This window comes from Mycobacterium celatum (assembly GCF_002101595.1).
In the GTDB taxonomy this organism is placed as follows: domain Bacteria; phylum Actinomycetota; class Actinomycetes; order Mycobacteriales; family Mycobacteriaceae; genus Mycobacterium; species Mycobacterium celatum.
In genome coordinates this window covers 1-45,038 of sequence record NZ_LQOM01000029.1, presented here as the reverse complement: position 1 = coordinate 45,038, position 45,038 = coordinate 1, and the positions used below count along the sequence as shown (strand labels likewise).

The window sequence follows — 45,038 nt, the reverse complement described above, 5'->3', positions numbered from 1 at the left end:
TTGCTGGCCGGCATCTACGCCCAAGTCCTGGGCCTCGAACAAGTCGGCGTCGACGACTCCTTCTTCGAACTCGGCGGGGATTCGTTGTCGGCGATGCGCCTTGTCGCGGCGATCAACACCGGCCTGGATGCCGGGCTTGCGGTGCGGGCAGTGTTCGAGGCGCCGGCGGTGGCCCAGTTGGCGCCGCGCATCGGCGGCGCCGCGGGCCGGCTCGAGCCGTTGGTCGCGGTGCAGCGGCCGGCGGTGATCCCACTGTCGTTCGCTCAGCAGCGGTTGTGGTTTATCGACCAGCTGCAGGGGCCCTCACCGATGTACAACATGGCGACCGCGTTGCGGCTGCGCGGGCGCCTTGACGTCGAGGCATTGGGCCAAGCGCTGGGCGACGTGGTGGGCCGTCACGAGAGCCTGCGCACGCTGTTCGTCGCGCCCGACGGTATCCCCCAACAGGTGGTGGTACCGCCCGAGCGGGCCGATTTCGGGTGGGACGTTGTTGACGCCACCGGGTGGTCGGCGGCTCGGCTGGACGAGGCCGTCAACGCAGCAGCGCACTACACGTTTGACCTTGCGGCCGAGATTGCTTTGCGGGCAAGGCTTTTCCGCGTCCACGACGACGCGCACGTACTGGTGGTCGTGGTGCACCACATCGCCGCCGATGGCTGGTCGATCACCCCGCTGGCGGGTGATCTGGGTGCGGCATATGCCAGCCGGTGCGCCGGCCACGCCCCAGAATGGGCCGAATTGCCGTTGCAATATGCCGATTACGCGCTATGGCAGCGCGCCCAGTTGGGCGATCTCGACGACAGCAATAGCCCGATCGCCGCGCAGGTGGCGTTCTGGGAGGATGCCCTGGCCGAGTTGCCTGAGCGGCTGCAATTGCCCACCGATCGGCCGTATCCGCCGGTTGCCGATCACCGCGGCGCCCGAGTAACCATCGACTGGCCGGCCGAGTTGCACCAACGGGTGGCCCGGGTGGCCCGTGAGCACAGCGCCACCAGTTTCATGGTGATGCAGGCTGCGCTGGCGGTGCTGCTGGGAAAGCTCGCCGCGAGTTCTGATGTGGCGGTAGGCTTCCCGGTCGCCGGGCGCCGTGATCCCGCCCTCGATGAGCTGGTCGGGTTTTTCGTCAACACCTTGGTGCTGCGGGTTGACCTGACCGGCGATCCCGCGGTCGCCGACCTGCTCGCCCAGGTGCGCGCGCGCAGCCTGGCCGCCTACGAGCACCAAGATGTGCCTTTCGAGGTGCTGGTCGAGCGGCTCAACCCGACCCGGAGCCTGACCCATTCCCCGCTCGTGCAGGTGGCGTTGGCCTGGCAGGACAGGGATCCCGCTACCGGGCTGGCGCTGAGGGATCTGCAGGTCACGCCGATCCCGATCGATACGCGCACCGCCCGAATGGATTTGGTGTTTTCACTGGGGGAGCGCTGGAGCGAGGCCGGTGCCCCCGCCGGGATCCGTGGCGACGTGGAGTTCCGCACCGACGTGTTCGACGCCGCCAGCATCGAGGCGCTGATCGAGCGGCTGCGGCGGGTATTGCTGGCGCTCACGGCTGATCCCACGCGCGCGCTGTCGTCGATGGATCTGCTCGGTGAAGACGAGCGCGCTCGGTTGGAGATCTGGGGTAACCGGGCGGTGTTGACCGCGTCGATGACCGCGGTGTCGGTTCCGGTGTTGTTCGCCGAGCAGGTGGCCCGCGCGCCCGAAGCGGTGGCGATCAGCTGCCAGGGCCGCACGATGACATACCGCGAGCTCGATGAGGCGTCGAACCGGTTGGCGCACCTGTTGATTGCGCAAGGTGCAGGTCCGGGACAGTGTGTGGCGCTGCTGTTTTCGCGGTCGGTCGAAGCCATCGTGGCGATCGTGGCAGTACTCAAGACCGGCGCGGCGTACCTGCCGGTCGACTCGGGGCTGCCGGCGGCCCGCATCGGGTTCATGCTGGCCGATGCCGCACCGATGGCCGCGATCACCACCGCTGCCTTGGCTGACCGGCTCGACGGCCAGGAGGTAGCGGTCATCGATATCGATGACCCCCGCATCAACGCTTATCCCGCAACGGGTTTGGCGGCGCCGGCGGTCGACGACGTCGCCTACCTGATCTACACCTCGGGCACCACCGGGGCGCCCAAGGGCGTGGCTATCACCCACCGCAACGTCACTGCGCTGTTGGAGACCCTGGACGCCGGGCTGCCCGCCGCCGGAGTGTGGTCGCATAGCCACTCGCTGGCCTTCGACGTCTCGGTGTGGGAGATCTTCGGGGCGCTGCTGCGAGGTGGCCGGGTGGTGGTGGTGCCCGAATCGGTGGCCGGCTCGTCGGAGGGCTTGCACGCGGCGTTGGTCGACGAACGGGTCAGTGTGCTGACCCAGACCCCGTCGGCGGTGCAGGTGCTCTCCCCGGAGGGGTTGGAGTCCGCGGCGCTGGTGATGGTCGGTGAGGCGTGTCCGGCCGAGGTAGTGGATCGCTGGGCGCCGGGGCGGGTGATGGTCAACGCCTACGGCCCCACCGAGACCACGATGTGCGTGGCGATCAGTGCGCCGCTGACACCGGGGTCGGGGGTGCCGATCGGCTCGCCGGTGTCGGGCGCGGCGTTGTTCGTGCTCGACGGCTGGTTGCGGCAGGTGCCGGCGGGGGTCGTGGGTGAGCTCTATGTGGCCGGCGCCGGGGTGGCGCTCGGCTATGTGGGCCGGGCCGGGTTGACGGCATCCCGGTTTGTGGCCTGCCCATTCGGTGGGCCCGGGTCGCGGATGTATCGCACCGGGGACTTGGTGCGCTGGCGCGCCGACGGGCAGTTGGATTATCTGGGCCGCGCCGATGAGCAGGTCAAGATCCGCGGATATCGCATCGAACTCGGCGAGGTTCAGGCGGCTCTGGCCGGGTGTGCCGGGGTGCAGCAGGCGGTGGTGATCGCCCGTGAGGACCAGCCCGGTAACAAGCGCCTTGTCGGTTACGTCACCGGCACCGCTGACCCTGCCCAGATACGCGGCGCGCTCGCTGAGCGACTCCCGGCCTATATGGTCCCAGCGGCCGTAATGGCGCTTGACACATGGCCGTTGACACCTAACGGCAAACTCGACACCCGGGCTCTGCCGGCGCCGGAGTACGACGATGCCGGTTACCGCGCCCCGACCACCCCCACCGAGGAGATCCTGGCGGGCATCTACGCCCAGGTTCTCGGACTCGAGCGTGTCGGCGTCGATGACTCCTTCTTCGACCTGGGCGGCGACAGTATTTCCGCGATGCGGCTGGTTGCGGCGATCAACACCAGCCTGGATACCGGTCTTTCGGTGCGCGCGGTGTTCGAGGCGCCCACGGTGGCCCAGTTGGCGCCCCGAACCGGGAGAGCCGCACGTCGGTTGCAGCCGTTGACGCCGCGACAACGGCCCGCGGTTATGCCGTTGTCATTTGCCCAAAACCGGTTGTGGTTCATCGACCAGTTGCACGGCGCCTCAGCGGTTTACAACATCGCGACCGCGCTGCGGCTGGGCGGGCCGCTAGATGCCGACGCGTTACGACAGGCGCTGATCGATGTGGTCGGCCGCCACGAAAGCCTGCGCACCCTCTTCCCGGCGACGGAGACAACACCACAGCAGATCGTTACCCCGATTGAGCGGGCCGACTTCGGGTGGGATCTCGTCGACGCGACCGGATGGTCGACAGCCCGGCTGGATGAGGCCATCGGCTCCGTGGCGCGCTACACGTTCGACCTCGCTGCTGAAATCCCCTTGCAGACAAGGCTTTTCCGCGTAGCCGAAGACGAACACGTGCTGGTGATCGTCGTGCATCATATCGCCGCCGACGGCTGGTCCATCACCCCGCTGGCGCGTGACCTGGCGGCCGCTTACGCCAGCCGGTGCGCCGGGCAGGCCCCGGCGTGGAGCGAGTTGCCGGTGCAGTACGCCGACTACACGCTATGGCAGCGCGAGCAATTCGGCGACGTCGACGACAGCGACAGCCTGATCGCCACGCAACTGGCCTTCTGGGAGCAGGCCCTGGCCGGGATGCCCGAGCGCCTGCAATTGCCCACCGATCGGCCTTATCCGCCGGTTGCCGATCAGCGCGGCACCACCGTGGCGGTGGAATGGCCGGCCGAGCTGCAGCAGCGTGTCGCCCGGAAGGCCCGGGAACACAACGCGACCAGCTTCATGGTGGTCCAGGCCGCGCTCGCCGTGCTGTTGTCCAAGCTCAGCGCGAGTTCCGATGTGGCGCTGGGGTTCCCGATCGCCGGGCGCCCGGACCCGTTGCTGGACGACCTGGTTGGGTTCTTCGTCAACACCTTGGTGCTGCGGGTTGATCTGGCCGGTGACCCCACGGTCGAAGAACTGCTGGCCCAGGTGCGGCAACGGGGTGTGGCCGCTTATGAGCACCAGGACGTGCCGTTCGAGGTGTTGGTGGAACGGCTCAACCCGGTCCGAAGCCTGACCCATCACCCGCTGGTTCAGGTGCTGCTGGCCTGGCAGAACTTCACCGGGCAAAGCGATCCGACTGCCGGGGTGGGATTGGGTGATCTGCAGGTCACGCCGCTGCCGTTGGACACCCGCACCGCCCGGATGGATCTGACATTCTCCTTGGCCGAACGATGGAGCGATGCCGGCGAACCCGCCGGCATCGGCGGGACGGTGGAGTTCCGTACCGATGTGTTCGACGAGGCCTCCATCGAAACACTGATCGAGCGGTTGGGGCGGGTGTTGGTGGCGATGACCGCCGAGCCCACCCGGTCGTTGTCGTCGATCGATCTGTTGGACGCTGACGAACATGCCCGGCTGGACGAGATCGGCAACCGTGCGACATTGACCCGGCCCGCACCGTCGTCGGCCTCGGTCCCGGTGTTGTTCGCGGCACAAGTGGATCGCACCCCCGACGAGGTGGCGGTGACCTTCGACGGCGTGTCGATGACGTATCGGGAACTCGACGAGGCCTCCAACCGCTTGGCGCGGCTGCTGGCCGGCCGTGGTGTGGGCGCGGGACAGCGTGTGGCACTGCTGTTTTCACGTTCGGCCGAGGCGATCGTGGCGATTATGGCGGTGCTGAAGACCGGCGCTGCCTATCTGCCGATCGACCCGGTTATGCCCGGGACGCGGATGCAGTTCATGCTCGCCGACGCGGCGCCGATCGCCGCGATCACTACCGCGGACCTGCGTTCGCGGCTCGAGGGATACGACCTGCCGGTCGTGGATATCAACGATCCGGCGGTGGATGCCCAACCCGGCACCGCGTTGCCGGCGCCGTCCCCCGATGACATCGCCTACCTCATCTACACCTCCGGGACCACCGGGCTGCCCAAGGGGGTGGCGGTCGCGCACCGCAACGTGACCCAACTGCTGGACGCGCTGGACACCGAGCTGGAGCTGTCGCCGGGACAGGCTTGGTCGCAGTGTCATTCGTTGGCGTTCGACTTTTCGGTGTGGGAAATCTTCGGTGCGCTGCTGCATGGCGGGCGGGTAGTGGTGGTGCCCGATGCGGTGGTCCGCTCGCCGGAAGACCTGCACGCCTTGCTGGTTGCCGAACAAGTGAACATCTTGAGCCAGACCCCGTCGGCGTTTTACGCCTTGCAAACCGCCGATGAGCTAGCACCGGAGCTGGGACGACAACTCAAGCTCGAGGCTGTGGTGTTTGGCGGGGAAGCCCTTGAGCCGCAACGTCTTCGGACATGGCTGGATAACCACCCGGGTTTGCCGCGGATGATCAACATGTATGGCATCACCGAGACGACGGTGCATGCCTCGTTCCGGCAGATCGGCGACGCCGACGTCGTCAGCAATGCCAGCCCCATCGGCGTGCCGTTGGCACATCTGGGCTTCTTCGTGCTCGACGGGTGGATGCGGCCGGTGCCGGTTGGTGTCGTCGGGGAGCTGTATGTGGCCGGCGGCGGGGTGGCGTGTGGGTATGTGGGTCGTGCAGCTTTGACCGCGACGCGGTTTGCCGCCTGTCCCTTCGGAGCGCCGGGAACACGGATGTATCGCACCGGAGATCTGGTGAGTTGGGGCGCCGATGGGCAACTGCGGTATGTGGGGCGTGCCGACGAGCAGGTCAAGATCCGCGGGTATCGCATAGAACTCGGCGACGTGCAGGCGGCCCTGGCCGGCTGCGAGGGGGTGCAGCAGGCGGCGGTGATCGCCCGCGAGGACCACCCCGGGGACAAGCGCCTGGTGGGTTATGTGACCGGGACCGTCGACGCAGTCGCGGTGCGTAGCGCGGTGGCCGAGCGGTTGCCGGCATACATGGTGCCGGCCGCGGTGGTGGTGATGGAGGCGCTGCCGCTGACGCCCAATGGCAAACTCGACACCCGCGCCCTGCCGGCACCCGAATACCAGAGTGGCGATCGTTACCGCGCACCGGCCGACGTGACCGAACAAATCCTGGCCGGCATTTACGCCGAGGTGTTGGGGCTGGAACAGGTCAGTGTCGACGAGTCTTTCTTCGAGCTGGGCGGGGACAGCATTTTGTCGATGCAGGTGGTGGCACGCGCCCGGGCCGCCGGACTGGTATGCCGGCCCCGCGATATTTTCGTCGAGCAGACCGTGGCCCGGCTGGCCCGGGTGGCCCGGGTGGCCGACGGCGAGAGCGTGCCCCTCGACGACGGCAGCGGCCAGGTGGCCGCGACACCGATCATGCGCTGGTTGCACAGCATGGACGGCGCGGTCGAGCAGTTCAACCAGACGATGCTGCTACAAGCCCCGGCGGGGGCCACCGAGGCCGATGTGGTTGTGCTGCTACAGGCCTTGCTGGATCGGCATGCCGTGCTGCGGGCGCGTAGCACCGACGACGGATTGACCGTGCCGGCGCCCGGGTCCGTCGATGCCGGCGACTGCGTGCAGACCGTTGACGCGCTCTCCGACGAGGTGCTAGTGGCGGCGCGCGCTCGGTTGAACCCGGCCGTCGGGGTCATGCTCAGCGCGTTGTGGGTTGCCCCCACCGAGCAGCTGGTGCTGATCGTTCATCACCTGGCCGTCGACGGGGTGTCATGGCGAATTCTGTTGGAGGACCTGAACATTGGCTGGGCCCAGCAGCGCGGTGAGCAGCCCGTGGTGTTGCCGGCGACGGGCACCTCGTTTGCCCGATGGGCGTCACTGCTGGCCGAGCACGCGCGTCAGCCGCAGGTGATGGAGCAGGCCGAGGTGTGGCGCCAGGTGGCGGCAGCGCCCCCCGCGTTACCGCCAGTGCGCCCGCATCTCGACACGTTCGCCACCGCCGGGCATCTGACGGCGTCGTTGGACGTCGAGACCACTCGCATGCTGCTGGGCGAGGTGCCTGCGGCATTTCACGCCGGGGTGCACGACATTCTGTTGATCGCGTTCGCGTTGGCCTGGGCGGAGTTCTTGGGCAACCCGAGTGCGCCGATCGGCATCGACGTCGAAGGGCACGGGCGCCACGAGGAGCTCGCCGCCGATGTGGACCTGTCCCGCACGGTGGGGTGGTTCACCACCAAATACCCCGTGTCGCTGGCGGTCGATGGGCTGGGCTGGGCGCAGGTGATGGCCGGCGAAGCGGGGCTGGGGTCGCTGATCAAGGACGCCAAAGAGCAGCTTCGCGCCCTGCCCGATGCCTTGAGCTACGGGGTGCTGCGCTATTTGAACCCCGCTGTCGACTTGGACGTGGCCGATCCGCCGATCGGCTTCAACTATCTGGGGCGTCTGGGCGTCGCGGGGACCGACAAGTCCAACGATGGCTGGCGGATCTGCCAGGACGGCGGCGCCGCGGTCACCGGCGCCGCCACGGCCGTGCCCATGGCGCTGGCGCACACGGTGGAGCTCAACGCCGGCACGGTCGAGACCGACTCCGGTCCGCAGCTGCACGCCGATTGGATGTGGGCTCCTTCGGCGCTCGATGATGCCGAAGCTAATCGATTGAGCCGGTTGTGGTTTGAGGCCCTGGCCGGGATCTGCGCGCATGTGCGGGCCGGCGGGGGCGGGCTGACCCCGTCGGACATTGTTCCTGCCCGGCTCAGCCAGCAGCAGATCGACGAGTTAGCGCGGCGATTCGACGTCGCCGATGTGTTGCCGCTGACGCCGTTGCAGACGGGCCTGCTGTTCCACGCCAGTGCAGCGCAAGGCAGCGACGACGACGTCTATGCGGTGCAGCTCGATTTCACGTTGACCGGCCCGCTCGACCCCCACCGCCTGCGCGATGCGGTGCGCACGGTGGTCAACCGGTATCCCAACCTGGCGGCCCGGTTCTGCGTACACTACGACGAGCCGGTACAGATCATCCCGGCCGATCCGGTGGCGCCGTGGCGATACGTCGAGCTGGCCGGCGGCGACGTCGAGGAGCAGGTGCAGCGTCTGTGCGCCGCGGAGCGTGCCGCGGTCTATGACCTCGCCGATCAGCCGGGCTTCCGGGCGGCGCTGGTGCGCATCGCAGCTGACCGGCACCGGTTTGTGCTGACCAATCACCACATCCTCGCGGATGGCTGGTCGATGCCGATCCTGCTGTGGGAGATATTCGCCGGCTACTTCGGGCAGCGGCTGCCCGCGGCCGCGCCGTATCGGCGTTATGTTACCTGGCTGGCCGATCGGGATCGCGCTGCGGCCCAAGCTGTTTGGCGTGACGCGCTGGCCGGCTTCGACGCGCCCACATTGGTAAGCCCACCGGATCGGTTGGGGCTGGGGCCGCGAGCCATTGCATCGTTCAAGGTGCCGGCGGAAACCACGCAGGCGATCAGCGAGTTGGCCCGCTCGTCGCACACCACCGTCAACACGGTGCTGCAGGCCGCGTGGGCTGCGCTGCTGACGTGGCTGACCGGCCAGCGTGACGTGGCGTTCGGTGCCGTGGTGTCGGGGCGGCCGGCCGAGGTGGTCGGCGCGGAATCGATGGTGGGGCTGTTGATCAACACGGTGCCGGTGCGCGCGAACATCGCCGCGGAAACCACCACCGCAGACTTGCTGGATCAGCTGCAGCGCACCCACAACGACACGTTCGAGCACCAGCACTTGGGGCTGAACGAAATTCACCGCCTCACCGGTCAGGAAAGACTGTTCGACACCGTTTTGGTCTACGAGAACTATCCGATCGAAACCCCCGCGCTGGCGGACAATCTCGAGACGACGATCGCCCAGTTCACTGTCCGCGACTACTACCACTACCCGCTGGCTTTGCAAGCCGTGCCGGGCAGCGAATTGGACCTTCGTGTGCAATTCCGCACCGACCTGTTCGACGCTGCAAGCGTCGAGGCGTTGATGGATCGGTTCACCAAAGTGTTGGTTGCCATGACCGCCGATCCGGCACGGCCGTTGTCGTCAGTTGACCCACTCGGTGGAAGTGAGCGTCCCCGCTTGACCCCGGTGGTGCCGATACCCGAAAAGCGCAGCAACGGTAACGGTTATCGCGACCCGGCTAACCTGGTCGAGCAGATCGTCGCCGACATCTACGCCCAGGTGCTGGGTGTGGACCGTGTCGGGGTCGACGAGTCGTTTTTCGATCTGGGCGGCGATTCGCTGTCGGCGATGCGGGTGATCGCGGCGATCAACTCGGCCCTCGACACCCGCCTTGCCGTCTCGGCCTTGGTCGACACGCCGACCGTTAGAGGCTTGAGCCAGTCGGTGGCGCAAGTCCGGGCCGTGAGTCCGGCCAGCGATCCATAAGAGGTTCACTCCGGCGGCCAGATCGTCAGTCGATTGTGCCGGTCAGGTCGAACTCGGCCAGCGTGCGCGCAGCCAATTCCCGCAGCGCCGGCTTGGTGTTCTCGGCGCCCGGTTGGTAGGCGTTGACCGTGAGGTAAACCGTGGCGCCTCCCGTGCGCCAGGATTGAAGCGTCATTTGGCCGCCCACCCGCTCGAGCCACCCTCGGCTGAATTGGTGCCCCGTTGCTCGTGTCAGGACAAGTTCCCCGTCCGTGCCGTCGAGGCGGCACACCAATGGGCCGAGGTCGCCGAGATTGGAACACAGCACGGGAACATCGGGGTCGCAGAAACCCGCATCCACCATCCGTTTCAATGCGCGCTTCGGCGTGAACGGAATCAGCGCGCGCAGCTGCAATGACTCGTCCGGTGCCTCGCGGAGAGTTGCCAGCGCCCGCTTGATGGCGGCGCGGATATCGTTCAAATCCATTGTGACCCGTGTCGGGTCGACATTGACGATCGCGATCGACATCGCGTTCGCACGGGTGTCACCCTCGACGCGTTCGTTGATGGGCAGGTGCAAGGTGACCGTGCCGTCGCCGTCACGTCGGCGCCCCACGCGCTCAGCCAGTTTCGCGGCGAACCCGGCGACCAGCGTGTTACCCGTCCCGCCAAGAGCTCGCGCACGGGCATCCCACTCGGCCGAATCGACATGGATCGAGACGGCCGGCACGACGACAACGTCCTCACCGCCTGGAGCGACGGGTCGCGGGGCCGGCGGTCGCGCGATACCACGCTGCGCGCGGGCCTGTTTTCGGGCAAGCCTCGCCGCTGCGAAAAACGCCCGGGCAACGTCGGGCGCATCCTGTGCGCTGAGCCGGATGTCCTGAACCACCGCGCGTCGCCGAGTGCGTGAGCCCGGCGGAGGGTAGCCGAGGTCGCGTGTGTTGCCAAGCGCCGCATCAGCGATGCTGAGGGCCAGTCCGAGGCCGTCGACGAGGTAGTGGGAAAGCACCAGACTGACCGCGGTCGAGCCATCCGTAAGAGGCAGGACGCCGAGGTGCCACCCGGGCCCGCGTTCCGCATCAATCGGAAGTTGCGAGCGTTCGTCGGCCCAGTCGCCGAGTTCAGCCCGCGGGCGGGCACACTCGGCGATATCGATGTCAGGCGGTCGTTGATCCGACACCCACCGGGGCCGGCCAAACGGCAGCGGCGACAACTCGATGCGTCGTCCCAGCAACCCGTATCCGAGATTGTGGTGACAACGCTTCAACCCGTCGAAGTCGATGTGATGGTCATAAATCCACACGCACTGGATGACCAGGTTCAGGCCGGCCGCTCGATGTCCCGCGAACAAGGCTTGGTCCACCAACGCGAGCCGATTATCTCCTCGCGCAGCACCATTGGATGCGCCGGGCTCGAGGGATGCGCGTTCGCGCCGTGTCCGGACCGGCACTGCTCAGTCCTCGTAACGCAAGGCGGCATTCGGTGGGACGGTCCACGCGTCCTTCGGTTTCATCATCCGTAGAGTAGCCTGACTTCCGAAGTATCGGCGATCTATTCCGGCATCCTGCACTATGGTGCACTTATGAGTCAGAGCCTGCGGGGTGCCGTGAAGCGCGCCGCAGGCGCTTATACGGACCGACGGTACCGGTCCGGCCTTGTGCCGGACCTTCTTATGGGGGAACAGGTCTCGCACAGGGGGTCGAACGCCGAGTTGCGCTTGTGACCCCCGCCGCCGAGCGCGGGGCGGGGGCCCGACCGGTCGCTCTCTTCGTGATGGGGGTGAATCGGTCCGGAACATCGGCGCTCACGCGGGTTCTCTCGTTGTGCGGTGGTTCGCTCCCGGCCGGGCTGGCCGGCGCCAACTCGGGCAATCCGCTTGGCTATTGGGAACCGCGCGCGGCACATCGCATCAACTACAGAATCCTGCGCCGCCACCGCAGCGTTTGGTTCGACCCGACGTTTCGCTTGCAGGAGACGGGCGTGTTCGGCGCCGGCGAGCACGCCGCCTACGTCGCGCAGATCGGGGAGTTTCTCACCACGCTGCCGGCTGCGCCGCTCGTCGTCATCAAGGATTTGAACATCACCGCGCTGTCCGGTGTGTGGTTCGAGGCGGCACGTCAGGCCGGATTCGACGTCGTGACAGCTATTACGGTGCGCCACCCTCGGGAGGTCGCCGCGTCGCTTGCAGCGTTGAATCGAACCTCGCCGCCGCTCGCGAGCGCCTTGTGGCTGAAATACACCCTGCTCGCGGAGAGAAACACGCGCGATCTGCCGCGGGTGTTCGTCGATTACGCCAACCTCCTCGATGATTGGCGCCGGGAAGTGAAGCGGATTGCCGCCGCGCTGGCGATAGATCTCAACGCCCGCGATGAAGGCGCGATCGACGAATTTCTCAGACCGGATCTGCACCGCCAGCGATACGACGGCCCCGTGACCGAGCCGTTCGGCTCGAACTGGATTTCGATTGTCTACGAAGCGCTGTGCGCGGCCGCGCGCGACGAGGCGTGGGACGAGGCTGCACTGGATCGCGTCTTCGAGGCGTATCGGGCGAGCGAACGTTGTTTCCGCGCGGCCTCGGAGGATTTTCACCGGCTGCACCGGTTCAACTGGCTTGTCCGGCCGGCCATCCTGAACCTGCTCTATGAGGTGCTCGCGATAGCGCACCGGCGCAGGGGGCCTTGGGCTTGAACCTGGCGGGCCGCTCAGAATATGCCCAGGCCTTTGCTCACCTGAAGGAGCCCAACCACCGCCAGGATGGCTATCACGACCTGCCGCCGGTGAGCCAGTGCCCAGTTGTGCAGAGGCCGCAGTATGGCTTGGGTTTTGGCCGGGGCCACCAGGTAGCTGACCAGGGTGATCTCGATAACCGCAAACATCCCGATGACGAACGCGATGGCCGCGACGACCTGCGTGCCGATCGGTGCGCCCGACGCCACGATCATCGCGTCTACGAATAGCACCAACAGGGGTGGCGGCAATCCTCCGATGCCGAAAACGAACGCCACCCATAACGATCCGCTTTCCCACGCAGCTTGGAGGCGGCCGAGCACCCGCCGCATCGGCGACCCGCCCTCCGTAGCTGCGCCCTGCGGAAGGCCCAACGGCGAGAATTCCGTCGGTCGATCCGAATCCAGCACCAGCACCGACGTATTGCCCTCCCGCTTCGCCGGCTGCGCCCGCTGACGCGCCGCGGAGCGCATTGTCAGCAGTGCTGCGACGGCCAGCGCGACCACACCTATGCCGAGTTGAATGTGCCGGACTGTGGAGCTGGCGGCGCTGGCCGGGATGGTCGAATCACGGGCGAAAGAGGTGAACGTCGGCGTCGACTGCAGCACGACCAACGGAACCAGTACGCACATGAGATTCACGATCAGGCCGCCGACCAAGTAGGCCAGCAGGTTTTGCAGGGGCCGCGGCCGGGAGATCATCAAAAGGATCACAGCGAGCAGCACCGGGTTGAACCCGACCAGCAACGCCAGCCCGAGCAGTGAGCCCCACACGGCCGGAACCCTATAGCACGCTGCGGCCGGACCGGCCAGACTTCTGGATTTCAAATCGAAAGTGGTGCATGTCGAGTTATGCTGCCGGGCGGCTGAGCCGCGGAATTCGAGGCTGCGGTTTTCATTTCGCAGAACGTGCACGGGAAGTGAGAGGCCGGGATCCGCGATGAAGTTTGTGCTGGCAAGCTATGGAACTCGCGGCGATGTCGAACCGTGCGTTGCTGTCGGCCGTGAGCTGCTGCGCCGCGGGCACGACGTCCGCATGGCCGTCCCACCCGACTTGGTCGGCTTCGCCGAGTCGGCAGGGCTTACGGCCGTCGCCTACGGACTGGATATGGAAGAACCGTGGGAAGTGACGCGCAACTTCTGGACGTACTTCTTCCACAACTTCTGGAAGATCCCCGATCTGGTCCGGCTGTGGCGCGAAGGTTGGGAGCTGTTTGCCCGGTGTTCGCGCGAGACGAGCACGACGTTGAGGTCCCTGGCCGACGGGGCCGACTTGCTGTTCACCGGCCCGGGTTTCGAGAACATCGCGGCCAACATCGCGGAGTATTACGACATTCCACTGGCCACGTTGCATTGGTTTCCGCTGCGGGCCAATGGTCAGCTTGTTCCGGTTCTGCCGGCGCCGCTGGCCCGTTCGGTGATGACACTGTATGAGTGGCTGGCTTGGCGGCTGAACAAGAGGCTCGAGGACGCGCAGCGCCGTGACTTGGGTTTGCCGAAGGCAACGGCTCCCGCGTCGCGACGGATAGCCGACCGTGGATCGCTGGAAATCCAGGCCTACGACGAAGCGTGCTTTCCCGGACTGGCAGCCGAATGGGCGAAATGGAATGGCCGACGGCCCTTCGTCGGCACGCTGACAATCGAGTTGCCGACGGATGTCGACGACGAGGTCACTTCGTGGATTGAGGCGGCAACCCCACCGATTTTCTTCGGCTTCGGCAGCACAACGGTCGAATCCCCGGCCGAGACGCTCGCGACGATCAGCGCGGCGTGTGCGGAGTTGGGCGAGCGGGCGTTGGTGTGTTCCGGCTGGAGCGACTTCAGCGATGCGCCCGATGTCGAGCACGTCAAGGTGGTCAGCGAAATGAACTACGCGGCTACCTTTCCGGCCTGCCGCGCGGTCGTGCACCACGGTGGTACGGGCACCACGGCCGCGGGCCTGCGCGCCGGAGTTCCCACGTTGATCCTTTGGATGCTGCCGGATCAGCGGATCTGGGCAGGCGCGGTCAGCCGACTGAAAGTCGGCACCGCCCGGCGCTTTTCGAGCACCACCCGTGAATCGTTGGTCGCGGACCTGCGCCGGATCCTGGCGCCGGATTACGCCGCCCGGGCCCGCGAGATCGCGACCCGGATGACCACGCCCGCCGAAAGCATTGCAGTGGCCGCCGATCTCGTGGAAAACTCTGCCCGCCTGGGACGTGTCGGCTGACGGTGAAGTTGCGTCCGCGGGCCGGACGTAGGGTAAGACAATGCGGCGAAGTGTTGCTTCCGTGGAGACGTTGTCCGCACCGAGACTTACTCGCGAGACTGATTGAGCGCGGCTCTACCCGAGGTTGACTTCCTGGGTGGATCCTCTGGTTTGTTTCGTAGTGGTCACATCCCTGCACTCGCCGAGCAAATCGATACCTGGGTTTTTGTCGGCTGTGCCTGGGTAAAACGTGGCGACGACATTGTTCTTCTTCAGCACGCTGCCGTGGCTGTGGAAGTTTGAATCGCCTGCCCAACCTACGCTTTGGAGCCGTTGCACCATGCTGGCGATTTCGGATTCTGATGCTTCATAGCTCGCCGCCGGCGGGTACGTAATCATCATTCGGCCGCGGAATGGGGGGTCGCCGTCATCGTTGCAGGACGAATGCCAGAAGACCGCTTTGACGACGTGTAGCCCGAGAGCATGGACTAACTCGTGGGCGGCATCGACAACTTGAGCTTTGGACTGCTCGGGTGTCATCGGATTCGTCACGGTCGCAGCTTGCAAATTATTCATGACTCCACATCCTGACGTCACGACTGCCACAACGGCTATGGCTGTACTGAGAAGCTCCCTGGTCTGCGTTCTCGTCCGCATGCTCGCCTCCTGCTAGCGGTGGTAGTGCCCGCTGGTGCCCGGGCGGTACAGTTCGGGGTCCCTAGCGACCGGAATGCCGGTACGGTCGATGATTTGCGAGAGGGCGGTGTCGCGGTGCGGGGCGGTCATGCCGTGCTGCTGTAACGCGTCGCCGTGGCCCGATGCGATGTCGGCCATGCTGAACAAGGATTCGCTGCCGGGATCGTAATAGTGGCTATGGTCGTTGAAGGTTAGTCCGGGGACCTCGGCTTTGAACCGGGTTGACCCGAAGCCCTCGGCCGCGGGGTCCGTTCCGAGCGCGACGGTGACATCGGTTCCCGGCGCGTGCACCTGTGGTATGCCGCCCAGCTGCGTGATCGGGTCAGTCGAGGCGGCGCCGACATAGACGTGGCCCCCTGGCGCTAGATGAAAGTCGGCGGCGCTGTGGGCCATGTCGGTGCCCGGGCATCCGATCAGAACCACGTCGTTGGCATGCATTCCGTAACCGGCCGCGGCGTCGGCGACCGTTGTTGAGCCATAGGAGTGTCCGATCACTGTGACATCGGAAGCACCCTGGTGAGTGACGTTGAGCGCGTTGACATCCGACGCCAACAAGGCGCCGCCTTGATGCGCGAGACCGGTCTGCCCCACCTGGGGATCGGCGAGGCTGTCGGGGGCGTTGTAGCCCATCCACGCCACAACCGAAGTGGCCTTGCCATGGTTAGCGGCCCAGGTCTCGTTGTACAAATTCGCCGCGTCATCGCTGGAAAGCCAGCCTTGGGTGACGCTGTGGCTAGTGCCGGGCACCACCACAGCGGTGTTGGCTGCAGTGTCCGGGTTTCCGATCGCGATCGCCGCACGACCCTGGCCGTCGAACTTCTCCGGCTCGTACACCTGTAGAAACGTCGGAGCACCTGTCTTGGTGCTGTTGTCATCCAGCCCCTTCTTGACTTGGACCGCGTTCGTGTAGCGGGCGACATCCGTCGTGGTCAGGCCGTAGCTCTGCGGATGAGCGGTCACCTCCTCGACCGAAACATGGTGACCCGACGCGGCATTGGTGACCCGGTCCAAATCCTGCTGCATGACGGTCGTGTTGGCCGTGCTGCGGTCGGCAACGTAGATACCGTCGAGATTACCCAACATGTCCGGATGCTCGCGCAGCAGTTGATCTTTCTGCTGTTGACTCAGCGAGTCCCACCAGCGCTTGACGTCGTTGGGGTCGCTGCCGGCTTTGGGGATCTGCGGACCGGTGTCCTGAGGCAGCGGAGTGAGCGGTACTTCATGGCCATTGGAGGCCGGCCGTACGGTCAGCGGAGTTGTCGGCGGCTTGCCCAGCTTGGCTGCGCCGGCTTGCACCAGTTGAACGTTTTCGGCGTGCGTCTCTCTGACCAGATTTTTGATGAAGTAATTCTTCTGTTCGGCGGTGGCTTGTGGATCGTTGGCGATTTTGTCGATCATCTGTTGGGTCTTCTCAACGTTTTCGATGATCTGCTGCTTGGTATTGACCACCACGCCAGCCGAATCGCGATACAGCTTGGCCGCCGCAGCCGACCCGTTCACATGGGCTTGCAATGTGGTGATCTGCTGCTGGTGTTTGGCGTGCGCCGCGTTCGCAGCCTGACCCGACCACACATCGTCCTCGAACAGCCTCGTCCGTGCCTGCTGAAATGCCCACAGCTGCTCGTCGACGGCCTTTCGGTCGGCGTCGAACGCGTCGGCGGCATCCAACAAGGCCGTTTCGTCGGCCTCGGGCCAGGCTGGCGGCGCGGTCATTTCTGCGCCGTAAGGGCCACGGGGCCGTTCGATGCCCATTAGCTAGCCCGACGCAGGGACGCCGGGTATCTGCCGGTCAATCTGCTCGCCCAGCGGCTGATCGGTGCCGACATAGGCACGGGCGGCCGCGCCCAACGCCTGCGCGTAGCCGCTCGCTTCGGCCTTGGCCGCCGGGCGGTCCGCCACCAGCGGAGCGACAGCGCTGGTCACGTGGGCAGCGATGGCCGTCGACAGCGGATCGGCTCCAGCGGGAGTGACCGGCTGCGGAGCATCGGGGATCGCGCTGGCAGAACTCAGCAACTCTTGCCCCACTCCGGAAAGAGCCCCGGTCTTGACCCGCAAGTTAAGCGGCGCCATGAAACACCCTCGTCTCACAATACGTCGTGTGGCGAATATACCTAACCGCCAGCCACCTCCGCCGCGCCAATTGTCGGCACAACCGAAGGCGAGGCGCGCCCACCCTTGATTCGACCCCGCGGCTGTTGGCCCTGACAGCACACCAGACCTGACACACGTTCGACAGTCGCCAGGGAAGTAGGACCAGCCGATAGGGCCGAAGCGCCAATCTAATCGCCGCGGAAACGTGTGATCCAGGACTTGACCCCGAGCCGCGACCGGATTGGTCCGCAACATCACATGGTTTCACGACAGGGACGGGCCGAGCCGATCGCGCATCGAGCGGATAACGTGACGTGCCGTTGCCAGCAGGATGAGCAACGCAGACGCACGCTGTTGCGGCGAGGCAAAGACGTCATACGGCAATCTGTTAGTGCCAAGGATGATCGCGTTGCCAGCGCATGACCACGAAAGCGGATGAGCGTGTTCCTGGACTCCCAGCTCAGTCTCGACATCGCGAGTGTCAACGCTGGCTTCTTGTCCGGGCCATCGATCACCGAGAACATTTCTCGCTGCCGCCGATATACCCAAGTAGGTCAGGAAGAATTGTTGGCTGGTGGCAATAGCTCCTTCGGCTGCTGGTGCGCCTAACACTAGGTCCAGCGAGGGCGAATCGGGGTGTCCGTCCGCCCAACGATACATTTGTCGTTCCCAAAGGGCATTAGCTCGCAGAATTTCGTCTTCGTTAAGCACGAGCGTCGGTGACGGGTCGGTGAACTCGACTGAGTCGTAGGGATTGTCACTAGGCAGCTTGAGGTTGCCGTCTAACAAGCGAAGCGAAATGACAGCCTGCACTGCTTGTGCCAGAACGGTCAAAGCCGAACGGCGTCGCTGCGCGCTAGAAAACGGATCAAACGACAACCTGTCCGGGTCGGCAATGATAGACCTTGCGAGGTCCCACATGCCAGATCGCGCACCGCCGATAGGCGGAAAATGCGACTCGGCGTATTGACGGATCTCACCTGCGGAGGGCAGGCCATAACCACAAGCAGGCCCAGCAGCGGTATCCGACCACAAGAGGCGCTCCGCCGGTCCTGAAAGACAGGCAACGGCCATTTCCCATTTCGCGTCGCTGCTTGTCGACGGCTCAACGACATCCGGCGGTAGAAGGTCCTCTATAGGAAGATACCCAGTTGACCCAGACGCGTAGTCGAGCAAACGATTGAACACATCGCGCATGATCGCAGTAGATCGGTTGCCACCAGCGGACCTCGGAATCCCTAATCCTGACCTTCTATCCGCCTATTGGGGTGTCTGGATGGTCTCTGTTGTACCGCACCACGTCAATGTTTTGCAGCAGGTCCGAACTGAGGTCGCGCATCGCCGCGACCGAGCCCCAGGTTTCCATATTGTCCGCCGGACGGTGGCCGCTGCGCTTTGCTTCCTGCCAGATAGTATCAATGTGATTGAAAAGCTTTTGGCGCGCTTCAAATTGAGCATCAATGGCTCGATCGCTCAGCGCGCCTAACAAGCGCATGTCATGGACAGAAAACTCATTCATGAGTTCGATCGTGTTCTCTTGGTGTGCGTACGACATCGCTTCCGTCCCGCTGCCGAGCCCGTTTCCGTGACCGTCAGTCTACAAGCTGGAATCAGAAAACACGCTAGCGCACGGACAGGTCTTTGTCTCGGCCATCGCCTATCAGCCGGGCGGTCCCAACTCGAATGATGGCTTGCGACACGACCTTTCGATCGTCCCGAAAGACTTCTCGCTGACCGCTACACATCTGTGAACACTGCCGAATCACCCCCTGGCGAGGAACCAGGTGCTAGCATCCGGTCCGTGTCTGCGCGCGCGGCCCCGGTGCGAATCGGCGTCCTCGGCGCAGCCCGCATCGCCCCGTTGGCGCTGATCAGTCCCGCCCGGGGACACTCCGAGGTTGTGGTGGCTGCGGTGGCGGCACGCGACCCGGCCCGGGGTCAAGCCTTTGCCGCCAAACACGATATCGGCCGGGTACACGACAGCTATGAGGCGCTGATCGTCGACCCGGACATCGACGCCGTCTACAACCCGCTGCCGAATGGCCTGCACGGCAGGTGGACCCGTAAGGCGGTTATCGCCGGCAAGCATGTGTTGTGCGAAAAGCCGTTCACTGCCAATGCCGTCGAGGCCCGCGAGATCGCCGAACTGGCTGCGAATTCCGACCGGGTTGTGATGGAGGGGTTCCATTATCGCTATCACCCGCTGACCTTGCGGGCCGAGGAGATCATTGCCTCGGGGGAGTTGGGCAAGCTGCAGCGGGTAGAGGCGGCGATGTGCTTTCCGCTGCCGAAGTTCTCCGATATCCGCTACGACTACTCGCTTGCCGGTGGTGCGACGATGGATGCCGGCTGCTATGCGGTGCACATGGCTCGTACGTTCGGCGGTTCGACTCCGGAAGTTGTTTCGGCACAGGCGAAATTGCGTGACCCGCGGGTGGACCGGGCCATGACGGCCGAGTTGCGCTTTGCCGGCGGGCACACCGGCCGGGTGCGCTGTTCGCTGTGGTCGTCGAGTCTGCTGCGGTTCAGCGCCAAGGTGGTTGGCGATCGCGGGGAGTTGCGCATGCCCAATCCGGTGGCACCCCAGGTTTTCAACCGGCTTTCGGTCCGAACGCCCGACGGTAAGCGGGTAGAGCGCTTCCCGCGCCGCGCCTCGTACGCGTATCAGCTCGACGCATTCGCCGCGGCGGTGCTGCGCGGCGAACCGGTGAAGACGTCGCCGCAGGACTCAGTCGAAAACATGACCGTCATCGACGCGATCTATCGCGCTGCCGGTCTCCCGCTGCGTGAGCCGGCCTGAGATCCGGTCAGGTGGCAAAGTGCACCTGACCGATGTGCTCGGCTACCCGCAAGGCGTTGGCTGCGATCGTCAGACTGGGATTCAACCCGGTGCTGGAAGGGAAAAACGAGGCGTCCGCCACGTATAGGTTGTCGACCTCGTGCGCCCGGTTGTGTGGGTCGAGCACACTGGATTTGGGGTCGTCGCCGAAGCGACAGGTGCCGCAGGCGTGGGCCAGGTTCTGGTTGTTCTTGGCGGTCGGAAAGGTCATTTTGCGAAGTGGCTCCAACGCTTCTTTCAGCTGCCGCAAAAATGCCGTGCGGCGCTCGATTTCGCTTGCGTGGCAACGGTACTGAATCCGCAGCCGTGGGTTGCCGTCCCCGCCTTGCCGATCGGATGGCAGGACGCGGTTGTCCAGATACGGCAGGTCTTCCATGATCGCTGCCAACACCAGGCCGCCGCCGAAGGACTCGTAGATGCGGCGGATCGCCGGGCTCATCAGGCGCAGCGCTCTGCGCCGCCAGCCGGGCTGGTTCGTCATCACGTCCACCGGCGGCATCGAGCCCGCCGACTGCAGGGTGCCGTATTTCTGCCCGTCCCGAAAATAGAAGTCGTTCAGCCCGATCTGCTTGTTCGGCGCGCTGACCTTGTGGCCGGGCTGCGGCCACACCGCGATGTAGTCGATCAGGTGACGCATCAGGTTGCGCCCCACCCAGTCTGAGCCGTTGGCCAATCCGTGCGGCCAATCGCCCGAACGGGAATCGAGCAACAGCACGGGAGTGGCCAGCGCGCCGGCGGCCAGCACCACCACCTTGGCCTTCAGGGCCAGCGCGCCGTAGCGATGCTCGCAGATCACCTGCCGGACGTGAGTGCGGTCCGCGTCGAGGCGCACGACCCGACATTCGGCCAGCAGTCGGGCGCCGTACTCGGTAATGGCCGGCAGCAGGCAATTGCGCGCGGCGTCATTCTTGCACGGCTGGCCACACAGGTAGCCGTCACAGGTGGTGCACCCGTCGGTGTAGTCACAGGCCATCGGCAGGTGGTACGGATGCAAGCCGCGGCCTGCCAGGTGGTCGACCAGCGGCTGGTTGTCTGCCGAAAACGGCGGTGCCGCAGGCAGACCGGCCTCGGCCGCTTCCGGCCGCAACGGATCGGGCTGGCCGCGAACCCCAAGGAGCGTCTCGGCCGCCGCGTACCAGGGCCGCATCTGGTCGTAGGTGACCGGCCAGGCCTCCGGCACCGTGGATTCGCCGGGGTCAGGGAAGTCCTGCCGCGGACTGAAGTCGCGAGCGAAAAATCGTTCACAGACCATGCCATAGATGGCCGACGAGCCTCCTGTTCCGCTGCCCATCAACGGCACAAACCGCCGCGGGAAGCGCCCGCTGATGTCTTCGGCTTCGTCGGTCGAACGTCCGGCGCGAGCCAACGCATCGCGATAGGTCGTTGCGGAGCGACACGCCACAGGCTCGGCCAGTTCGGGCATCGAAGAGCGAATCGTTCCGGGCACCCAAGGGAGTGTCGAGCGGCCCTTCTCGACGAACAGCACTCTGCGCCCTGAGCGGGCCAGCGAGTAGCCCAGCGTCCCGCCGCCCATGCCGGTGCCCACGACAACGACGTCCCACACAACGTCTTCTGCCTCGCGAGAATTCAACTCGCCGTCAGCCAAATCGACTTCCTAGCGGAGGGGCCCAAGCTTTGCCCGGTTCGGGCGAATCACGAACGTACCATTCGTTGCCACGCGCAGATGCGTTTTCGGCATTCTGAATTCCCTTCGCCGCGAACTACTCCCAGCAACGAAACGCACACCTCGAAAGAATGTCATGCCTTTGATGCTGCTATGGTTCCCGCCATGGCAATCGGGCGGCCGCTCAGGGCTCGCCTCGCGCAGTGGGCGGTGCGCGCGCCGTTGCGCGCTCCGTACCTGCTTACGCGTGTTGTTTTACCCGGTGCCTACGCGAGCGACGGGCTGATCAGTATTCACCGCCACGCGTTCCTCGACGACCCCGCGTTCCGGCGTGCTTACCAGCGAGGCGTGCGCGCTCTTGGCGGCAAGGACTTTTATCAGTGGCACTGGCGCGTGCACATCGGGCTGTGGGCAGCGGCCAACGCCAGCCGGCTTGATGGTGATTTCGTCGAATGCGGGGTCAGTTATGGGTTTTTGAGCAGCGCCGTGATGGAATTCCTCGATTGGGATCGCCTGGGCAAAACGTTCTACCTGTTGGACACGTTCGCCGGACTGGACCCGCGCTACATCACCGCCGCCGAGCGCCCGGTCAAGACGCTGAGGAAAAGTCGGCGATGGCTGCGCAACGGTTTCTATGCGAGCTCGGCCGACAGCGTCCGCGCCAATTTCGCGCAGTGGCGTAACAAGCGGATCGTCGTCGGGGCGGTTCCGGAGACGCTCGGCCAGGTCGACGCGGATGCGGTGGCGTTCCTCCATATCGACATGAACTGTGCCGCACCCGAAGTCGACGCTCTGCGCTTTTTCTGGCCGCGCCTGTCTCCCCGCGCTTTCGTGCTGCTGGACGACTACGCGTTTCTCGGAGCAGATGAGCAGCGATTCGCCATGGATGAATTGGCGAGCGAATTGGGCGTGCCGATTTGCGCATTGCCAACGGGCCAGGGTCTTCTCACCAAGCCCGCAGGATAAGACGCGAAGCGCAGTTCAGATGCTGCCGATGCCGTTGACCACCAGCGAGACCCCGCCCACCGCGAAGATGCCTATCAGCACGTGCTGGCGGTGGGCCGACGCCCAGTCGTGCAGCCGTCGCAGTACCGCTTCGGTTTTCGTCGGCGCGATCAGATAGCTGACCAGTGCCAGCTCGACAACGGCAAGCACCCCTACGACGAACGCGACTGCAGCGCCGACCTGCGTGCCGATTGCGGCTCCCGAGGCCACGATGATGGTGAGGACAAAGATCAGCAGCTCGGGTGCCACCCCGCCAAGTGCAATGCCGATCACGAACGCGACCCACAAGGACCCGTTTTCCCACGCATTGTGAAAGCGGCCGAGGAGCCGGCGAAGCGGCGACCCGCCTTCCGTCGCCGCATCCTGCGCGCGGCCCAGCAGCCGTGAGATCACGGTCGGCGGACTCGAGTCCAGCTGCGGGGTCGGCGCGTCGCCACCCGTGGTCGGCACGTACGCTCGCCGACGCGCCCGGAAGCGAAGTGTCATCACCGCGGCGATCGACAGTGCGAGCACACCAACGCCGAGTTGAATGTGCCGGACCGTGGAACTCACGGCCAGATTGTCCGCAAAAGATCTAAATGCGGGCGTGACGTGCAGCAGCGTCAACGGAACGCCCACAGCAGGAACGAACGTCGTCACGCAGCCGGCCCAGTAGGCGAGCAGGTTCTGCACTGGCCGCGGCCGGGATATCACCAGAAGGGTGATGGCGAGACGCAGCGGATCGAGCCCGATCACCAGCCCCAGCACCAGTACCGAGCCCCACATGGCCGGAACACTACCCTGTGGGTTCCCTGTGGTCCGCGGCTATTGGCTCGATTCCAATATCAATGGCTCACCGCAAATGTCGTCTCGGCCGCGACGACCCTGGACCTCCGTATGATTCCGAGGTCAAACGGGTCGCGATCATACGGTGACGCAGTAGGGTACGCGAAATGAGCAACGTCCTCGACCCACGTGACCAGGTTTGGTTTGACTACGGGCGAGCGACCGGCGTGAGCACTTTGGTGCAGTGGGTGTGGGCGTACAACCGGCCGATCGACGTCGACGGGCTGCGACGGTTCCATGACCATCTCGCGCGGGGGCGGTTGTCCCGCGGCGTCGAACGCTCGCCGTTGCCGTTCGGCCGTCACCGCTGGGTAGCAGCGGGTCGCCCATCGGACCTTGAGATCGCCGCGACGCAGCGGCCGAGGGACGAATTCGACGTCTGGCTGGGCGAGCAGGCCAACACCCCGCTGGATTGCGAGAACGGACCCGGATGGCGCCTTGCGGCGCTGCCTTTCACCGACGGCGGCGCCGGGGTGAGCTTGATTGTCTCGCATTGTCTGACCGACGGCATCGGACTCTGTGAGGCGCTGGCGGATGCAGCCCTTGGCCGCGACGACCCGATCAGTTGGCCTGCCCCCGGGTCGCGGCGGCGCTGGCAGGCCGTGCGCGAGGATGCCGGCCAAACGCTGCGCGACACTCCCGCCATCGGTCGCGCCGTCGCCGCCGCGGTGCGGGTGGCCCGCCGCAGTCGCGGTGGCGGAGCCGGCGCCCGGGCGGCTCCCACGCCCCTCATGGTGCCCGCCGGCGCCGACGAACCCATCACGCTCCCGACGGCAACAATCTTCGTCGACGCCGGCGAGTGGGAGGCCCGGGCACATTCGCTCGGCGGAACCGCCAACACGCTGCTGGCGGGAATCGCGGCCCGTCTCGCCCAGCGGGTGGGACGGGTCACCGCAGACGGCTCGGTCGCCTTGGTGATGCCGGTCAACGAGCGCACCGCCGGCGATACTCGCGCCAACGCCTACAGCGATGTCGACATCAGGGTCGACCCTTCACTAGCGACGACGGACCTGCGCGAGATCCGGGACGCAGTCAAACAAGCGCTGGTTCGCTACCGGGAATTGGCCGACGAACAGCGGGCAATGCTGGCGATCGTTCCCCTGCTGCCCAAGCGGCTCCTGAAGGTCGCCGGCACCGCGACAAGCGTCATCTCCTCCAACCTCGGCGTGATCGACGCGGCGGTCGGCCGGCCAGATGGCACGGACGCCGACTACTCCGCCGTGCAGAACGCCTACCGCGGCATCACCGAAACGATGCTGCACCGGTTGGGCGGGCTGCAGGCTTTGGCTTCGGGAAGAGCGTGCTCGCAGGTCTTTGTCTCGGTCATGGCGTATCAGCCGGGACGCCCCAACTCGAATGACAGCTTGCGGCACGAGCTTTCGAGTGTTCTGAAAGACTTCGAGCTCACCGGAAGGTACATCGGAGAGCGCCCGGGCCACACATCGCCGAAGGAATCACCACGCCGAACCGACGAGACAAGCGTTACCCACGCTCCGCGGAGTTTTCACCACCATCCGGCAGGGCCGGCGTCACCCCCGATCGGCTAGCCCGGATTTTGAGCAGGGCTCGCGTGCTGATACCCGTGCAGGACCAAGGCATGCCGTGGCACCCTATGAGAGTGTTTGCCCGGGGGTCTGACTAGTTAGGCGGGCGATGCCTGAAGGCGTATTCGGACGTAGTGATGCTGAGATCGACCTCTTGGTGCGTGGCAAGCAGTCGGGAATCGCCGTTGTCGGCTTCGGCTACATCGGCACGGTGATCGGGGCCGTACTGGCTTCTCGCGGTTGGCCCGTCACGGGAATCGATGTCAGACAGAGCGTCGTCGACGAGATCAACCTGGGCAAGACCACCGTGCCCGAGCCGGGGCTCGATGAGCTCGTCGCCAACAGCGTACGAGTCGGCAGGCTCCGCGCCACAACCGATTTCGGCGTTCTGGCGAACAACGACTTCGTCATCGTGAACGTCGGTACGCCGCTTGATGACTTCGAACCCGTCGTCGACCACATCAAGGCCGCGGCGCGGTCCGTGGGAGAGCATCTGCATGCCGGGCACCTGGTCATCCTCAAAAGCACGGTGCCACCCGATACCACCCAGAACCTCGTTCAGCCGATCCTCGAAGAGACCTCTGGACTACGCGCGGGGGTCGACTTCGGATTGGCATTTTGCCCTGAGCGGCTTGCCGAAGGCCGAGCCGTCCACGAACTGACGTCGATCCCCATCGTGGTAGGCGCCATCGACGAGCGCAGCGCGCGCGCATGCGCCACACTGTGGCGTCACACCCTGGGCGTGGACTCCGTCGTCGTGGACGACCCACGCACCGCCGAGATGGTCAAGCTGGCGGACAACCTCTGGATCGACCTGAACGTCGCGCTGGCGAACGAGCTGGCCAAGGTATGCGACCGGATCGGGATGGACGTCCTTCAAGTCATCGACGCGGCCAACACGATGCCGAAAGGCCGCCACGATGTGAACATCCTGATGCCGAGCATGGGCGTCGGCGGCTACTGCTTGACGAAGGATCCGTGGTTCGTCGACCACCTGGGACAGTCGGTGGGCTTGGACCTCGCGATTCCGCGGACATCGAGGACTGTCAACGACACGATGCCCGCCTACACCTACGAGCTGCTCAAGCAACTCCTCGCCGATCAGGGAAAGGCGATCGAGACGAGCAGGATTGCGGTGCTGGGCATCGCGTTCAAGAACAACACCGGCGACTGCCGTCTCACGCCGACCAAACACGTCATCGCCTTGCTCGAGGAGACCGGCTGCGAACTTTCGGTGCATGACCCGTGGGTGGCGGACGAGGAGGCCCTCGCGGTGACGACGATCCCCCTGACCGCAGACATCGAGTCCGCGGTCGAACATGCCGACGCATTGGTGGTCCTCGCGGGCCATCGAGACTTTCACCAGATCCCGTTGATTCGGCTGGCGGGCCTGGCGGGGGCCAATTGCGTGTTTCTCGACGGCCGCAACAGCTTTGACCCGGCAGCGGTGCGCGCCGCCGGCTTCGTCTACAAGGGCATCGGGCGATAGTGTCCAACGTCGTCGTGACGGGCGGCTACGGCTTCATCGGATCGCACTTGGTCTCCGCGTTGCTGCGCCGCGGCGACACGGTCACGGTTTTCGATCTTGCGAAGGACACCCGCGACCGCGCTGTCGACTTCGACCGCCATGCCAACTTCCGGTTCGTGCGGGGCGACGTCACCGATCTGTCCGCCCTGGAAAAAGCACTGATACCTGGCGTCGACACCGTCTTTCACCTGGCTGCCGTCGTCGGTGTCGAAAAATATCTCGAAGACCCGCTGCGGGTTATCGACGTCAACGTGACCGGCACTCGCAATGTCCTCGAGCTGAGTCAGCGCCGCGGGGCGCGCGTGGTGTTGGCCAGCACGTCTGAGGTGTTCGGAAAGAACCCCAACCCACCGTTCGCCGAGGACGACGACCGCGTGCTCGGTCCGACGAGGACGGCGCGGTGGAGTTACAGCACGAGCAAGGCGATGGCCGAGCATCTCGGTTTCGCGATGCACACGACCTACGGACTGCCGGTGACGGTGGTCCGCTACTTCAACGTGTACGGCCCGCGGCAGGCGCCGATATTCGTGATCTCCCGGACCATTCACCGGATTCTCAATGGGCGCCAACCGCTGGTCTACGACGCCGGCGACCAGACGCGGTGCTTCACCTACGTCGACGACGCGATCGCCGGCACCTTGCTTGCGTCCGAGAGCGAGACGGCAATCGGCCAGGCGTTCAACATTGGCAGTATGACCGAGACGACGGTGGGCGGCGCTGTCGCATTGGCGATCAAAATCGCGAACGTCGACGCGGTGTCCAGCGCCGAAGCTCTTGATACTGCGGCACATTACGGCGCGCGCTACGAGGACATCCCTCGTCGTATCCCGGATTCGACGAAGGCGCAGCGGGAGTTGGGGTGGCGCCTGGAGGTCGATCTCGAAGAAGGGATCCGCCGCACCGTCGATTGGGCGCGGGCCAACCCGTGGTACCTCAATGAATCCGAGTGAGAGGCTAAGGTGTCCCGCGATGAAGTTTGCGCTGGCGTTCTATGGAACTCGCGGCGATGTCGAGCCGGGTGTTGCCGTGGCGCGTGAGCTGCTGCGCCGCGGGCACGACGTGCGACTGGCCGTTTCACCGGACCTGGTTGGGTTCGCGGAGTCGGCCGGGATTGCGGCGGTGGCGTACGGGCCGGATGCGCGGATGTGGCAGGACTTGCACCGTGCCTTCTTGACGTGTTTGTTCCGTAAGCCGTGGCGGCTCCGGGATCTGCGCAGGTTGTGGCGCAAGGATCGGGAACTGCTTGCCCAGTGCTGGGAGCAGACCAGCGCGACGTTGAGGTCGTCGGCGGAGGGGGCCGACCTGGTGTTCACCAGCGTGATCGGTGAGGAGCCCGCTGCAAACGTCGCGGAGTATTACGGCATTCCGCTGGCCACGCTGCACGCCTTCCCGTTGCGGCCCAATGGGCAGCTGGCTGCGATTCCGGCTCCGTTGGCGCGTTCCGCAATGAAGTTGTCCGAGGCGCTGGGTCGGCCGTTGACGAAGAAGCTCGAGGACACGCAGCGCCGTGAACTGGGCTTGCCGTCGCGGCGGATCGGCGAAGCGGAAGCGCTGGAGATCCAGGCTTACGACGAGGTTTGTTTTCCCGCTCTGGCGGCCGAGTGGGCAGCATTCGGCGGCCGACGGCCCTTTGTCGGCACGCTGACGCTGGAGTTGACGACGGATGCCGATGACGAGGTCGCGTCGTGGATCGCCGCAGGAACGCCGCCGATTTTCTTCGGATTCGGCAGCACGCCGGCCAAGTCTCCGGCGGAGACGATCACCATGATCGGTGCGGCCTGTGCGCAGTTGGGTGAGCGGGCGTTGGTGTGCGCCGGCGGGACCGACTTCAGCGAGGCGCCCGATGCCGAGCACGTCAAGGTGGTGGGCGAGATGAACTACGCGGCGGCCTTTCCCGCCTGCCGCGCAGTCGTGCACCACGGCGGTACCGGCACCACGGCCGCGGGCCTGCGGGCCGGAGTGCCCACGTTGATCCTGTCGACGTGGGGCGACCAGACGATTTGGGGCGCTGTGGTCAAGCGGCTGAAAGTTGGTACCACCCGGCGGTTTTCGAGCACTACTCAGAGCTCGCTGGTCGCAGACCTGCGCCGGATCCTGGACCTGCAATATGTCGCCCGGGCCCGCGAGATCGCCACTCGGATGACCAAAGCTGACCAAAGCATCGCGGCCACCGCTGATCTTGTCGAGAGCTTCGCCGCACGGAAAGTGAAGGGCCAGAATCCGCGATGAAATTTGCGCTGGCAAGCTACGGAAGTCGCGGCGACGTCGAACCGTGCGTCGCCGTCGGCCGTGAGCTGGTGCGCCGCGGACATGACGTGCGCATGGCCGTGCCGCCCGACTTGGTCGGCTTCGCCGAGGCGGCCGGGCCTGCGGCCGTCGCTTTCGGACCCGAAGTGCAACCCATCCTGGACGCGCATCGCAGCTTCTGGACCTACTTTTTCCGCAACTTCTGGCGGATCCGGGATCTGATCAGGTTGCGGCGCGAAATCGCCGAGCCGGTGATCGAGCGCTGGGACGACATCTGTTCGACGCTGACGTCGCTGGCGGACGGTGCCGATCTGCTTGTCACCGGCCTGAATTTCGAGCAGCCCGCCGTCAACGTCGCGGAGTATCACGACATTCCGCTGGCGACCGTGCATATTTTCCCGGTGCGGGCCAGCGGCCAGTTCTTGCGATTCGTGCCGTCGTGGCTGGGCCGTTCCGCAATGAGGGTGTTCTGGTGGCTTTCTTGGCGTTTGGCGAAGCAGGTCGAGGATGCGCAGCGCCGCGCGCTGGGCCTGCCGAAGGCAACAAGTCCCGTGCCGCGCCGGATCGCCGAACGGGGATGGCTGGAAATCCAGGCCTACGACGACATTTGCTTCCCGGGGCTGGCCACCGAATGGGCGAAGCGTGATGGCCGGCGGCCATTTGTTGGCGCGCTGACCATGGAGTTGCCGACCGACGCCGATGAGGAAATCGCGTCGTGGATTGCGGCCGGGACACCGCCGATTTACTTCGGCTTCGGCAGCGTCCCGGTCGAATCTCCCGCCGCGACGCTCGGCATGATCAGCGCAGTGTGCGCGCAGTTGGGTGAGCGGGCGTTGGTGTGCGCCGGCTGGAGCGACTTTCGCGGCCTCCCCGATTTCGAGCACGTCAAGCTGGTCAACGCGGCGAACCTCGCGGCCGTCTTTCCGGCCTGCCGCGCCGTCGTGCATCACGGTGGTACCGGCACGACCGCCACGGGATTGCGCGCCGGCGTGCCCACGCTGATTCTTGCGACGGACATCGATCAGACGGTGTGGGGAAGCCGGGTCAAACAACTGAAGGTCGGTACGGCCCGACGCTTTTCCGCCACGACCGAGAAAACGTTGGTCGCCGACCTGCGCCGGATCCTGGCTCCTGATTACGTCAGCCGGGCCCGCGAGATCGCCACCCGAATGACCAAAGCGGCCGAGAGCGTTGTGGCGGCCGCCGACCTGGTCGAGGATTTCGCTCACCGCAACGCTCGATGACCTTCTGACCCGGGACTAGAACTTGTTCTTACAGGTGACGGAGATTCTTTGCGTGCCTACCGAAGCGCCGCTTGATGAACAGCGGCAGACCGAAATGGCACAAGGGCCAGCCATCGCGGCGGGCTAGCTACCCTGCTCAGGACCGCCGCAGCCCTGCTCGTGCACGAGCAGCTGGGTGACGGGTCGGGGTCCAAGATTTTGGACGATTTTATCGAAACGCGGACCGATACTCCCCGTATCCACTACTGTCTGTAACGCTGTTCCACGCATGTCTACTGAGCGTGACGTCTAACTAGGTGGTCGGGAGGACTGTGAGCACCAATCCGTATGACGGCGACCATGTTGGTTTTTTCGTCTTGGTCAACCACGGCGAGAACTGGACCGGTACCGCGCCGAAGAGTCTGCGGGGGACCTTGCGGGGGGACGGGCCTTCAAACATTAAGCGGTGAAAGCCCCGGTGGGACTTGATGACCGAGCATTGCCGCTCACCCGGGGCCAGCTCGACATTTGGCTTGCGCAGGAAACGGGGAGCTTAGACGCCAAGTGGCAGTTGGGCATGCTCGGGCGAATCGAGGGCGTCCTCGACCCCGAGCTGCTTGCCAAGGCCGTTCGTCAAGTCGTGGCCGAGGCCGAACCACTCAGAGCTACCTTTTTCGAGGTTGATGGCCACGTTTTCCAAAAGGCCGTTGATTATCCGGACGTCGAGCTCGCTCGCTACGACCTCAAGGGCTCGCACGACCCCGCGCGAGACGCATATCGGCTGGCCTATGCGATTCAGCGCACGCTGATGCCGATGACCGGGCCGCTCTTCAAATTCGCCTTGTTCCAGACAGCGGTCGAGGAATTCTATTTGTTCGTATGCTGCCATCATTTAGTGATAGACGGGATCGGCATCGGACTTATATCGCACCGGATTGCGACCGTCTATTCTGCGATGGCCTCGGGAACGCAGGTTCCGCCCGCATTTTTCGGGTCACTGAGAAACCTGGTCGATTGCGAGTCGAACTACGAGGCCTCTGCTGATTACCTCGCCGACAAGGCCTATTGGACCAACAACCTTCCGCCGGAAAACCAACCGCGCTACCAGCTGGCGCGTGCGGGCGGCGGGCGCGACGCCGGCGAGTCTTCTGCGCCCGTTCAACTGGACCCTGACGTCGTCGCGGAGATCACCCAATTGTCGCGGGCGCTGGGGGTGCGTCGAGCCGCGGTGATCACCGCGGCCTGCGCGCTGCTGGTGCGAGGGTGCGACGTCGAGGGCTCGGAGGTGGTGTTCGACTTCCCGGTGAGCAGACGGGTGCTTCCGGAAACCACCACGGTGCCCGGGATGCTTTCCGGAGTTGTACCACTGGTTTTGAAGGCTTCCCCGTGGCAGGCGGTGGCCGCTTTTTGCGAACACGTGGATGCGCGAATGCGAGAGGCGCTGGAGCATCAGCGTTTCCCAGTGCGTGTTCTCGAGAACAGGTCGCGGCCGCGTGGCTCCCAGGAGCCGTCGAATCGGGTTCTCCTGAATTTCATTCCGACCACGCGCCTAGCGGATTTCGCCGGCGCGGCTGGATCTGGAGCCGTCACCCATTCTGGTTTCGAGGATCAGCTCGAGCTGTGGTTTATCCGCGCCGAGGATCAACTTTTTCTCGACACCGCCGGGCCGGGACAATTGCTTGCCGATTGTGATGTTCACGGTCTAGTGGGCCGGCTGGAACGGGTCATGCTCGCGATGACCGCCGACCCGGCGCGAGCGCTGTCGTCGATCGAGGTAGTGGATGCCGGTGAGCGCGCCCGACTGCACAGGTGGGGCAACCAGGCGGCGTTGACTGCGCCGCCGACTGCGCCGTCGTCGATTCCGGCCCTGTTTGCCTCGCAGGTCGCGCGCGTTCCCGATGCGGTGGCAGTGACCTTCGAGGGCCTGTCGATGACATACCGGCAACTCGATGAGGCGTCGAACAGGTTGGCGCACCTGCTAACCCACCACGGTGTGGGCCCCGGCCAGTGCGTCGCGCTGCTGTTGCCTCGCTCCGCTGAGGCGGTCGCGGCGATTTTGGCGGTGCTGAAGACGGGGGCGGCCTATGTTCCGATCGATCCGGCGGTCCCGGCGGCCCGGGTCGAGTTCGTAGTAGGCGATGCCGCGCCCGTCGCAGCGATCACCACTGCCCGGTTAGCCGATCGGCTGGATGGTTTCGACGTACACGTCATCGATGTCGATGACCCGGCCGTGAGTGCCCAGCCCACTTCTGCTTTGCCGGTGGCGACTGCTGATAATGTCGCGTACGTCATCTACACGTCGGGTACGACGGGTGTGCCCAAAGGAGTGGCCGTCACCCACTCCAACGTGACTCACCTGCTGGAATCCGTCGACGACGACGTGGAGCGCACCGCGGTGTGGTCGCAGTGGCATTCGTTGGCTTTTGACGTCTCGGTGTGGGAGATCTTCGGTGCGCTGCTGAGCGGTGGGCGACTGGTGGTGGTGCCCGAGGTGGTGGCGCGTTCGCCGGAGGATTTCCACGCGTTGTTGGCCGCTGAGCAGGTCAGTGTGTTGAGTCAGACACCGTCGGCGTTTTATGCGTTGCAGACTGCTGATGCGTTGGCACCGGAATTGGGTCGTCAGCTCAAGCTCAAGACGGTGGTGCTTGCCGGGGAAGCGCTTGAGCCGCAACGTCTTCGGACGTGGAGCGACAACCATCCGGGATTGCCGCGTCTGATCAACATGTACGGCACCACCGAGACCACGGTGCATGCATCGTTGCGCGAAATCACTCCTGGCGACATCGACAGTCCCGCCAGCCCGGTGGGGGTCCCGTTGGCCCACCTCGGGTTTTTCGTGCTGGACGGGTGGTTGCGTCCGGTGCCCGCCGGTGTCATCGGCGAGCTGTATGTGGCCGGTGCCGGGCTGGCATATGGCTATGTGCGCCGGGCGGGTTTGACGTCGTCGCGGTTTGTGGCGTGCCCGTTCGGGGTGCCGGGGCAGCGGATGTATCGCACCGGGGATTTGGTGCGCTGGGATGCTGCGGGGCAGTTGAGCTATTTGGGGCGCGCCGACGAGCAGGTCAAGATCCGCGGATATCGCATCGAACTCGGCGAGGTGCAGGCCGCGCTGAGTGCGCTTGAGGGAGTAGATCAGGCCGCGGTGATAGCCCGCGAGGACCGCCCAGGTGACAAGCGGTTGGTGGGGTACATGACCGGCACCGTCGACCCGGTGACCGCGCGCGCCGCACTGGCTGAGCGGTTGCCCGCCTATATGGTGCCGGCGGCCATTGTGGCGCTTGACGTTATCCCGTTGACGGTCAACGGGAAACTCGACAAGCGGGCGCTGCCGGCACCGGAATACGCCGACGCCGATCGCTACCGCGCCCCGGCCAACGCCATCGAAGAACTACTGGCCGGCATCTACGCCCAAGTCCTTGGGCTCGAGCGAGTCGGCGTCGACGACTCCTTCTTCGAACTCGGCGGCGATTCCATCTTGTCGATGCAGGTGGCGGCGCGGGCCCGGGCTGCCGGTGTGCTGTGCCGGCCGCGTGATGTGTTCGTCGAGCAGACCGTGGCCCGGCTGGCCCGGGTGACCCGGGTGGCCGACGCCGCTGGCGGCCCCGTCGACGAGGGCATCGGACAGGTGCTGGCCACCCCGATCATGCGCTGGCTGGCCGGCGTGCCCGGCCCGGTGGATCAGTTCAACCAGACGATGCTCTTGCAGGCCCCGCCGGGGGTGAGCGAGGCCGACGTGGTGGCGCTGTTGCAGGCGCTGCTGGATCGACACGCCATGTTGCGGGCGCGCGTCACGGGTGGCGGCGACGGGGATTGGTCACTGTGGGTGCCCGAGGCCGGCTCGATGGACGCGCGCGATTGCGTGCACTCGGTGGACGTGTTGTCGGTACAGGCGGTGACGGCTGCCCGATCCCGGTTGGACCCGGCCGCCGGGGTGATGCTCAGCGCGCTGTGGGTGGCCTCGGCGGGCCAGCTGGCGTTGATCATTCACCACCTCGCCGTCGACGGGGTGTCGTGGCGAATCCTGTTGGAAGACCTCAACACTGCCTGGGCCCAGCACCGGGCGGGCCGGCCGGTCGCGTTGCCGACTCCGGAGACGTCGTTTGCGCGGTGGTCATTGCTGCTCGCCGAGTACGCGCGCCACCCGGATGCGCTGGCCCAGGTCGAGGCGTGGCGGCAGGCGGCGACGGCGCCTGCGGTGCTGCCGGCGGTGCGCCCGGAGGTCGACACCTATGAACGTGGCGGGCACCTGTCGACCGAGCTGGATGTGGAAACCACCCGCATGCTGCTGGCCGACGTGCCCGCGGCCTTCCATGCCGGGGTGCACGACATCCTGCTGATCGCGTTCGGGTTGGCGTTGACGGAGTTCTTCCACGCTGGTGGCGCGCCGATCGGCATCGACGTGGAGGGTCATGGCCGGCACGAGGAACTGGCCCCCGACGTGGACCTGTCGCGCACGGTGGGCTGGTTCACCACCAAATATCCGGTGTCGCTGAATCTGACTGGGCTGTCGTGGGGGCAGGTGGTGGCCGGCGAGGCTGGGCTGGGGACGCTGGTCAAAGACGCCAAGGAGCAGCTGCGCACACTGCCCAACGAGCTGACCTACGGTGTGCTGCGTTACCTGAACACCGAGGTCGATTTGGCCGGCTCGGACCCGCCAATCGGCTTCAACTACCTTGGGCGGCTTGGTCTTTCGGCCGCCGAGGCCGACGATCTTTGGCGAATCAGCGAGGAAGGCGTGTCGCTCACCGGCGCCGCATCCGCGGTGCCCATGCCGCTGATGCACACCGTGGAGCTCAACGCCGCCATGGTGGACACCGATTCCGGTCCGCATCTGCACGCCGACTGGATCTGGGCGTCCTCGGTGTTGGATGAGGCGCAAATCGGTGAGTTGAGCCGGTTGTGGTTCGAGGCGCTGGCCGGGATCTGCGCGCATGTGCGCCGTGGTGGGGGCGGGTTGACGCCGTCGGATATCGCCCCGGCCCGGCTGAGCCAGCACGAGATCGACGAACTGCAGCGGCAATACCGGATCGCCGATGTGTTGCCGCTGACCCCGATGCAACAGGGCCTGCTGTTTCATGCCAGCACCGCGCAGGGCAGCGACGACGTCTACGCGATGCAGCTGGAGATCACGTTGAGCGGGCCGCTCGACCAGCAGCGGCTGCGCGACGCCGTGCACACCTTGGTGACCCGGCATTCCAACTTGGCCGCCCGATTCAGTCAACAATTCGACGAACCGGTGCAACTCATTCCCGCCGATCCCGAGATGCCATGGCGCTACCTGGAACTCGACGCCGACATCGACGAGCAGATCCTGCAGGTGCGTGCGGCCGAACGCGCCGCGGTAACCGCGCTGACTGACCAGCCGCCGTTTCGGGCCGCGCTGCTTCGCACCGCAGAAAATCGGCACCTGTTTGTACTGACCTACCACCACATCGCGCTAGACGGCTGGTCATTGCCGATCCTGTTGCAGGAAATCTTCGCCGGCTATCACCGGCAGCGGCTACCCCCCGCGCTGCCATACCGCCGCTTCGTCACCTGGCTGGCCGAACGCGACGTTGCCAGCGCCCAAGCGTTGTGGCGCAACGTGTTTGCCGGCTTCGACACCCCCACCCTAGTCGGCCCACCGGATCGGCTGGAGCCGGGGCCGCGCGCCGCCGCCACCTTCCGGGTACCCGAGCCGATCACGCGCGCCCTCGCTGAGCTGGCGCGGGCGCATCACACCACCGTCAACACCGTGCTGCAGGGCGGCTGGGCGTTGCTGCTGACCACGCTGACCGGACAGCACGACGTCGCCTTCGGTATCGCGGTCTCGGGCAGACCAGCCGAGATCGCCGGCGCGGATTCGATGGTGGGCCTGTTCATCAACACGGTGCCGGTCCGCGCGCAGATCACGTCTGCAACCACTACCGCAGATCTGTTGGGACAGCTGCAAGCTGCGTACAACGACACACTCGAGCATCAGCATCTGGGTCTCGGCGACATTCACCGCGTCACGGGCCACGACCAGCTGTTCGACACCCTATTCGTGTTCGAGAACTATCCGATCGACACGGGCGCTTTGTCGGGTGCCGACGGGTTGACCATCACCGAATTCAGCAACCACGAGTACAACCACTACCCGCTGGCCGTGCAGGCCCTGCCCGGCGAGCAACTAAGCCTGCGCGTCGAATACGACACCGAGGTGTTCGACCCGGCCGGCATCCAAACACTGATCGAGCGGTTGCAGCGCACGCTGGTCGCGATGACCGTCGACCCGGCCCGGCGGCTCTCGGCGATGGATGTCTTGGATGCCGGTGAGCATGCCCGGCTGCGTGAGTGGGGCAACCGGACCGTGCTGACCCGGCCCGCACCGGCCGCAGCATCGGTTCCGGAGTTGTTCACCGAACAGGTCGCGCGCACTCCGCAGGCAGTGGCGGTCAGCTACGAGGGCCGTTCCATGACCTACCGCGAGCTCGACGAGACGTCGAACCGGTTGGCGCACCTGCTGGCCGACCACGGCGTAGGCCCGGGACAGTATGTGGCACTGCTATTTTCGCGGTCGGCAGAGGCCGTCGTCGCCATCCTGGCAGTGCTCAAGACCGGAGCGGCCTACCTGCCGATCGACCCGGCGCTACCGCTGGCGCGCATCCGGTTCATGGTGGCCGATGCCGCGCCGATCGTTACGTTGAGCACCACCGGGCTGCGATCCCGACTGGACGGGTGCGACCTGCGGGTCATCGATATCGACGATCCCGCACTGGAGGCCCAACCCGTCACCGCGCTGCCGGCGCCGGCCCCCGACGACGTCGCCTACCTGATTTACACCTCGGGTACCACCGGCGTGCCCAAAGGGGTTGCGGTCACTCACCACAACGTGGCTCGACTGTTCGACACCGTGGACGCCGACCTGCAGGCATCGGGCGTGTGGTCGCAGTGGCACTCGTATAGCTTCGACGTCTCGGTGTGGGAGATCTTCGGCGCGCTGCTACACGGCGGCCGGCTGGTGGTGGTTCCCGAGCCGGTGGCCGGCTCGCCGGATGACTTGCACGCCTTGCTGATTGACGAACGAGTCGACGTTTTATGCCAGACGCCTTCGGCAGCGGGGATGCTCTCGCCGCAGGGTTTGGAGTCCGCAGCGTTGGTGGTGGCCGGAGAGGCCTGCTCGCCCGAGCTGGTGGATCGGTGGGCTTCGGCGCGGATGATGATCAACGCCTACGGCCCCACCGAGACCACCGTGTACGCGGCGATCAGTGCGCCGCTGACCGCCCGCTCGGGAGTCGTGCCTATCGGTGCGCCGGTAGCAGGAGCAGCGCTGTTCGTGCTCGACGGTTGGTTGCGCCCGGTGCCGCCCGGTGTCGTCGGGGAGCTGTACGTGGCCGGCGCCGGCGTGGGATGTGGCTACGTGCGGCGACCCGGGTTGACCGCGTCGCGGTTTGTGGCCTGCCCGTTCGATGGGTTCGGTGAGCGGATGTATCGCACCGGCGATCTGGTGCGGTGGCGTACCGATGGCCAGCTGGATTATCTGGGCCGTGCCGATGAGCAGGTCAAGATCCGTGGGTATCGCATCGAACTCGGCGAGGTGCAGGCGGCGCTGAACGCGCTCGACGGCGTGGACCAGGCGGTGGTGATCGCCCGCGAGGACCGCCCGGGTGACAAACGGCTGGTTGGCTATATCACCGGCACCGCGGGCCCGGCCGGCGTACGCGAGAAGCTGGCCGAGCGGCTGCCGACGTATATGGTGCCCGCCGCGGTGGTGGCGATCGAGACGCTGCCGTTGACGGTGAACGGCAAGCTCGACAAACGGGCCCTGCCGGCCCCCGACTACAATCGCGGTGACTATCGCGCGCCGGCAAACGCGGTTGAGGAGATCCTCGCCGGCATCTATGCCCGAGTTCTCGGGCTCGAGCGGGTCGGGCGCGACGACTCCTTCTTCGAACTCGGCGGGGATTCGCTGTCGGCAATGCGTCTGGTTGCCGCAATCAACAAATCTCTGCGTGCCGGGCTTGCGGTGCGTGCCGTGTTTGACGTGCCCACGGTCGCCCAGCTGGCGCCGCACATTGGTGACGGCGCGAGGCGGCTGGAGCCGTTGGCGGCTATGCCGCGACCGGCGGTGGTGCCCTTGTCGTTTGCCCAATCCCGGCTCTGGGTTCTGGACCAGGTGCAGGGGCCGTCCCCGGCCTACAACATGACAACAGCATTGCGGCTGCGGGGACTGCTGGATGTCGACGCCTTGGGTGACGCGCTACGCGATGGGGTGCGCCGCCACGAAAGCCTGCGCACAGTGTTTTCGGCGCCCGAAGGAATACCCCAGCAAGTGGTTCTGCCCGTCGAGAAGGCCGACTTTGGCTGGGACGTCGTCGACGCCACCGGCTGGCCGGACAGCCGGCTGCAAGAGGCCATCGACGAAACGGCGCGGCACGCATTCGATCTGACCGCTGAGATTCCTTTGCGGGCAAAGCTATTCCGTGTCGCCCAGGACGAGCATGTGTTGGTGGCGGTACTGCACCACATCGCCGCCGACGGCTGGTCTATCACTCCGCTGGTGCGTGATCTGGGTGTGGCCTATGCCAGCCGGCGGGCGGGCCGGGTGCCTGAGTGGGCGCCGTTGCCCGTGCAGTACGTCGACTACACGCTCTGGCAGCGCGCGCAATTCGGCGATCTGGACGACAGCGGGAGTCCGATCGCCGCCCAGCTGGCCTACTGGCAGGACGTCCTGGTCGGCCTGCCGGAGCGGCTGCAATTGCCCACCGATCGGCCCTATCCGCCGGTGGCCGATCACCGTGGCGCCAGCGTGGCGGTGGAATGGCCGGCCGAGTTGCAGCAGCGGGTGGCGCGGGTGGCCCGCGAGCACAATGCGACCAGCTTCATGGTGGTGCAGGCCGCGTTGGTCGTGCTGCTGGCCAAGCTCAGCGCGAATCCTGATGTGGCGGTGGGTTTCCCGATCGCCGGGCGCCGTGATCCCGCCCTCGACGAGTTGGTCGGGTTTTTCGTCAACACGCTGGTGCTGCGGATCGACATGTCCGAAGACCGCAGTGTCGCTGAGCTTTTGGTTCAGGTGCGACAGCGCGCCCTGGCCGCCTACGAACACCAAGACGTGCCGTTCGAGGTGCTGGTCGAGCGGCTCAACCCCGCGCGAAGCCTGTCCCATCATCCGCTGGTGCAGGTGGCGTTGGCATGGCAGAACCAGCCGGCACAGCTGACCTTGGCCGATCTGGAGGCCACGCCAGTTCCTGTGGAAACCCGTTCTGCTCGCATGGATTTGGTGTTCTCCCTGACCGAGCGCTGGACCGAGGCCGGTGCGCCCGCCGGGATCGGCGGGGAGGTGGAGTTCCGTACTGACGTCTTCGACGCGGCCAGCGTCGAGACGCTGGCCGAGCGGCTGCGGCGGGTGCTGGAAGCCATCACCGCCGACCCGGGGGCGATGTGGTCGTCGATGGATCTGCTCGACGAGAGGGAGCACGCCCGGCTGGATGCGGTGGCCAACCTCGCGGTGCTGACCCGGCCCGAACCGTCGGCGCCGTCGATTCCCGAGCTGTTCGCAGCACGGGTGGCCCACGCACCGGAGGCAGTGGCAATTCGCTGCCAAGGTCAGTCGATGACCTACCGCGAGCTCGACGAGGCGTCGAACCGGTTGGCGCACATGCTTGTTGCCGAAGGTGCCGGATCGGGGCAGTGCGTGGCGCTGCTGTTGTCGCGGTCCGTCGAGGCCGTCGTGGCGATATTGGCGGTGCTGAAAACCGGGGCAGCGTATCTGCCAATCGACCCCACAGTACCGGCTGTCCGCATCGGGTTCGTGGTTGGCGATGCCGCACCGGTCGCCGCCATCACCACCGCGGATTTGGCGGAAAGGCTGGACGGGTTCGACATGCCCGTCGTCGACGTCGACGACCCCTGCATCGGCGCGCAGCCCGCAACGGCACTGCCGGCGCCGGCCGCCGCCGACATTGCCTATCTGATTTACACCTCGGGAACCACCGGAGTTCCGAAAGGCGTTGCGGTCACCCACCGCAACGTCACCCGTTTGCTGGGGTCGTTGGATGCGGGGCTGCCGGCGGCGGGCGTGTGGTCGCACGCTCACTCCCTGGCATTCGACGTGTCGGTGTGGGAGATCTTCGGCGCGCTGTTGCGTGGGGGCCGGGTGGTGGTGGCGCCCGAGGCGGTGACCGGTTCCCCGGACGAGTTGCGCGCCCTGCTGATTGACGAACAGGTCGACGTGCTGACGCAGACTCCGTCTGCCCTGCAAGTGCTTTCGCCTGAGGACTTCGAATCCGTGGCGCTGGTGACGGTCGGTGAGGCATGTTCGGCCGAGGTGGTGGACCGGTGGGCGTCGGGGCGCTTGATGGTCAACGCCTACGGCCCCACGGAGACCACGATGTGTGTCGCGATCAGTGCCCCGTTGACGCCGGGGTCGGGGGCGCCGCCGATCGGTTCGCCGGTGCCGGGTGCGGCGTTGTTCGTGCTCGATAGCTGGCTGCGGCTGGCGCCGGTCGGTGTGGTCGGCGAGTTGTATGTGGCCGGCGCCGGGGTGAGCGCCGGGTATGCGGGACGCAATGCGTTGACGGCGTCGCGGTTCGTGGCATGCCCGTTCGGCGTTGCAGGGGCGCGCATGTATCGGACCGGCGATTTAGTGCGTTGGCGCGCAGATGGGCAGCTGGATTATCTGGGCCGCGTCGATGAGCAGGTCAAGATCCGCGGCTATCGCATCGAGCTGGGCGAAATCCAGGCCGTGCTAATCGCTTTGGACGGCGTCGAGCAGGCGGTGGTGATCGCGAGCGAGGATCGCCCGGGCGACAAGCGCCTGGTCGGCTACATCACTGGCACCGCCGACCCGACCGACATCCGTGCCCAACTCAGTGAGCGGCTGCCCGCGTACATGGTGCCGGTCGCGATCATGGCGCTGGACAGTTGGCCGTTGACACCCAACGGCAAACTCGACACCCGCGCCCTGCCGGCCCCCGAATACACCACCGGCGACCCGTACCGCGCCCCGGCCACCATGGTCGAGGAGGTCCTGGCCGGCATCTACGCTCAAGTGCTCGGGCTCGAGCGCGTCGGCGTCGACGACTCCTTCTTCGATTTGGGCGGGGACAGCATCTCGGCGATGCAGGTGGTGGCGCGAGCGCGGGCCGCGGGTCTGCTGTTCCGGCCGCGCGATGTGTTCGTCGAGCAAACTGTGGCCCACCTGGCACGGGTGGTCGACACAGCCGGTGCCGGTGGCCAGGTCGACGAGGGCGTAGGCGAGGTCAGCCCCACCCCGATCATGCGCTGGCTGAACAGCATTGACGGCCCGGTGGATCAGTTCAATCAAACCGTGCTGATCCAGGCCCCGCCAGACGCATGTGAAGCGGATGCAGTGCTGCTGTTGCAGGCGTTGCTGGATCGGCACGCCATGCTGCGCGCGCGCGTCGACGACGGCGGCTGGGTGCTGACCGTGCCCGAGGCCGGATCGGTGGACGCACGCGCTTGCCTGCACACCGTCGACGCATTGTCCGACGAGGCGCTCATCGAGGCGCGGTCGCGTTTGAACCCTGCCGCCGGGGTGATGCTCAGCGCGCTGTGGGTGGCCTCGACGAGCCAGCTGGCATTGATCGTTCACCACCTGGCAGTCGACGGGGTGTCGTGGCGAATCCTATTGGAAGACCTGAACATTGCATGGGCTCAGCATGGCAGCGGACAACCGGTGGCGCTGTCGGCCAGCGGAACGTCATTTGCCAGGTGGGCGAAGCTTCTCAGCGAGCACGCCCACGCTCCGGACGTCGTCGCCCACGCGGAAGTCTGGAAACAGGTGGCGGCGACCCCGGCCGCACTGCCAGCGGTTCAGCCGGACGTGGATACCTTTGCAAGCGCCGGCCATCTGTCAGTCTCGCTGGACGCCCAGACGACGGCGATGCTGCTCGGTGACGTAGCGGCGGCGTTTCACGCCGGGGTGCAGGACATCCTGCTGATCGCATTCGGGTTGGCGTTGACGGAGTTTCTGGGCACCGGTGCCGCGCCGATCGGCATCGACGTCGAGGGCCATGGCCGCCACGAAGAACTGGCCCCCGACGTCGACCTGTCGCGCACCGTCGGGTGGTTCACCACCAAGTACCCGGTGGCGCTGAAACTGGGCGGGTTGCGCTGGGGTCAGGTGATCGCCGGTGAGGCGGCGCTCGGGGCGGTGATCAAAGACGCCAAAGAGCAACTGCGCGCTCTCCCGGACGGCCTGACCTACGGCGCGTTGCGTTATCTGAACAGCGATGTCGACCTGGCGCAGCCCGAGCCGCCGATAGGATTCAACTACTTCGGGCGTCTTGGCGCCGCCACGGGTACCGGGTCGCGTGATGTTTGGCGGATCTGCCAGGAAGGCCTGTTGTTCGCGGGATCGAGCGCGGCGATACCGATGCCGATGGCGCACACCGTGGAGCTCAACGCCGGAACCGTCGACACCGACGCCGGCCCGCACTTGCACGCCGACTTAGCTTGGGCGCCGTCGTGTTTCAACGAAACTCAGGCCAGCCGGCTGACCAGGCTGTGGGTCGACGCCCTGTCCGGAATCTGCGCGCACGTGCGGGCCGGCGGCGGCGGGCTCACCCCGTCGGACATCGCCCCGGCCCGCCTGAGCCAGCCGCAGATCGACGAGCTCGAGCGCCACTATCCCGTCGTGGACGTATTACCGCTGACGCCCTTGCAGCAGGGCCTGCTCTTTCACGCCCGCAGTGGGCACGACCGCGATCTCTATGCGGTGCAACTGGACATGACCTTGAGCGGCCGGCTCGATCATCAACGGCTACGCGATGCGGTGCACGCGGTGATCAACCGCCATCCGCAACTGGCGGCCCGATTCTGCGAACAGTTCGACCGACCGGTGCAACTCATCCCGGCCAATCCCGAAGCCCCTTGGCGTTACGTCGATCTTGAGAATGACGCCGCCCCCGACGAACAAATCGACCAGCTCTGCGCCGCCGAACGCGCCGCGGTCTGCGACCTGGCTCACCCCCCGGCTTTTCGGGTCGCTTTGATCCGCACCGCACCGGATCGGCACCGCTTCGTGCTGACCAATCACCACATCGTGCTCGACGGGTGGTCACTGCCCATCCTGTTGCAGGAAATCTTCGCCTGCTATCACGGACAACGGCTGCCCGCGGCAGTGCCATACCGCCGGTTCATCACCTGGCTGGCTGAGCGCGACCACGAGGGTGCCCGCGCCGCGTGGCAAGAAGTGCTGGCAGAGTTCGACGCCCCCACTCTGGTCGGCCAGCCGCAAAACGCAAAGCCGGCGCAGCGAGGCGTCCTCTCATATCGACTGCCCGAGAACATCACTGGCTCGCTCAACGAACTGGCCCGCGCACACCACACCACGCTCAACACCGTGCTGCAGGCTGGCTGGGCGCAGCTGCTGACGTGGCTGACCGGCCAGCACGATGTCGCATTCGGCACCACGGTGTCCGGCCGGCCCGCCGAGGTGCCCGGCGCGGACTCGATGGTCGGTTTGTTGATCAACACGATACCGATGCGGGCGCGCATCACCGCCGAAACCACAACCGTCGAACTGCTCGACCAACTGCAGCGGCTCCACGCCAACACCCTTGAGCACCAACATCTATCGCTGAACGAGATTCACCGCGTCACCGGCCACGACCAACTGTTCGACACCCTGATGGTGTTCGAGAACTACCCCATCGAAACCAACGCAATGTCGGGGGTCGACGGGCCGGCCATCACCGGGTTCACCAGCCGCGAATCGACCGACTACCCGCTGACAATGCAAGCCATCCCCGGTCACGAACTTGGCCTGCGCGTCGAATACGACACCGAGGTGTTCGACCCCGAATACATCGAATCACTCGTCGGCCGGTTGGAGCGGGTGCTGGCGGCGATGACCGCGAACCCGACCCGAGCGCTTTCGTCGATGGATCTGCTCGATGCTGACGAGCACGCCCGGCTGGACGGCTGGGGTAATCGGGCAATGCTGAACCGGCCTACGTCCGGAGCGACGGTTCCGGCGCTGTTCGCCGAACAGGTGACCCGCACACCGGATGCGGTGGCACTGAGCTGCCAGGGCCGCTCGTTGACGTATCGGGAGCTGGATGAGGCCGCGAATCGGTTGGCGCACTTGCTCGCTGAGCGAGGTGTAGGTCCGGGCGAGCGGGTGGCGCTGCTGTTTACCCGATCGGCCGAGGCGGTTGTCGCAATTTTGGCGGTGCTCAAGTCCGGTGCGGCTTATCTGCCGATCGATGCGGCATTGCCCGATGCGCGGGTCGAGTTCATGCTCACCGATGCCGCGCCGGTCGCGGTGATCACCACGGCCGCGTTGGCGCAGCGGGTGGCTGGGTATGGGGTGGCGGTTGTTGATGTCGACGACCCCGCTGTTGGTGGCCAGCCTGTTACGGCGCTGCCGGCACCGGCGCCCGACGACCTCGCCCACATCATCTACACCTCGGGCACTACCGGTGTCCCCAAAGGCGTCGCCGTCACCCACCACAACGTCACCCGACTGTTCGACTCATTCGACGCCGGCTTGCAGCCACACGCCGGACAGGTGTGGACGCAGTGTCATTCGTATGCGTTCGACTTTTCGGTGTGGGAGATCTGGGGCGCACTGTTCTTCGGTGGCCGGTTGGTGGTGGTCCCCGACTCGGTGACACGCTCAGCGGAAGACTTCCACGCCTTACTCGTCACAGAGCGCGTCAGAGTCCTGACGCAGACTCCGTCGGCGCTGAGTGCGTTGTCGCCGCAGGGTTTGGAGTCGGCGGCATTGGTGGTCGGAGCTGAGCCGTGTCCCACCGCATTGGTGGACCGCTGGGCGCCGGGGCGAGTGATGCTCAACGTCTACGGCCCCACCGAAACGACCGTGTTCGCAACGGCCAGTGTGCCATTGGCACCAGGGGCGGGCGCGCCGCCGATCGGTTCATGCGTGCCAGGCGCGGCGTTGTTTGTGTTGGATGGGTGGTTGCGGCGGGTGCCGGTGGGGGTGGTGGGGGAGTTGTAT

The 45,038-nt window shown here is 65.8% G+C and carries 20 protein-coding genes; 11 read left to right on the top strand and 9 right to left on the bottom strand.

Translation table 11 applies throughout. From position 1 onward, the window contains the following. On the top strand, positions 1-9,573 hold a 9,573-nt coding region (locus tag AWB95_RS12600; protein ID WP_139818494.1), incomplete at its 5' end, for a non-ribosomal peptide synthetase. Between the two features lie 25 nt (positions 9,574-9,598). On the opposite strand, the gene AWB95_RS12595 is transcribed toward AWB95_RS12600, so the two are convergent. Next, positions 9,599-11,005 carry a condensation domain-containing protein gene (locus AWB95_RS12595; protein ID WP_085168301.1) on the bottom strand — a complete coding sequence of 469 codons (1,407 nt, stop codon included), beginning with the start codon at positions 11,003-11,005 and terminating at the stop codon, positions 9,599-9,601. A 323-nt stretch (positions 11,006-11,328) separates the two neighbouring features. On the opposite strand from AWB95_RS12595, the gene AWB95_RS12590 reads away from it, so the two are divergent. Continuing rightward, positions 11,329-12,243, top strand: a complete 915-nt coding sequence (locus tag AWB95_RS12590) for a sulfotransferase family protein (RefSeq protein WP_099539772.1) — start codon at positions 11,329-11,331, stop codon at positions 12,241-12,243. A 14-nt stretch (positions 12,244-12,257) separates the two neighbouring features. Here AWB95_RS12590 and AWB95_RS12585 read toward each other — a convergent pair whose 3' ends face one another. Continuing rightward, positions 12,258-13,055: a GAP family protein gene (locus AWB95_RS12585; RefSeq protein ID WP_062538399.1), complete on the bottom strand. Its 798-nt coding sequence runs from the start codon at positions 13,053-13,055 to the stop codon at positions 12,258-12,260. Positions 13,056-13,221: 166 nt separating this feature from the next. Here AWB95_RS12585 and AWB95_RS12580 point away from each other — a divergent pair, with 166 nt between their 5' ends. Further along, on the top strand, positions 13,222-14,490 hold the full coding sequence (locus AWB95_RS12580; protein ID WP_062538400.1) for a glycosyltransferase: 1,269 nt from the start codon (positions 13,222-13,224) through the stop codon (positions 14,488-14,490). Between the two features lie 114 nt (positions 14,491-14,604). On the opposite strand, the gene AWB95_RS12575 is transcribed toward AWB95_RS12580, so the two are convergent. The 5 genes from AWB95_RS12575 to AWB95_RS12560 all read right to left on the bottom strand — a co-directional run bounded on the left by AWB95_RS12575 (position 14,605) and on the right by AWB95_RS12560 (position 18,775). Continuing rightward, positions 14,605-15,045, bottom strand: coding sequence for a hypothetical protein (locus AWB95_RS12575; RefSeq protein ID WP_062538401.1), 441 nt, complete (start codon positions 15,043-15,045; stop codon positions 14,605-14,607). A 93-nt stretch (positions 15,046-15,138) separates the two neighbouring features. Then, positions 15,139-16,878, bottom strand: a complete 1,740-nt coding sequence (locus tag AWB95_RS12570; protein WP_062538402.1) for an alpha/beta hydrolase — start codon at positions 16,876-16,878, stop codon at positions 15,139-15,141. A gap of 42 nt (positions 16,879-16,920) precedes the next feature. Beyond that, entirely contained in the window at positions 16,921-17,235 is a 315-nt protein-coding gene (locus AWB95_RS23285) for a PE domain-containing protein (RefSeq protein ID WP_062538403.1), read from the bottom strand. A gap of 285 nt (positions 17,236-17,520) precedes the next feature. Next, positions 17,521-18,453 carry a hypothetical protein gene (locus AWB95_RS22995; protein ID WP_139818492.1) on the bottom strand — a complete coding sequence of 311 codons (933 nt, stop codon included), beginning with the start codon at positions 18,451-18,453 and terminating at the stop codon, positions 17,521-17,523. A gap of 55 nt (positions 18,454-18,508) precedes the next feature. Continuing rightward, positions 18,509-18,775 carry a hypothetical protein gene (locus tag AWB95_RS12560; protein ID WP_139818491.1) on the bottom strand — a complete coding sequence of 89 codons (267 nt, stop codon included), beginning with the start codon at positions 18,773-18,775 and terminating at the stop codon, positions 18,509-18,511. A 282-nt stretch (positions 18,776-19,057) separates the two neighbouring features. Here AWB95_RS12560 and AWB95_RS12555 point away from each other — a divergent pair, with 282 nt between their 5' ends. Beyond that, positions 19,058-20,056: a Gfo/Idh/MocA family protein gene (locus AWB95_RS12555; protein ID WP_062538405.1), complete on the top strand. Its 999-nt coding sequence runs from the start codon at positions 19,058-19,060 to the stop codon at positions 20,054-20,056. Positions 20,057-20,063: 7 nt separating this feature from the next. Here AWB95_RS12555 and AWB95_RS12550 read toward each other — a convergent pair whose 3' ends face one another. After that, positions 20,064-21,701: a GMC oxidoreductase gene (locus tag AWB95_RS12550; protein ID WP_062538406.1), complete on the bottom strand. Its 1,638-nt coding sequence runs from the start codon at positions 21,699-21,701 to the stop codon at positions 20,064-20,066. A 171-nt stretch (positions 21,702-21,872) separates the two neighbouring features. Between AWB95_RS12550 and AWB95_RS12545 the strand changes: the two genes are divergently transcribed. Continuing rightward, complete coding sequence (locus AWB95_RS12545; protein WP_373280747.1) at positions 21,873-22,685, top strand: TylF/MycF/NovP-related O-methyltransferase; 813 nt, start codon at positions 21,873-21,875, stop codon at positions 22,683-22,685. Between the two features lie 15 nt (positions 22,686-22,700). Here the strand turns inward: AWB95_RS12545 and AWB95_RS12540 are convergent, their stop codons facing one another. Then, positions 22,701-23,489 (bottom strand): GAP family protein, encoded by a 789-nt coding sequence (locus AWB95_RS12540; protein WP_062538408.1) that lies wholly within the window; start codon positions 23,487-23,489, stop codon positions 22,701-22,703. Between the two features lie 167 nt (positions 23,490-23,656). Between AWB95_RS12540 and AWB95_RS12535 the strand changes: the two genes are divergently transcribed. From AWB95_RS12535 to AWB95_RS12510, 6 genes are all read left to right on the top strand, one after another. Next, complete coding sequence (locus AWB95_RS12535; RefSeq protein WP_238600950.1) at positions 23,657-25,096, top strand: hypothetical protein; 1,440 nt, start codon at positions 23,657-23,659, stop codon at positions 25,094-25,096. A gap of 106 nt (positions 25,097-25,202) precedes the next feature. Continuing rightward, positions 25,203-26,582, top strand: coding sequence for a nucleotide sugar dehydrogenase (locus AWB95_RS12530; protein ID WP_062540299.1), 1,380 nt, complete (start codon positions 25,203-25,205; stop codon positions 26,580-26,582). Further along, positions 26,582-27,571, top strand: coding sequence for an NAD-dependent epimerase/dehydratase family protein (locus AWB95_RS12525; protein ID WP_062540298.1), 990 nt, complete (start codon positions 26,582-26,584; stop codon positions 27,569-27,571). The genes AWB95_RS12530 and AWB95_RS12525 overlap by 1 nt, the downstream gene beginning before the upstream one ends. 19 nt (positions 27,572-27,590) lie before the next feature. Next, entirely contained in the window at positions 27,591-28,850 is a 1,260-nt protein-coding gene (locus tag AWB95_RS12520) for a glycosyltransferase (RefSeq protein ID WP_062540297.1), read from the top strand. After that, positions 28,847-30,112, top strand: coding sequence for a glycosyltransferase (locus AWB95_RS12515; protein ID WP_062540296.1), 1,266 nt, complete (start codon positions 28,847-28,849; stop codon positions 30,110-30,112). The genes AWB95_RS12520 and AWB95_RS12515 overlap by 4 nt, the downstream gene beginning before the upstream one ends. A 445-nt stretch (positions 30,113-30,557) precedes the next feature. Beyond that, the coding region (locus tag AWB95_RS12510; protein ID WP_428838833.1) for an amino acid adenylation domain-containing protein at positions 30,558-45,038 on the top strand (14,481 nt) is incomplete at its 3' end.

What these genes read in the sequence shown, in the direction of transcription:
- AWB95_RS12590 (WP_099539772.1), top strand. Translation starts at nt 11,329, where the DNA reads ATGGGGGTGAATCGGTCCGGAACATCGGCGCTCACGCGGGTTCTCTCG.
- AWB95_RS12580 (WP_062538400.1), top strand. Translation starts at nt 13,222, where the DNA reads ATGAAGTTTGTGCTGGCAAGCTATGGAACTCGCGGCGATGTCGAACCG.
- AWB95_RS12575 (WP_062538401.1), bottom strand. Translation starts at nt 15,045, where the DNA reads ATGAATAATTTGCAAGCTGCGACCGTGACGAATCCGATGACACCCGAG.
- AWB95_RS12570 (WP_062538402.1), bottom strand. Translation starts at nt 16,878, where the DNA reads ATGACCGCGCCGCCAGCCTGGCCCGAGGCCGACGAAACGGCCTTGTTG.
- AWB95_RS23285 (WP_062538403.1), bottom strand. Translation starts at nt 17,235, where the DNA reads ATGGCGCCGCTTAACTTGCGGGTCAAGACCGGGGCTCTTTCCGGAGTG.
- AWB95_RS22995 (WP_139818492.1), bottom strand. Translation starts at nt 18,453, where the DNA reads ATGCGCGATGTGTTCAATCGTTTGCTCGACTACGCGTCTGGGTCAACT.
- AWB95_RS12560 (WP_139818491.1), bottom strand. Translation starts at nt 18,775, where the DNA reads ATGAATGAGTTTTCTGTCCATGACATGCGCTTGTTAGGCGCGCTGAGC.
- AWB95_RS12545 (WP_373280747.1), top strand. Translation starts at nt 21,873, where the DNA reads ATGGTTCCCGCCATGGCAATCGGGCGGCCGCTCAGGGCTCGCCTCGCG.
- AWB95_RS12540 (WP_062538408.1), bottom strand. Translation starts at nt 23,489, where the DNA reads ATGTGGGGCTCGGTACTGGTGCTGGGGCTGGTGATCGGGCTCGATCCG.
- AWB95_RS12535 (WP_238600950.1), top strand. Translation starts at nt 23,657, where the DNA reads ATGAGCAACGTCCTCGACCCACGTGACCAGGTTTGGTTTGACTACGGG.
- AWB95_RS12530 (WP_062540299.1), top strand. Translation starts at nt 25,203, where the DNA reads ATGCCTGAAGGCGTATTCGGACGTAGTGATGCTGAGATCGACCTCTTG.
- AWB95_RS12520 (WP_062540297.1), top strand. Translation starts at nt 27,591, where the DNA reads ATGAAGTTTGCGCTGGCGTTCTATGGAACTCGCGGCGATGTCGAGCCG.
- AWB95_RS12515 (WP_062540296.1), top strand. Translation starts at nt 28,847, where the DNA reads ATGAAATTTGCGCTGGCAAGCTACGGAAGTCGCGGCGACGTCGAACCG.